Here is a 57097-nt window from a genome sequence, read left to right as displayed (position 1 = left end):
GGAGCAACGGGGTGCCGTCTATCCGCCCGCTGTGCGCGCCCGCGGCGATCACGACCTGCGCGGCCGCGAGGTGACGCCTGTCGCTCAACACCACTCCGGTCACCGAGTCGTCCTCGATGTCGACGCGCGCCACCTTCGCTACCTCGAACGTCACGCCTCTCGCGGCGCACGCGCGCAGCAGCGCCTCGACGAGCGATCGGTTGTCTACCTGGTGGTCCCCCTCGACCATTATCCCGCCCCGCACGGACGGCACCAGTGAGGGCTCCAGGTCGCGCACCTCGCGGCTTCGCAACCGCGTGACCTCCAACCCGAGACGTTGCTGGAACATGAACACCTCCGCGAGCGCGGCGTTGTCGTCTTGATCGCGCGCCACCAAGAGGGTGCCGCAGCGCCGGTGGCCGACCGCTACACCGGCATCGCGTTGGAGCTCGGCCACGAAGCGCGGGTAGCGAGCATGCGATTCCAGGTTCAACGCCAACAACGGCACCTCGCCGTAATGGACCTCGGTTACGGGCGCGAGCATCCCGGCGGCTGCCCACGACGCGCCTCGGCCGGGTCTCGCGTCCGCCACCACGACCTCCAGGCCTGCGGATGCAGCGCGCCACGCGATCCCGAGGCCGATGACGCCGCCGCCCGCGATCACCACCCGGTCCTTCGAAGCGGATGAGCTGGAGATGACGGCCTCCCCACGCGGGCATTACCCCGATCGGGTCCCAGGGTCGCGAGCTCCGCTCGCCTCTCAGCCCGGGTTCGGGCTCCCCTGCTGTCTCCGCGAGTCTAGAGCGCGCTAGACCTCTTTCGGCTCCAGCGGCTTCGTCGCGGGCCCCTGGATGACGCTCCCGTCCAGGTCGAAACGCGACCCGTGACAGGGGCAGTCCCAGCTCTTCTCGGCGGTGTTCCAGTGAACGATGCAGGCCAGGTGCGTGCACACCGCCGAGAGACCGCGGCAGGTACCGTCTTCGTTCTTGTAGACCGCCACCGGCTGGGGCCCCCGCCGTATCACCGTGCCCTCACCCGCGGGGAGGTCGTCGAGCGACCCTCCCGGTGGCTGGAGCCGGTCGACGACCCAGCGCATGCCGACCTGGACGTTCTCCTTGACGAACTCCTTGGCGGCCGCGGGCGCGTTGATCCGCTTGGAGTCGTAGAGGTCCGCCCACGGATTGTCTCTGCCCATGATCCGGTCGGTGAGCAACATCGCCGCGAGCGTCCCGTTGGTCATCCCCCACTTGCGGAAACCGGTGCCCGTGAAGAGGTGCTCGGAGCTCCTCGTGTAACGCCCGATGTAGGGGACCTGGTCGACGGGGACGGTGTCTTGCGTCGACCAGCGGTAGTCGATGCTCGTCAGACCGAAACGTTCGCGCGCGTAGGCCTCGAGCCGCTCGTAGCAGCGCTCCGTGTCCGGCTCCTCCCCCGTCTTGTGACCCTCCCCGCCGACCATCACCAAGGTCCGCTCGCCGTCGCGGATGAGACGGATCGATCTGGTGGGGCTCTCGGCCGAGATGTGCATCCCAGGCGGGGCCGACGACGCAGCCTCTGCGTAGCCGGCGACCACGTACGAGCGATGCGGATGGACCTTCGCGAAGAACAGGCCTCGGTCCAGGAACGGCATGTTCGTGGCCACGATCACGTCCGTCGCCGAGATCGTCCCGCGTTCGGTTACGACGCGGCAGGGCTCGCCCTCGTCCACGTCCAGCGCTTTGGTGCGTTCGAAGATGTGGCTGCCGCCGCCCTCGACGAGTCGCGCCAGAGCCAGCAGGTACTTCCGTGGATGGAACTGGGCTTGGTTGGTGAACCGGACCGCGCCCTTGATCGGGAACGGAAGCGGCCCCTCGCTCACGAACGATGAAGGCAGCCCCAGCGATGCCGCGATCTCGGCCTCTTCCTGCACCGACGACAGCTCTGAGTCGGTCTCGGTGTAGACGTAGTTGTCCTGGCGCTCGAAGTCGCAGTCGATGTCGAGGCTGGTGACGAGGTCGGCGATCTTGGCCAGGGCCGCCTCGTTCGACTCGCCGTAGGTGCGCGCGCCGTCTTCGCCCACCTTCTTGACGAGCTGCGAGTAGATCAGGCTCTGGCTAGAGGTGATCTTCGCGGTCGTGTAACCCGTCACGCCGCGCACGATGCGATCGCCCTCGATGACGGCGACCGACCGCCCCTCCTGCTTCAGAAGGTAGGCGGCCGTGATCCCGAAGATGCCGCCTCCCACGATCGCCACGTCTACGGTGTGATCGCCCACGACCGGCCGGTAGCTGGTTTCGGGAGTGGACGCGATCCAGAAGGATTCGTTGCCGCCGGAAAGGTGCTTCACCTAAGAAGCAGCGCCCGCTACGAGCTTCGCCAGCACAGAATCAGGTTCGAGGTCCAGTTTCTTCGTCAGCCGCACGACCGTCCCGGTCTCGGGGGCCGAGGTGAACTCGATCTTGTCGACCATGGCGCGCATCAAGAAGATGCCTCGCCCGCCCTCGGCAGACGGCTCCGCGTGCGTGTGCCCCTCTAGTTCGTGCTCGAAGCCCCCGCCCGTGTCGATCACGCGGATCTCGCAGAGCTTCTCGTTTACCTCCACCTTCACCTCGTAGGCCTCCTCGGTCCCGTCGACGTGCTTCAGGACGTTGGTGCAGGCCTCGGACAGCGCAACCTCGATCTGGTCGACGCAGGGGATGCCGACGCCGAGGGTGTGGAGCGCTTCACGAGAGATACGCCTGACCACGGGCACGCTGGTCTCGTCGCGCGGCAGGTTGAGAGAGAACACGATGTTCACGTAGAAGAGTTTCCCCTCCTGCCGCTGCGCGAAACCAACCCAAGCAAACTAGGACGCGCCGGCGGTGTCGGAGGCCAGGACGGAGCGGAAGGCCGCGAGCGCGGCGTCGATGTCACCCGAGTTCACGTCACGGTGGGCCACCAACCGCATGCGGTAACCCGGCATGCCCAGTGTGAGAACGCCCTCGCGCTTGAGCGCTGAGCTCACCTCGGGCGCCTGGACCGAGAATGGCTCCAGGTTCAGATAGATCATGTTGGTCTCCACCGTCCGGACGTCGATCGCATCTTCGTGCAGGTCTTTCAGACCCTGTGCTAGGCGCAGGGCGTTGTCATGGTCCTCGTGCAGCCGCGCGGGTCCGGTTTCGAGAGCCACCCGAGCCGCGGCCGCAATCACGCCTACCTGCCGCATCCCGCCCCCCAGCCGCTTGCGCAGGACCCGCGCCTCGTCGATGACGGCCTGGGTGGAGCAGACCATCGAACCGATCGGACCGCCGAGGCCCTTCGAGAAGCAGAAGGTGATCGTGTCGGCGCAGGCTGCCCATTCAGCGGCAGCGACGCCGGTAGCCGCCTGCGCGTTGAAGATCCGCGCGCCGTCCAGGTGCACCGCAGCGCCGGCATCGTGAGCCACCTTCGATACCGCCCGAGCTTCCTCGATGGGAAAGATGCGCCCGCCGGCCGCGTTATGCGTGTTCTCGATCGCGACAACGGAGCTCCGCGGGTTGTGCATGTTGCCGGCTCGGACAACGTGGCCCACCTGCTCGGCCGAGATGATGCCGTGGTCACCCGACAGGGTCCGCATCATGAGCCCTAGGTGCGCCGCAACGGAGCCGCCCTCGTAGTGGAGGAAGTGGGCCCCTGCGTCGCAGACGACCTCGTCGCCCGGACGCGCCAGGGCGCCGAGGCAGACCTGGTTGCCCATGGACCCCGTCGGGACGAAGAGACCGGCCTCTTTCCCCAAGAGGTCGGCCGCGTACTCCTGCAGCGAGTTCACGGTCGGGTCGTCGCCGAAGACGTCGTCTCCGACCTCGGCCTCGGCCATCGCCTTTCGCATCTCAGGTGTGGGACGCGTGACGGTGTCGGAACGAAGATCGATATGTCGTTCAGGCATGCGACGAGGATAAGGCCGCGGTTCGTTCGAAGCCGACGCCGTTCAGCCGAAGAAGACCGCTGCCGCCGCGTAGACCTCCGGGTCAAGCGTCTTCAGCTCGCTGACGCCGTGGCCGATCGGAACTCGCACGATGTCGGTCCCCTGGAGAGCCACCATCTTTCCGTAATCGCGCTCCTCGACGGCATCGATCGCGGCGATGCCGAAGCGGGTGGCGAGTACCCGGTCGAACGCGGTCGGGGTGCCGCCGCGCTGGATGTGACCCAGGATCGTTACGCGGGTCTCGAACCCGGTGCGAGCTTCGATCTCTTGCTCCAACATCACACCGATGCCCCCGAGCCGAACGTGCCCGAAAGCGTCGGTCGTCTCCTCTTGCAAGGTGGCGGTCCCTTCGACAGGTGTGGCGCCTTCGGCTACCACCACGATCGAGAAGAACCGTCCTTTCTGATGGCGATGACGGATGTGCTCGCAGACCTGCTCGATGTCGAAAGGCCGCTCGGGCACGAGGATGACGTCGGCTCCGCCCGCTATCCCCGCGTAGGTGGCGATCCAACCCGCGTGGCGGCCCATCACCTCCAGCACGATGACGCGGTTGTGCGACTCCGCGGTGGTGTGCAAACGATCGAGCGCGTCCGTGCAGATCTGGACCGCGGTGTTGAAGCCGAAGGTGAAGTCGGTGGCATTCAGGTCGTTGTCGATGGTCTTCGGGACGCCCACCATGTTCACCCCTTCAGCGGCAAGCTTGTCGGCGACCCCCAGGGTGTCCTCGCCACCGACCGCGATCAGCGCCTCGATCTTCTCGGCGGCTAGGTTCTCGCGCACCCGGTCTACCCCTCGCTCCTCTTTGAACGGGTTCGTCCGTGACGAGCCGAGGATCGTCCCGCCGCGATGCAAGATGCCCGAGGTGTTGTCCGGCGTCAGATGCACAACGTTGTTGGTTAGGGGGCCGCGCCAGCCGTCGCGAAACCCCACGATCGCGTGGCCATACTCGTTCACCCCCTTGCGCACCACCGCCCGGATGACCGCGTTCAGCCCGGGACAGTCACCACCTCCCGTCAGGATGCCGATCCTGGCCACTCGCTCCCCTTCCACGAAAGAGCCGTCGGAAAAGAGATTCTCACGCCATGGGGCGAACGGCTCAATCCGGCCACGACGGGAGCCGACGACATGGACATGAGAACCCGGCTCGATCGGACATCAGCGGCCGCGCTCGTGGTGGTGGCATGCGTGGGCGTCGCGGCGCTGGCGACGCCCGGTGCGTCCGCAGGCGACCTCGAGTCGCTTCGCGCCCGGGCGCAGCTCGTCGCGGACCAAGTGAGCGCGCGGGAGCACGACCTCGAGCGGCTGGAGTCGCGACAGGTGTCGCTCACCGCCGAGATCGCCGAGGTCAGCAGCGACATCGGGCTATTGGAGCTGGAGCTGCACCGCGCCGAGGCCGCGCATCAGCGAGCTCTGCAGAGATACGTCGACCGCGCCGTCGAGGCGTACATGGACGGCTCCACGACCCACCTCGCCCTGTTGCTGTCGGCCACAGACATGAACCAACTGTTCGCGCTTGCGGAGGCAACCGTCGCTTCGGCCGCAGAAGATGTAGACGCGGTCCAGGCGGCGGTCGATCTGCAAGCGGCGGCCGAACAGAGACAGCTGGAGGTCGACGAGCGGAAGCAGAAGCTGCTGGCGGCGCAGGCGCGCGTTGACTCCGTCGAGGCGTCGATCACAAACGCCCTCTCGGCCCGCAGGCAGCTGCTCGCCCGGCTAACAGCCGACATCGCGGAGCTGGAGCGCCAGGCGCGGGAGGCCGCGGCACTCGCTCCCGACCCCGACGAAGAATTCCTGCGGCTGCTAGGAGGCAGCGGGCCGTCGCTCGGGATCCCCGCGGGCTACGTCGGCACGGGCGTCACCTTCGAGGGCCTCGCGTCCTGGTACGGCCCCGGCTTCGAGGGCAACTACACCGCAAGCGGCGACATCTTCGACTCGAGCCTCTACACCGCCGCGAGCAAGGAGCTTCCACTCGGCACCTGGCTCTTCGTCCAGCACAACGGCCGCGGCGTGGTGGTCCTCGTCAACGACAGGGGCCCCTACGTGGGCGAGCGCATCTTGGACCTCAGCCGCGCCTCCGCCGACGCGATCGGTCTCACCGGCGCCGGAGTCGGCTGGGTGGAGGCGGAGATCCTCGTCAAGAAGTAGGCCCTACGAGCCCACCGCTATCGCTTGGGTTCGGACTCCTGCTCGCGACCGAACGGGAGCTTCTTCTTCAGGCGCCCGAGCCACTCCTCGTCGTCGGCCCCCGAGTCCAGGAAGTCATCTCCGGCGTGCTCGGGGACGAAGGACCAGAAGTCGCCGTCTTCCGGCTGGTTCTCGCTCGGCGCGCCCTCGCCGTCGAGCGAGATCAACGCGGCGTTCTCCTCCAGGTCGTCGGCAACCTCGGCGTACTCGTCGTTGGTGCGGACCAACCTCATCGAGTACTTCGCCGCCCGGGCTGCGTCCTTCTGTGCGGCCCACGACGACGCTTGCGCGGCCTTCGCCGCGCCCTGAGCCGTCTTGGCGGCCTCGGTCGCGGACGTCATGGACTCCTCCCAGCTGCGCCGGGCCTCGTTCTGCTCCTGCTCGAAGGTCCTCCACATCTGGTTGATCCGCGCCAGGGTGTCGTCCGAACCGGTCGCCGCGGCTTGGGCCGCAGCCGTCGCCTCTGCCATAGCGCCCCGCACCTGCTCCTGCTCGGCGAAATGCGCGTTCGCGTCCTCGATGGCGCGCATCAGCGCCTGTTGAGCCGTGTCTGCAGCCCGCTGGCTCGCCTCGGCGGCGTCCTGCGCAGCCCGCGCCGCGGCCTCCTGGGTCGCTCGTGCCGCAGCCTCCTGCGTCGCCTGGTCGGCGGCCTCGCGCGCGGCCTGAGCGGCTTGTTCGGCTGCGGAGATGGCAGCGGCTTGCGCCTCGTGCGCGGCCTGAGCTTGCTGGGCATGCGACTCCGCTCGCTGCGCCGCCTCGGCGGCCTGGGCGCTGGTCGCCTGGAACTCGGCTCGAGCCGCGGCGAGCACCTGCTCGAGCGCCTGGACGGCCGCTTCCTGCAGGCGGCGCGATTCCTCCCGCACGAGTGCGGTCTCTCGCTCGAGCGTGGCCCGCGCCTCGTTGGCGGCGGCGGCCACTGCGGCTGCCCGGGCGTCGTCGACGACGGATCCGGCAGACGCCAGCGCGCTCTCTGCCGTCTGCGCGATCTGTTCGATACGCGCGGTCCTCTCCTCCGTCGATTGCGCCGCGTCCTTCGCCTCTTGAACGGCGGAGGTCACACCTGCGAGTGCCCCGGCTGCGGCCTCTTCGAGTTGGACGCGGCGGCGATCCGCGGCGTCGGCGATCTGAGCCGCTACACCCGCCGCGGCGCGCTCTGCCTCTTCGCGAGCGGCTTCCTTGGCTGCATTGATGGCTTCCTCGACCGCGCCGTTCGCCACTTCGCGGCGCGCGCTCCGAGCCGCCTCGTGGAACGAGCTCTGGGCGCCCTCGGCCGCCGCCTCGGCGGCGGCTTGGGCCAGCCGCATCTGCTGGATCGCTTCGTTCGTCGCCGCGAGCGTGGTCTTACTCGCCTCTTGCACCGCGCGGGCCGCCTCTTCCTTAGCCGCGCGGGCCGCGGATTCGCGCGCGCTCTGCACCGCCTCGCGGGCCGCCGTGATCACCTCTGCAACCGCTTGCTCGATCGCGCCGCGGTTGTTCTGCGACGACGCCGCCACCTCGCGCGACACCCCGCCGGCCGTCTCCCGTAACTGTTGGAGAGCCTGTGAGCTCTCCTGCCGCGCGGACGCCGCGGCGTCGGTGACGGCTTGCACCGCACTGCGCATCGCCATCTCTGCGGCAGCGCGGTTCTCCGAGATGGACCGGTTGGATTCCTGAACCATGTGGTCCGCGGCCTCGCGCGCCTGGTGCGCCAAGCGAGACGCCTCGACCTGTGCCGCCGACGCGGCGGCTGCGCGAGCGCGCTCGATGCCCTCCTCCGAGGCGCGGATCGCGTCCTGTGCCGAGCGAGCCGCGGCCGCGCGGGTCTGGTCGAGCGCATCGACCGCCTGCTGGAGTGCCAGCTGCGTAGCGTCCTTGACCTCCCGACCGGCGCGCTCTGCTTCCTCACGTGCCGCTACTCCAGCCTCCTCGCGAGCTCGCGTGACCGCCTGTTGGAGCGAGCCGATAGCCGCGCGAACAACGTCTCCCACAGCGGTTTCGACCTCGCGAGTGATCCCCAGCGCCATCTGCTTGGCCTCTTGCGCCTCCGCTGCCGCCATACGAGCCGCCTGAAGAGCGGTCTCCCGGGCGATGCGCGCGCTCTGTTCTTCGCTCCGTTGGAGGTTGAGCTGCTCGGTCGACCGAGCGGCCGCCTGCTGGGCGAGCTCCACGGCCTCCCGGGTCGTGCGGACCGCTTGCTGCTCTGCAACCAGGGCCGCGGCTTGCCTCTCGACCTGGCTCGCCGCTCGCTCCGCGGCCTGGGCAGCGCGCTCTGCTTGCGCCGTCGCCTCTCGCGCCTGCTTCAGCGCCGCGTGCTGAGCGGCACGAGCGGCGGCCTCCTGCGCCTGGAGGTCGGATGCGATCTCGACGAGATCCTCTTTGAAGTTGGCGATCTCCACCTCGGCCTTGGCCGCCCGGTTCCAGGCCCCGGCCAGCTCTCCCACCCACTGCGGCATGTCGTCGGGGTGCGCCAGGGTGCCCGAGGGCGCGGGCGGTGGGGGCGTGTGGCCGTCCGCCGGGTCGTGGACCTTGCGGATCAGGTGAGGCGAGTGGTTCGGGTCAGACATGACTGTTCCTCCCGCAGGGTGTGCGTGAACGGTTCCAGCATTTTCCTTTTTGTCTCCCGCACCGGGGAGAGTAGCGCTATCGGATGAGCTTGGTAAGGGAGATGGTGCGCCCGCGTGGCCCATCCAGAACCCTCACATCATCCATCAGGCTCTTCATCACCGCCAGGGGTAGGTTCTCCCCCACCGCGTCGGTACCTGCCACCGTCGCAGAGCGCCCGGACGGATGGGACGCCTTCGAGGCGGCCCGCGAGCACGTTTCGCGCACCTCGAAGCAGACGTGGCTTCGGTCGATCTGCCAGGTCACGGCTGGCTCATCTCCATCTTGGCGACCCTTCAGCAGGACCTGTGTGCACGCCTCCGTTATGGCGACCAGACAGTCGAAGGTGAGCGAGGGGTCGACGCCCGCTCGACACAGGTCGGCGCGGATCGATCTCCTGAGGCCGGACAAGCTAGCTTTGTCCGCCACCGGTCTGGTTTGCACCCGACCATTCTGAACCCTTCCGAGGAGGCGCGATGCCCGAGCTGGTGGTCTCGATCGATGCCGGCACCACCGGGATCACTGCCCTCGTGCTCGATCCGGGGGCCGAGGTCCGTGGACGCGGCTATTCAGAGTTCTCTCAGAGCTATCCGCACCCGGGGTGGGTGGAGCACGACCCGAACGAGATCTGGGACGTCGCCGTGCGCATCTTTGCCGCGGCGATCGCGGATGCCGGTGTAACCGCGGCCGATGTCGCCGCGGTCGGGATCACCAACCAGCGCGAGACCGCCGTGATGTGGGACCGTCGCACGGGGGAGCCGATCGCTCCCGCGATCGTGTGGCAGTGCCGGCGGTCGGCCGCGATCTGCGACCGGCTGCGCGCCGACGGGCTCGAGGAGGAGATCAGCGCGCGAACGGGGCTAGTGATCGACCCTTACTTCTCGTCAACGAAGATCATCTGGTACTTCGAGAACATCGACGGACTGCGCAAGAGGGCGGAGGCAGGAGAGGTGCTGTTCGGCACCGTCGACACCTGGCTCATCTGGAAGATGACGCACGGAGAGGCGCACGTGACGGAGCCCTCGAACGCGTCGCGCACGATGCTCTACTCGCTGGAACAGCAGGCGTGGGACGACTGGATCCTCGAACGGCTGGACATCCCGCGCGCGATCCTGCCCGAGGTCCTCCCCACCAGCGGCCGGTTCGGCGTCTCCGCGCCGGGGGTGTTCGATGCCGAGCTCCCGATCTCGGGTGTCGCGGGCGATCAGCAGGCTGCGCTGTTCGGCCAGGCTTGCTTCTCGGAGGGGATGGCGAAGAACACCTACGGAACGGGTTCCTTCCTCCTGATGAACACGGGCAAGCGGGTGCCGCACTCGCAACACGGTCTGCTCGCGACGACGGCGTGGGACCTCGACGGCACCACGAGCTTCGCTTCCGAGGGCGCGATCTTCGTGACAGGTGCAGCTATCCAGTGGATGCGCGACGGCCTCGGCATCATCGGATCGGCCGCGGAGACAGGTCCGCTCGCGGCCAGCGTGCCCGACGCCGGCGACACGTATCTCGTCCCGGCCTTCACGGGCCTGGGTGCACCGCACTGGGATCCCTACGCGCGCGGCGCTTACCTCGGGATCACGCGAGGAACGACGAAAGCCCATCTGGCGCGGGCCGCGGTGGAGGCGATGGCGTATCAGACGCGCGACGTTGTGGACGCGATGGCGGCGGATTCGGGAGTCGGTCTCGCCGAGCTTCGGGTGGACGGCGGCGCCAGCGTGATGGACGTGCTCTGTCAGTTCCAAGCCGACCAGCTCGGGGTGCCGGTGAGGCGTCCGGCGAACCTCGAAACGACGGCGCTCGGCTCGGCCTACCTCGCGGGGCTAGCGGAGGGTGTGTGGTCGTCGCCAGAAGAGATCGGGCGCGGCTGGCGCGCCGCGGCGGAGTTCGAACCGGACGCGTCGCGCGATGAAGCCGACTCCCTGTACGAAGGCTGGCGCAAGGCGGTGGAGCGATCGAAGAACTGGGCGGGCTGAGCCCGGTTACCCGGCGAGCGGCTCTTCCGACAGGACGATGTCGTCGAGCGACCTGGTCGATTCCGGCAACACTTCCGTAGCGGTACGGGATGCGTACTCGTCGACGTACTCCTGACCCGACAGTTGCATGATCTCGTACATCAACTCGTCTGTGATCGAGCGCAGCACGAAGCGATCCCGTTCCTGGCCCGCGAAACGACCCAGGTCCAACGGCCTGCCGAAACGCACCAACACCTTCGGGCGCCCCAGCAGACGCGGGAACTTCGCCTCCTTCGGCATGACCTCCTCGGTCCCGATGAGGCCACACGGGATGATCGGAACCTTGGCCGCGAGCGCGAGGCGCGCGACGCCCGTTCGACCCCTGTAGAGCTTGCCGGTGGGCGAGCGGGTCCCCTCGGGATAGATCCCGAGGAGCTTTCCCTCCTTGAGAACGCGCAGCGCGGTATTGAGCGCCTGCTCAGATTTCTGGCCACCCTCGCGCTCGGTTGGGATCTGGCCCGCCATGTTGAAGAACCACGCGGTCTTCCAACTCTTGAAGTAGTCGGCCTTCGCGAGGTACGTGACCTTGCGGCGCCTCACGACGAGAGGGATGAAGAAGGAGTCGAGGAAGGAGACGTGGTTGGCGGCGATGATCGCCGGTCCCTTCCTGGGGACATTCTCTAGCCCCTCCACCTTGATCCCGTAAAGCAGTCGCAGGATCGGTTTCAAGATGGCCTTGAAGACCCAGTAACCCAACTGAAACGACCTCTCTCCGCGCTCTGGCGCGCCTTACCCCCGACTCAGTAGGTCACCATGATGTTGGAGAATCGTCAAGCCGGCGACTCGAGCAAGCGGATGTGACTGCGAGCAAGCGTTACAAGGGGGTGCGATGCAACAGGAGCTAGAGATCCGCGAGGGGGCCGAGGAGTTCACGCTCGGTAGTGGCCCCGTGGGCGCGTTGTTGATCCACGGCTTCACCGGCAGCCCGAAGTCGATGCGGGGTCTGGGCGAGCATCTCGCCGAGAAGGGCCTGTCGGTTCGCGGCATCCGGCTGCCGGGGCACGGGACCTCGTGGGAGGAGCTCAACCTCAAGAACGCCGACGACTGGGTGCAGGCGCTGGACACGGAGTTCCTCGATTTCTCGGCGGAGCACGAAGAGGTGTTCCTCGTCGGTCTCTCCTTCGGAGCCGCCCTCGCGATCGATTGCGCGGTGCGTCGCCCGGACCAGGTCGCCGGCGTCGTCGCCATCGCCCCGTTCCTCTTCACCAAAGACCCGCTGCGGTTCGCGGCTCCGGTCGTCGGAAAGGTGCTGAAGTCATTCCCGGGCGTCGGCAACGACATCTGCGAGCCGGGTCAAGACGAGCTCTGTTACGACCGGCTGCCGGTCCGGGCCGTCCCACACATGTTGAGGTTCGCCGCGCGCGCCAAACGCCTGCTCCCGAGCCTCCGCGTGCCGATCCTCACGATGCACAGCCGTAACGACCACACCGCTCCACCGGAGGCCTCGCAGGTGATCGTGGACCAAGCTGGCTCCACGGATAAGGAAGTCGTGTGGTTCGAGCGCTCGTATCACGTGATCACGATGGACCACGACCGTCACGAGGTGTTCGAGCGGACCTACGACTTCATCACGAAGAGGGTCAAGCATGGCGACTGAGATCATCACGCTCGAGGGCCACATCATGGATACGGGCACGCTGCCGAAGGCTCTCGACGAGATCAACGCCAGCAACGCGAGTTTCGAGATGCTGGACCTTCAGATCGGCACGCGGCACGAACACACGTCGGCCGCACGGATCAAAGTAATCGCGGAGTCGGAAGAGGAGCTCACGGCACTCATCGAGCGGCTGAGCCAGCACGGAGCGAACACGGAGAGCATCGTCGACGCCTTGCTGGCGACCGCCGACGTCGCGGGCGCGTTCCCTCCCGGCTTCTACTCCACCACCAACCTGAGAACAGAGGTGCGGATAGAGGGCCGCTGGGTCGAGGTCTCGCGACCAGAGATGGACTGCGGCATCGTCGTCCGCGAAGGGCGCGCCCGCACGATCCCGATGGCGGACGTCGAGACCGGTATGCAGATCGTGATGGGAGGACTCGGGGTCAGGGTCACGCCTCCCGAACGACCCGAGGGCGCGGGAGAAGCCTTCTCGTTCATGTCGTCGGACGTCTCGAGCGAGAAGCCGAAGGCCCTCCTGGTCGAGCAAGTCGCGAGCCAGATGCGTTCGGTGAAGGCGTCTGGACGCCGGATCCTGTGGGTGGCGGGTCCCGCCGTCGTCCACACCGGATCGGCTCCGGACCTATGCGCTTTGATCCGCGCCGGGTACGTGGACGCCCTCTTCGCCGGGAACGGGGTGGCCGCGCACGACATCGAATCCAACATGTTCGGGACGTCGTTGGGCGTCAACCTGGCGCAGGGAATCGCGGCCGAGCACGGGCACGAGCACCACATCCGCGCCATCAACGAGATCAGAAGACACGGCTCCTTCAGAGCGGCGATCGACGCGGGAGTGTTCGCCGGCGGCATCGTGTACGAGCTGGTGAAGCACGGGTGCGACTACATCTTCGGGGGAAGCGTGCGTGACGACGGCCCCCTACCGGAGGTCGTGACGGATATGCGCGAGGTGCAACATCTGCTGCGCCACGTCATCTGGGGCGACGGCGACGAGAACCCGATCGGCTTCTGCATCGTCGTCGGGACGATGTTGCACGGGATCGCGACCGGTAACTGCCTACCTGCGCACGTCCCTCTCGTCTGCGTCGACATCAATCAAGCAACGGTCACGAAGCTCATGGATCGCGGCTCGTTCCAATCGATCGGCATCATCACCGACGTCGGGTTGTTCATCCGCGAGCTGGCGGAGAAGCTCGCGCGGGAGGAGCTCCGTCCCGCGGGGGCAGACGCCGAGGTAAGAACCGCAGGATCCCGTACCACGCTGTGAGCGCCGGTCGGCTAGAGGCTCAGGCGCTTCGTGAGGATGTCCTTGAGCGTCGGCGTCGAGATCTCCTCTAGCTCGTAGGTCGCGCGCACCGCGGGTTTGCGGATGTCGCACACCTTGCGTAGGTCTATCGGCGTTGCCACAACGACCACGTCTGCGTCAGACGCATTGATCGTGTCCGACAGGTCCTTGCGCTGCCGGTCGGAGTACCCCATGGCGGGCAGCAAGGTCCCGATGTGCGGGTACTTCGCGTAAACGTCTTTGATCGTCCCGCTGGCCCACGGCTTCGCGTCGACCAACGATGCGGCCCCCGCGCGCTTGGCCGCGACCACTCCGGCTCCGTAGGTCATCTCACCGTGCGTGAGTGTGGGGCCGTCCTCGACGACGAGAACCTTCTTCCCCTTGAGGCTCGTGTCCTCGTCCAGCGTGATCGGCGACTGCGCCTCGACGACGTGAGCGCCCGGGTTCACCGCTTCGATCGTGGCGCGTAGACGCTCGAGGTCCTCCAGCTTCGCCGAGTCCACCTTGTTGATGACCACCACATCCGCCATCCGGAGGTTCGTCTCGCCCGGGTGGTAGGTGGTCTCGTGACCGACGCGCAGCGGGTCTGCAACAGTGATGTGAACGTCCGGGGCGAAGAACGGGAGGTCGTTGTTGCCGCCGTCCCAGACCACGATGTCGACCTCTTGCTGCGCGCGTCTCAAGATCTCCGCGTAGTCGATCCCCGCGTAGACGATCGAGCCCTGCGCGAGATGGGGCTCATACTCCTCACGCTCCTCGATGGTGCAGTCCGCCGCGAGCAGGTCCTCGTAGCTCTCGAACCGCTGCGCGACCTGCTCCTCGAGCCGGCCGTAGGGCATGGGATGCCGAACCACCGCCACCCTCTTGCCCGCCCCTTTCAAGATGCGCGAGACCGCGCGGGTCGTCTGCGACTTCCCAGACCCCGTGCGGACGGCCGCGATGGCAACGACGGGAACGGTCGCGCCCACCATCGTGGAGCGGGGCCCCAGTAGCGTGAAGTCTGCCCCCGCAGCGAGAGCGCGCGATGCAAGGTGCATGACCGTCTCGTGCGACACATCTGAGTAGGAGAAGACGACCTCGTCCACGTGTTGCCCGTGCACGATCTGCTCGAGGTCGTCCTCGGGACGGATCGGGATCCCCTGCGGGTACAGCGGCCCAGCGATCGCGGCCGGATACGTACGGTTCTCGATCCCGGGGATCTGGGTGGCGGTGAACGCCACGACGTCGACCAACGGGTCCTCGCGATAGCGAACGTTGAAGTTGTGGAAGTCGCGACCTGCGGCTCCCACGATCACGACGCGTCGCCTGCTCGACACTTCCACCATCGCCGGGCGGCAGCGTACAACCGACGCCGTCGTCGTCCGAGGGAGCGGCTAATCTTTCCGCCGATGACGCAGCGGAGGCTCACGAAACGGGGTTCCCAGAGGCGCGAGCAGGTCCTCGAGGCCGCCGCCCGTCTCTTCGCAGAGCAGGGCTACCACGGTGCGGCGGTGGGCGACATCTGCGACGAGGTCGGCGTCGGCAAGGGCGTCTTTTACTGGTACTTCCCGTCCAAAGAGGCCTTGTTCTCGGAGCTCCTGCAGAGCTCGTTGCTGCAGCTACGACGCGCGCAGCAATCGGTGATCGAGGGAATCGACGATCCCGTTCAACGGCTCGAGGCCGGCATCAAAGCCTCCATCGAGTTCTTCCGCAGCAAGCCCGGATTCTTGAGCCTCATCCGCACGGCCGCCCGCTACGACGAGTTCGCCGGCTTCGTCGAAAAGGGTCAGCAGATCATCGCCGCCGACACCGCCGTCCACATCAAAGAGGGCATGGCAACGGGCTCGATCAGGCAGGGAGACCCGGAGCTGATGGCGCACGGGATCCTCGGCGCGATCTTCCACTTCGTCGAGGTCTACTTCGGCACCTACCCCGAGACGTCGGGAGACCGTCCCGAGCTCGCCGCGGAGGCCGCCGACTTCTGCCTGGCGGGTCTGCGCGAGCGCTAGCTCGCGGAGTCCAGGAGCGCTAGCTGGGGGGCCCTTGCTCTAGGGCTCTGCGGATCCCTCGGACGGCTTGGCGGATGCGCTGCTCGTTCTCGACCAGGGCGAAGCGGACGTAGTTGTCACCCAACTGCCCGAACCCGACGCCGGGCGACACGGCCACCCTCGCCTCGCGCACGAGGTACTTCGAGAACTCGAGGGAGCCCATCGCGCGGAACGGCTCCGGGATCTCCGCCCACGCGAACATCGTCGCGGGGGGCCTCATCATCGACCAGCCGATGCGGTCCAACCCGTCACACAGGGCGTCGCGTCGGCTGAGGTAGATCTCGCGGATCTGCTTCGGCACCTCGGTGCACTCGTTCAAGGCGATGATCCCGGCGATCTGGATCGGCTGGAACACCCCGTAGTCAAGATAGGACTTCAACTTCGTGAGCGCGCCGACAAGCTCGGCGTTGCCCACCGCGAAAGCGAGGCGCCATCCCGCCATCGAATACGACTTGGACATCGAGAAGAACTCGATCCCGACGTCCTTCGCCCCCGGGACCTGGAGCAGCGACGGCGCGCGCTCTTCCCCGAACACGAGATCGGCGTACGCGAGGTCGTGAACGATCACCATCTGCCGCTGTTTCGCAAACTCCACGAGCTGCGCGAAGAAATCGAGATCTACGACCGCAGTGGTCGGGTTGTGCGGGAACGAACAAAGCAGCACCCTGGGCTTCGGCTGCGACCGCTCATACGCCGCAACCATGTCCGAGAAGAAGTCGGAGCCGAACGAAAGCGGGACGCTCATCACGTTCGCGCCGGAGAGGATCATCGAGTAGGTGTGGATCGGATACGTCGGCTCCGGAACCATCACCGAGTCCCCCGGCTCCAGCAGGACCCAGGCCAGGTGGGAGAGCCCTTCCTTGGCACCGATCGTGGCGACCGCCTCCGTCTCAGGATCCAGGTCGACCCCCCAGGACCGTTCGTAGTGGTCGCAGATGGCCCGCCGAAGCTTCGGGATCCCCTTAGACGCGGAGTAGCGATGGTTGCGCGGGTTCTCCGACGCCTCCTTCAGCTTGTCGACGACCGCGTCCGGTGTGGGGATGTCGGGGTTGCCCATGCCGAGGTCGATCACGTCCTCGCCGTTGCGCCGGGCGCGCATCTTCAGGTCGTTCACGATCGAGAAGACGTACGGCGGGAATCGGTCGATGCGCCTGAAGTCCATCCCGAGAACCTACAAGGGGCACCGAGGTGGATCGGTCAGCGCGGCCCTTGCGCCCGGACCTTCTCGACCTCCGTCAAGGCTCCACGAAGTCGCTCGATCCACTCGGCCTGGTTGTCGCCCACCAGCCGGACGCACCAGGCGAGGGCATGACTACGACTGCGCGCCACGCCGGCCTCGACGAGCGTGTCGAGTACCGCGCGCTCGCGCTTCCTCAGACGCGTCATCACTGGGAGCGCCAACGCGGTGAAGTGCCGCTCCACGTCGCCGCAACGCGCTCCCCAAGACACCTTCCGGCGGTACCGCGCTTGCGCCTCGTCCGCAATGGCCATGCGATCGGCTCTCGTTTCCTCGCGGAAGCGCTTGATCCGCGCGGCGCGGGCGGCGCGAGCCGCGTCCGCCGAAGCATCCGGGCCCAGATCCACGTCCGCTAGCGCCCCCACCACCAGGATCTCCTCGCGATCGACCTCGACTGTGGGCGCGCCCTCGAACCAGTCCTCCGGCAGGCGGCCCGCGAACCACCCCGCTATCTCCTCCATCAGGGCCCCCCTTGTCCTGTAAGTTTGCTTACACTATTACAAGCAGCGGGAGGAGGCGCGGTGGAGGCTCTGGACGCGTACTCGCAAACGGTGGTTGCCGTCGCCCGGCGTCTGGGGCCGGCGGTCGCAAGCCTGGCCGTTTTTCACCACACCCGGCGCGGCCCCGCATCCGGTAGCGGGTCCGCGGTCGCCGTCGCTTCCGACGGCTTCCTCCTCACTTCCGCCCACGTGGTCGCCGGGACCGAGCATGGGTCCGCCACGTTCTGGGACGGGATGGAGACGCCTTTCGACGTGGTCGGGGTCGATCCACTGTCCGACCTGGCCGTGATCCGCACCGTGGCCCGCGACCTCGAGTCCGCGCCTCTCGGCGATGCGAGCGACCTGGTGGTCGGTCAGCTCGTCGTTGCGCTCGGGAACCCGATGGGCCTGTCGGGCTCGGTGACCGCGGGCGTCGTCAGCGCGCTTGGCCGCTCCTTCCCCACCCGCGCGAGCAGCGCCAGCCGGGTCGTGGAGAACGTCATCCAGACCGATGCGGCGTTGAATCCCGGGAACTCGGGAGGAGCACTGGCCGACGGAGCCGCGCGGGTGGTCGGTATCAACACGGCGGTGGCAGGAAACGGCCTGGGCCTTGCGGTGCCCATCAACGAAGTGACCCGCAGGATCGTCGGAGCGCTCATGCAGGAGGGCCGCTTCCGCCGCGCCTACCTCGGGATCGCCGGAGGGCATCGACCGTTGCCGCCGCGCGTCGCGACCGCGACAGGGAGGAGCCACGGCATCGAGCTGGTCGAGATCGTTCCGGACAGTCCGGCAGAACGAGCCGGGCTACGCCCGGGCGACCTCATCCTCGACCTCGACGGGTCTGCGGTCGAGGATGCCGCGGACCTGCAACGCCGGATGATCGACACCGCGATCGGGCGCCCCGTGGAGCTGCGCATCTTCAGGGATGGACGCGTTCTCTCGGTAGGGGCAACCCCGGAGGAGCTGAAGGTTTAGCGAGGCTCAGTCGTTCGGGTCGTCTAGGTCGGGCGTCGCGCCGTCCAGGCGCTCCAGTCCCCACACGGCCAGCTTCCCATCTCGCATCTCGGCGTTCATCGATACGATGCCGCCGTTGCCGACGCCGCGCAGCCGAGCGGAGCTCCGGTCGTCGTAGCCCAGGGCTTCCGCGCACATCCACCTGATCGTCCCTCCGTGGCTCACGACGACGATGGGGCCGTCCGGGTTCGCGCGGACCGCCTTCTCCAGTCCACCCATAGCCCGCGATCGCACCTGATCCGGCGACTCGCCGCCCGGGCGCGCGCTGTAGTGGCGGGCGGTCCCCCACAACCGCGGCCACCTTCGCGCGATCTCATCGACGGACAACCCTGTCCAGTCGCCTTGATCGATCTCGCGGAAGGCGGGGTCGGTCACCACGGCCAACCCGATGACGTCGGCGATCGGCTTGGCGGTGTCCACTGCGCGCTGCAGATCGCTCGTGTACACAGCCCGGACGCCGAAGCCGCTCAGTTGCTTCGCCGCATCCAGCGCCTGCAGCCGTCCCTTGTCGTTCAGCGGGACGTCGGCTTGTCCCTGGGCACGCTTTTCGGCGTTCCACTCGGTCGCGCCATGACGGACCAGGAACACGCGCGTCATGAAACGCTCCGCTGGTCGCGGTGTATCCGCGGCCGGATCTCTTCCGCCAGCGTCTCGTAGACCCCGGACCGCCACGCCCGAGCGTAGGTACAGACGAGATGCCTGGCGCCGGCCCGGACGAAACCCGACAGCTCCTCGGCGGCGGCTTCGGGGGTCTGCTCCTTCATAACCCCGCCCCAGGTGAGCTCCACCGGCCGCTCGCCCGCGTACGACACCACCGTGGTCGCATCGCGAGCGAACGAGTCGGGATTGCCTCCCCACCCATTCCAGGCGTCGCCGTAGCGCGCCGCGAGGTCTAAAGCGTCATCGGAACGCCCCGCAACCCAGAGCTGGACGCCGGATGCCGCTAGCTCGGTTCGCAGGAGAGCCAGGACCTCTTCGAACTGAGCCAGGCGATCCGCCCCGGCCCAGTACGGGATGCCGAACGCCTCGTTCTCGGCGCGGCTCATGTGGTCGCCGCTGCCGATCCCGATGATCAGTCGGCGCGGCGCTATGGCAGCCACGGTCTTTGCCATGTGGACCAGAAGGGCGGGGTTCCTGAGAGACGAGCGCGTCACGAGCGTTCCGATGGCCACGCGCTCCGTCGCCTCGGCTATCCACGCGAGCGACGTCCACGCTTCCAGGATCGGACGGTCCTTGTTGCCCGACAGCGGCCAGAGGTGATCGAACAGCCAGATCGAATCGAACCCGAGTGCCTCCGCACGCTGCGCACCGTCCGCGAAGCGGGCGCGATCGTCGGTGAACTGCGGCAGCGTGACGCCCACCAGCACGTCGGTCACGCCGCGTTCACCATCAGGTAACGGAGCAAGAACTCCGAAACCCCCGCCGTGAGGATGGCGACGTAGAAAAGTCCGGTCGCGGACTGGATCGAGCGGATGGTGACGCACCGCCGTGCTCCCCACGCGACCGCCCCCGTCAGGGCGAGCATCGACAGCCATACAGCGAAGAAGACGATCGAGAAGGACTCGCCGAACCCGGGTATCCCCAATACCGCGCCCTCGGTGGACGCCCCGGCAAGCTCGCGGTAGGCGGCGACTCCCGACAGCGCAGACAGCACGACCGCGGCGATGCAGAGATTGGTCAACCGGCCGAGCGCCCAGGTCTTCAGGCCGGGCTGGTTCAGGTACCAGTGACCCAGCATCATCCCGTTCGTCACGGCGCCCAGCAACAGCGCGCCCGAGATCAGCCCGGTTGCCGCCAGCGCATCCGACCAACCGCGTATGTATCCCGCCGAGACGATGAGGGCCGCCGCCCCCAACACCCCAGCGACCGCGCCCGCGGCGACGCCCGCGGCATCGTGGCGCAGGTATTGAGCGACCGCGAACCCACCCGCTACCGCTGCCATGCCGGCGACGAGGGCCGGCTGTGACCCGGCATCCGCTAGCTGAGCCACGGCGTCACGGTTCGCCACCAACGCCATCCCGCCGAGGATGGCGACGATCCACCCCGTGATGCGGAAGTGGCCGCGCCTGACGACGTGCCAGGACTGGCTCCACGCCGCGATCGCGGCCCAGCCCGCGGCCCACTCGATCAGAACCAGGGCCAGCACGGCCCCCGCACCCGTCATCCGGCTGGGCGTCTAGCTGCCGAAACGGTTCCTCAACCACCCCGGGACGAACGCGGTGGCGATGTCGAGGATCTCCTTGACCACCTGAAGGATGTCCTCGTCGCCGTCCCAGTGCTCGCGCACTATCTCCTCCGGGAGACGGTTGAGCATCTGATCGAGGACGAACGCGAGGACCGCGATGTCGTCGAGCTGCCCGATCCCGGGGATGAAGTCCGGGATCATCTCGATCGGAGACCACAGATAACCGCCTAGCAGGAACAGCGTGGCCTTCGTACGCGCGGGAACGCGGGGATCGCGCGCCAGGCGCCACACGAGCTTCAGCAACCGCGGAAGCAGAAGCAGGTACTCCTTCAGGTCGGTTGGAGCCGCCGGACTCGCTGCCGACGCGGGAGTCGTGGTCGCCAGGTCGGTTCCGCTGGTGTCATCGGTCATCAGGTCTCCTCCTCTGTCAGCCCCGCCAAAGCGAGAGCAGCCGCACCGACGATGCCGGCGTCGTTGCCCAGCCCCGCCACGTCCAGCCGTACCGGGCGGCGGCGCTGCGCGCTCATCATCTCTGCCAAGCCGTCGCGCGCCGCACCAAGGTAAGGCTCGCCCGCGGAGACGGCGCTCCCGCCGAGGACGATGATCTGTGGGTCGAAGATGTTCACGATGTTCGAAAGACCCACCGCGAGGGCGCGACCAGCGCGACGCAGCACGCGCACGGCGGCCTCGTCATGAACCGAAGCGGCGGCGGCAACGTGCTCGCCCTCGATCTCTTCGGCAGAGCCGGCGAGGTCGATCATCTTCGTATCGGGATCTTGCAACGCAGCCTCCCGCCCCATACGACCGATGGCGCCGCCAGAAGCCAGTTGCTCGAGACACCCCCGGAGCCCGCATGGACACCGCGGGCCCGACGGGTCGACGACGGTGTGGCCGAATTCGGCTCCCGCACCGGTCGAACCCCGGATCAGACGCCCGTCGACGATGAATCCGCTGCCGATGCCCGTGCCCAGCGTCAACAGTGCGACGTGGTCCAGCCCGTGCGCAGCTCCGAAGGCGCGCTCGCCCCACGCAGCCGCGTTCGCATCGTTGTCTACGAAGACAGGAACCTCCACCCTCGTCTGCACCGCGCTCCGGATGTGCGGATCGTCATAGACGAGGTTCGGCGAGAACGTCACGCACCCTGCGGCGTGGTCGATGAAACCCGCGGCTCCCACCCCTAGGCCGGCTACGCCTTCCCCGAGCTCGAGTGCGCGCGACGAGAGTGACTCGGCAACCCGGATGATGCTCTTGGTCGCAGCGCGATCTTCCGTCGGCCACTCGACCCGCTCGGACACGCGGCCGCTTCCGTCGACCAGGGCGCCTTTCGTCGTGGTGCCGCCGACGTCGATCCCGATGACGATGCTCATGCGGCTCAGGATAAGGGCGTTAGGAGATGTCTATGCGGCGAACGTTCGCATCCGCGCCACGGGGCGAACGGGCCTTGGCCGCCTCCTCCGCGGCGGCGACCACCTCACTCGCCTCGTCAAGCAGTATCGACGCGGCGGCGATGAACTCTCGCGCGGCGGCGGCGAGATGCTCCAGGACCTCGGGTTTGGTGTTGCGAAGAAGTCCGACGGTTGCGCAGATCGGGCAGTAGGCACAGTTGTTTTCGCCGGGGTCGTGATTCGGCCCGAACAGGTCACTGTAGCGCGCGGCGCGTGCTTCATCGGTCATCTCTCTGGACCTCTCGTGAAGGGAATCCACAACCGATCGGTCAAGCTGCGCGGCGTCCATGTTCCTGCTCGCGAGCGACTTCGCAGCATGATAGCCATCTTGCCGACGCCGCCTTTCCCGGTGAAGAGAACGATGCGCACGAGCTAGCGGGACTCGACGCGCTTCTTGAGGTCGTGCAGCGCGGCCCTCACCAGCTGCCTCTCTCCCTGACGCTTCAACATGCTCGGGATCTTGAAGCCCGGGTCGATCGACGTCTCGTAGCTCACGTCGGTCACGTCTTCGAACTCGTCGAACTCATACGACCCGCTCAGCTCTTTCACGTCGCCATCCATGAGCTTCCACGAGAACTTCTTCGGGGCTCCTGTGTAGCTGTACTTCAGCGTGTATTGCACCTTCTTGACCTTCGCGTCGACCTCGAACCACACCTCCGTCGCGCGACCCTTCGAGTCCGTTTTCCTTATCTCCACTTTCTTGATGTTCGGGTTCCAGTCCGGATACGCTTCGAAGTCGGTCGCGACCTCGAAGATCTCTTCGGCCGTCGCGTCGATGTCGATCGAGTCCTTCACGGTCTCTGCCACGGTTCCTCCTCCTCTCTGTAGCTCAGTCGCAGGCGTGGCGCCAGGCGCGCTGTGTCGAGCGGAAGTAGCCGACGTTGATACACAGCGTGCGCCCGACATGCAACGCGGACACCAGAGGCTGATGAACGTGCCCGAAGTACGCGCGCCGTGGCTGCACGTCTTCGATATAGCGCAGCAGTCCCTCGCTCCCCCGCTCGTGCTTGCCGGCGACCGTGTCGTAGCAGAGCTCCGGGATAGACGGAGGTATGTGCGAGCACAGGACATCCACGTCACCGAGACGCTCTATCGCGGCCGCCATATCTTCCTCCGACACCTCCCCTGCAACGTGCAGAGGCGTCGGAAGCGCTCCTCCGACGAACCCGAACCGCTCTCCCTCGAGCGCGACCACCTCGCCGTCGACCAGGTGGACGCCGGGTGACACCGCCGCCAGGGAGCCCGCGAGCGCGGGATTGTCGACGTTGCCGAGGATCAGGTACGTGGGATCCACCAGCGCCTCGAAGACCGCCCGGTACTGCGCTTCGACGCGTCGGCCGATCTCCGCACGCACCTCGTCCTCGCGCCCGGCGGAGCGCTCCCTCATGACGCGGCGGGCCTCCTCGACCTCGCCTGCCGTGCGCAGATCGACGACCCGCTGCACGGCCTCGATCGGAAACACCTCCGTCAGGATGCCGGTCATCGAGATGTAGTCGAGGAAGTTCACCAGGTCGCCGAGCAGCAGCAAGGTCGACCCCTCCGGCACGGCCTTGCGGAGCGCATCGACGGCGCCGTGGAGGTCGGACACCACATAGATCGACATTGCCGCATCGTAAGTTGTCGCCCGTGACGATCGTCTATGTGCACGGCGGCGTGTCCGGCATCGCGAAACCCGAGACGATCTGTCTCGACGCTTTCGTAGCCGCGGGCGCGGGCGCAACCGACCGCCTCGACGCGGTCGAGCTGGCGGTCCGAGCACTCGAGGACGATCCGCGCTTCAACGCCGGGTACGGCTCGGTGCTGAACAGTGAAGGGATCCTCGAGATGGACGCGGGGCTGGCCTGTGGGGCGACCGGTCGCGTCGGCGGTGTGGCGAACGTCCGGGTGCGCCATCCCATCTCGCTCGCTCGCCGGGTGATGGAAAGAACGCCGCACGTGCTGGTGACGGGTAACGGCGCCGTGACGCTCGGGCGGGACATGGAGCAGCTGCCGGACACCTCACCCGAGGAGAGGCAGCGGTGGGAGGAGGCGCGACGCGCAGGCTCGCTGACGCCCGAGGCTTACGGATCACCCGAGCACGTCGACACCGTCGGCGCAGTGGCGCTGGACGACGAGGGACGGCTGGCCGCGGGTTCGTCCACCGGCGGCGTGTTCGCGAAGCTTCCCGGACGGGTCGGCGATGCTCCGATCTTCGGCGCGGGGCTGTACGCATCGCCCGAGGCGGCGGTTCTCGGAACCGGTGTGGGTGAGACCTTCCTAGAGGAGCTGGCCGTCGTCCGCGTCGCCGTCTTGATCGAGCGCGGCGCCGCGCCTCAAGAAGCCTGCGAAGAGATCATCACACTTGTCGGCCGCAGGTCGACGGCGACCGCCGGATTGCTGGCGCTCGACCGCGAGGGGCGCGCCGGCGCCGCATACCGCGGAGGATCGTGGGCGGTGGGAGGTCCGGCGGGCGCGCTAGCCGCCACCCGCCTCCCCTAGCCGCGGGCTCGCAACCCAGACGACAGCAGGAGCACGAGCAGCAGGACCAACAGGCCCAGCACGAGATACAGGAACACCTTGCCCTTCAAGAGGACCTGGCTTGCTTCGTCCCGCGCTTCGCGATAAGCGTCGTGCGCGGCCGCGGCCCACAAGCCCGTCGCGGCGATCCCGAAGACGACCGAGATGAGAGCCGAACCCGCCTGACCCCGCTGCAGCAGTGAGATGAGCACGACGAAGAGGACCCACAGGCTGAGCACCGCTCGGGCCACCGCCTGGCCCCACAGCCCCAGGTACCCGTGGCCGGCTCCGGGCAGGAACAACGACACCATGGCGGCCATCCCCGGGTCGCGCTGAGGCCGCTCCGGCTTCGGACGCACGACCTCCGCGAACGTGGTCCCGCACACCGAACAGGCCGGGGAGTCGAGCGGGTTCTCGGTCTCGCAGCGGGAACAGGTCCACACCACGCCGTGCTCGCGCACGGTGAAGGCCCCGTGCGACACGCCCACGGCGGGCGGACGAGGCACGGCCTGAACGGGACCTGGTGGCGGAGGAGGAGCGATCGCAGGCTCGGTCACAGGCGGCGGAACCATGCTGAGTGGGCCGCGCCTGGGCGTGAAACGGTCCAAGCACTGGCCACACCACTCCGCGGTCACCGGATTCAGCCCGCCGCACTTCGGGCACCGCTTCGTCTCCGCCATCGGTTGTGATGCTACCGACACAACCGCGGCGGGCCGGTCCTCTTACTGGTAGCTGTGCTCGGGCCCCGGATAGGTTCCCGCCGCGACCTCTTCAGCGAACCTCGCGGCCGCGCCCTTGATCTCGTCGGCCAGGGACGCGTACCGCTTCACGAACTTGGGCGCCTTCCCGGTAGTGATCCCGAGGAAGTCGTGCCACACGAGGACCTGGCCGTCGCATTCTGGTCCGGCGCCGATGCCGATGGTCGGGATCGTCAACGTCCGCGTCACCTCGGCCGCCAGGTCAGCGGGCACTGCCTCGAGCACGAGGGCGAACGCCCCGGCGGACTCCAGCGCCTTCGCGTCCTGCACGATCCGCAGGGCGTCCGCGGCGTCTCGGCCCTGGACCCGGTGGCCGCCCAGCTGGTTTACCGATTGAGGCGTGAGACCGAGATGACCCATCACCGGGATCCCCGACTCGGTGAGCCGCGCCACGAGATCGACCATCCGGCCTCCGCCCTCCAGCTTCACGGAATTCGCACCGGCCTCTTTCAGGAACCGGCCGGCGTTGCGGATGCCCTCCTCCATCGACGCCTGATAGCTCATGAAGGGCATGTCGCCGACGACGAAGCAGTTCGAGGACCCGCGGCGGACGGCCGCCGTGTGGTGAAGCATGTCCTCCATCGTCACGGGAACGGTCGAGGTGTGACCCAGCACGACCTCGCCCAGGGTGTCTCCGACGAGGAGAACAGGGATGCCCGCTTCTTCGAGAAGCCGGGCCGAGGGAGCGTCGTACGCGGTGAGCATCGCGAAGCGCTCGCCGCGCTCTTTGTACGCGCGGATGTCGCGAACGGTTACTGGCACTGTCGCCTCCTTCGTAGGTAGCCGCAGCGCCCGCGATGATACGCCCGAAAAGAAAGAGCCCCCGTTCCCGGGGGCTCTTTGTTGGAGGAGTCCTGTCGCTGTTGTTCTAGAGGAGGGTCATGATCGAGTTGTAGGCGCGACCCACAGCGCCCTCCTCGGCGTCGCTAGCGGGGTCGTACTTGACCTCACCCAGCCACAGCTTCAGGTCGAGCTCGCCGCCCTCACCCAGGTAGGTGTAACCGGTCACGGTGTAGCCCCCGCAGTCTGGGGTCAGGATGCCCACCAGGTTTTCTGAGCTTGCCGTGGTTTCGCCACCCCGGTTGCTGGCGGTGTTCGACTGGTCGGCCGGGCCAGGCAGGCCCTTCGTGTCGATAAGCGGGTTGAACCCGTGGGAGGAAGCAGCTTCCTTGTTGTCGGAGCCGGGGAAGTAAGCCCACAGGTCATAGTCCCGACGGGCGGGGAACTCGAGGGTCGCGTACAGCCCGACCTCTTTCAGGTTGGTGTCGACCTGGACGTTCACGCTGGTCGGCTTCGCGTCCCCAGCGAGACCTTCGTCGAACTTCCGCTCCATCGTGACCTTCTGAACCAGCGGCTTGTCTGCGGTGTTCTCGTCGGTGAGGGTCACAGCCGGAGCGTCGGCGCCGGCGGTCGCTGGCGCCAGAGGTGCACACGCCTTCGTCTTCGGGGTCTTGGCACAGCCCTTCTTCTTGCCCTTGCCCTTGTCGCAGCCCTTCTTCTTGCCGGGGGTCGGGTTCTTCCCGGGAGGGGGCGTACTCGCGTCGCTCTCCTGGAGCGCGTAGTCGGTGCCGATCTTGGTGTTGTCCGCCGTGGCAGAGGAGAGGTAGGTCTGTCCTTCGGCTCCCGCGACGAGCTTGCTCACGGCATAAGGCTGGGTGAGCGAAAGGCCATCCTTCAACAGGGGGCTCGCCGAGCGAGGTCCAGTGATCGTGATGATCCCGTTGTCGCCGCTGGCCTCCAGCGTCAACTTGCCGACGACCTCGTCTGTTCCGTTGCAGATGTCGTCAAGGGCGCCGTAGTCCGCGCCGCGGTAGGTCGAGGTGTCCTGGCCCTGGGTCTTGCCGCCGATGATCGCGAGGAAGCGCAGGCATCCTTTCGAGTTCTTACCCTCGGGCCCCTCGCCGGGAGACGTGTAGATCCGGTAGAGCAGCGTTGTGGATGCAGGAGGAACTCTCTCGACCAGGATGTGTGCGGAAACCTCCTCAGCGGTGTTCGTGAACCACACCTTCAGAAGGTCGCTCACACTGCCCGCATCGGCCGGGGTGACTATGTCCCCTTGACCGTTGGGTGCCTGGTCCTGGTCGTTCAAGAAGTTCGCGTCGTTGAGAGGGTCCTCGATCTGGACCACGTCCGGAACGACCGTTGGGTCTCCCTCAGCAGCCGCCGCTGCCGGAACCACATGGAGCCCTCCCGCGACCAGCGCCAACAAGGCACCAAGGATGACGATCCGCTTCATATATCTCCGCTCCCAGATCGAGCGAGGCATGGCATCGCCTCGCAGCCGTCTTCGTCCTGGGTCAGGATTCGGCGGGCCTGCGCGGATTCCTCCACGCGCAGAAGAGCCCACCCCGGTCGGAGTGGGCTCTTCGACTGAGCTCGCGTTGCTGTGACTACTTGCGGAGCGGCGCTTTCGCTCCCGCGCCCGAGGGCGACTCCTTCGAGTACATGTCCTCGATCACCTCGCCGTAGATCTCGTTGATCTTCTTGCGCTTCACCTTCATCGTCGGGGTGATCTCTTCTTCCTCCTGCAAGAAGTCCCGTTCGAGTACGCGGAACTTCTTGATCCCCTCGACCTTCGCGAGGCCCTGGTTCAGCTGGTTGATCGCGCCCTCGATCTCCTTCACGGTGCGGTCGTGGTGCGCGATCTCGGCGATCCCGCCCTCGATGCCGTGCTCCTGCCCCCAGCTCGGCGCCTTCTCTTCGTCCAGCGTCACCAGCGCGGTGAGGAACGGGCGCTTGTCGCCGATGACGACGACCTGCGAGATGAGAGCGTGGCTCGTCTTGAGCCTGTTCTCCAACTCCTGCGGCGCGATGTTCTTGCCGCCGGCGGTGATGATGAGGTCCTTCTTGCGATCGGTGATCTTCAGGAAGTTGTGCTCGTCGAGCTCGCCGACGTCACCCGAGTGCAGCCACCCGTCTTCATCGATCGTCTCGCGCGTCGCCTTCTCGTCCTTGTAATAGCCCTTCATGACGTTGCCACCGCGGACCAGGATCTCGCCGTCTTCCGCGATCTTCACCTCGAGACCGGGGAAGGGGGTTCCCACGGTCCCGATCTTGATCGCGTCGGGCGGGTTCCACGTCGTCGGGCCGTTGTCTTCGCTCTGGCCGTAACCCTCGGTGATCTTGATCCCGATCGCGTGGAAGAACCAGATCAGCTCGGGGCTGAGCGGAGCAGCCGCGGAGAGTGGCAGCTGACACTCGTCCAGCCCGAACTTCGCGCGGATCTTGTGGAGAACGAGCTTGTCGAGGGCCGCGTGCTTCACCTTCAGGCCCAGCGGGATCTTCGCGTCGGCCATCTTGCCGCCGCGGGCGACCGCCTCTTGCTCGGCTTTCGTAACCGCCATGCCCGCGTCGACGGCCGACTTCACGAGCTTGGCCTCGCGCTCGAGCTTCGCCTTCTCCTTGCCCTCGGCCTTGGCGATCTTCTGATCCCGCTCCGCGCGAGCGGCCATGACACCGGCGTAGAACTTCTCCCACACCCGCGGGACGCCGAAGAAGTACGTGGGCTTGCACGCCTGCAGGTCCGCGACCAGCGTGTCGATCGACTCCGCGAACCAGGTCGTGCCGCCGTAATAGATCTGGTAGATGTGCGAGATCATCCGCTCCGCGATGTGAGACAGCGGCAGGTACGACAGCGCACGGGCCTCTTCGCCATCTTGGATCGGGATGTGGGCGTTCGACATGTTGCAGGTGAACCAGATGTTGGAGTGCGTGAGCATGACGCCCTTCGGAGGCCCGGTGGTCCCCGATGTGTAGACGAACGTCGCCAGGTCCTCCGGCTTCACGTTCGCGGTCGCCTCTTCGAACCTCGCGGTCTCGATCCCGCTGCCGGAACGGAGGAAGTCGTCCCATGCCGTGACGAACTCGGGGTCGGCATCACCTTGATAGCCCTCGAACACCACGACCTTCTGAAGGTTCGGCAGCTCGGACCGCATCTTCAAGACCTTCTCGAGCTGATCGGGTCCGTCCACGAACGCGACCTTCGACTCGGAGTGCGACACGATGTATGCGACCTGCTCCGGCGAGTTCGTAGCGTAGATCGCCGCGGTTGCCCCACCCAGGCACATCGCCGCCACGTCCGTGATGTGCCACTCGGGCCGGTTGTTCGAAAGCAGGCTGATCTTGTCGCCGTGGCCGAAGCCCAGCGCCATCAGGCCTTTGGACACCTGCTGGACCGTGTTGCCGTAGTCGCGCCACGTGACGTCTTTCCACTGGCCTCCGGACTTGTAGCGGAACGCGACCTTCTCGGGATGCGTCCGAACGCGCTCGTGGAACTTCTCGATGATCGTCTGGGCCATAGAAGGTCCCCCTTGTCCAGATCGATATCCGCCGACGGTTTCGACGTGTTGGAGCCAGAAGTTTATTGCGCCGGGGCCCTTTCGGCCACGGCGGCTTCGATCCGGTCCGCGACGGGCGGGTGCGAGTACAGGAGCCAGACCGCCGCCGCGGGCGGCCGCAGGTCCGCGATGTTCGAGAAGGCGAGCCGGCGGTGAACGCGGATAGCGGTGTCGGGGTCTCCCGTCAGGTCCAACGCGATCTGGTCCGCCCGCGCCTCGAAGGCGCGGGACACGACGTTCTGCAGGGGCAGGACGAGAAGGCCCGCGAGCGTCGCGAACACCAGCAGCAGCGGCAGCACCGCCGGATCGGCGATGCCGTCGGCTCCCGCCCACCGCCATAACCCGGAACGTCGAGCCAGCAGCCCCAGCGCGCCGAACCCGACGGCCAGCCCGACCGACGACAGGACCAGGTTCTTCAAGATGTGGTTCTCCACCTGATGACCCAGCTCGTGGGCTACGACGTAACGCGTCTCCGCGGGACTGCCCGCCGTCAGCAGGGTGTCGTAGAGCACCACCTGCTTCGTTGCTCCCAGCCCGGCCACGTACGCGTTCTCCACCGTCGAGCGCCGGCTCGCGTCGGCCACCAGCACATCGTCGACCTCGACGCCTGCCTCGGCCGCGAGCGACCTGATGTCGCGCTCGAGCGCGGCGTCGTCCAGAGCAGTGAACCTGTTGAACAACGGCGCTATCACGACCGGATACAGGAAGAACAACAGAGCGGTCAGAAGCGTGAAGCCGGCCCAACCCCACACCCACCAGGTGCGCGGCTGCCACCTGACCAGCGCGAAGAACGCGGTCGCGCCGACGAGAGCGACGACGACGCCGACCAGCAGCGATCGCAGGCGGTCGACGAACCACGGTCCCACCGTCTGGGTAGAGAGATCCCACGCGTGTTGGACCACGTAGCCGTGCACGTACGCGAGAGGCATCTGCGCGACCCACGTCATCAGCGCGAGGAACGCGGCGGCTAGCAGCGTCCGGGTGAACCATCCCCCGGGCAGACGTTGCCCGGCCTCGAGCACAGAGCGCAGCGGCCCCCGAGCCAGCAGCAACAGCGTCGCTACCTCTACGACGAGCGAGGCCCCGAACGCCGCGTACGAGGCCTCTCGGTAGGCACCGTGGCGGCGGACCTGAGATTCCGTGAAGGTCGCGCCGTGGCTGGGATCGGTGGCGTCGGCGGGAGCCCTGTCCAGGCGGACGTCCGCGGGAGTACGAGATACGAGCGCCACCACCGCGGCGGCAAGCAGCGACAGCACCGAGATCGCGAGAAGAGCGCGCGTGGTGGTCATGCGCGCAGGATAAGCAGGTGTGAGGCTTACCCGGCGCCCGCGACCTGGTCGTCCTCCTCCGGAGACGGCGCCGCGGCGCGGGGCCTGAACCTGAGGATGGGGATCAATCCAGCCCCCGACAGCGCCCGCAACCCGGGGTCGAGATCCTCGTCGATGTCGACCACGCCATCGGGCGGATGGAGCAACGCCGTGACCAGACACTCGTCGCAGTGCTGCGACCGGTACATCTCGCAGTCAGAACACTCGATCCGCATGGGGGGACCCCTCTCTCTCGCCGACGTACAACCGAAGTTAGCGAGGGGGTACGACAGGTTTTCGCGACCCGCTAGCGGAGCTGGGCCAGGAGTTGCGCGGAGGTGGCGATCGTCGCCCGCTCCCGGCGGGCTTCGTCCTGCAGTCCCCGATCGTTCGTCACCAGCACGACCGGACGGGGCGGCATGGTCTTCAGCCGACCGACGATGTGCCTGTCGGCGCGATCCCGGTCGGCGCCGGTCCCGCTCCGGTCGGCCTCCGAGTACTCCTCCGTCAGGTAGCCGGCGCCCGGGCGTCTGGTGCCGGGTTCGACCTCGCCGCCGTCCCACACCAGAACGGTCTCCACCTTGAGGCGATTCGCCAGGTTCTTCAACGAGTCCCGCAGTCGCTCCCGCTGCTGCTCGAGGGCCAGATGGCCGTAGCCGGTCGCGCTCCGGGTCACGTTGTAGCCGTCGACCAGCAGGGTGACGTCGTCGCGGCGTAGCCACTCCGCCAGCGTCTCGGGAGCGTCTGCCAAGCGACCCTTGGGGACCGGCAGGACGACGCGGGGACCCCGCGGCCGCTCCTCCGTGGCGGGGCTCTTCGCGGCCGCGGCCCGCTTCGAGCTCCGCGACGCGGCCGCGGTCTCCCGCTCGAGCGCGGTCAGCTTCTTCTTGAGCTCCCGCGCCTCGTCACGAGACTGCTGTAAGCGCTCCCGTAGATCGTCCACGTCAGAGCGCGCCTTGCGCTTCGTGCGCTCGAGCTCTTTAGTCGCGCGCTCCGCTACCGCGCGAGCATCTCGTACGTCCGCCTCGCGCTCCCGCATCAACGCCCTCAGATCCGAAAGCTCCTCGTCGAGGCGCAGCGACCGCGCCCGCTCGACCTTGATCGCCGCGAGCTCCGCGCCCTTCGCCCGCTTCGCCTCCTCCTTGGCCTTTCGGTGCGCCTCCTTCTCCCGTTCGAGCTTGCGCTCCAACTCGACCACGTTCGAGCTCGACGACGGAGCAGGGCCGCGAGCCGCTTTCGTCCGCTCCGCCAACCGGTCTGCCCACCCCTCCGGCCTCTCCGTCGCCAGCTTCAGAGCTTCGACCTCACCCTGCGAGAGCGCCGGCTTGCCGTCTTCGAGCCACTCCAGGATCAGAGCGCGCTGCGCCTCGTCCTCCAGCACCGCGAGCAGCCGGTCCCGCTGGCGCGCCAGCGCCTTCGGCGCCTGAACCGTCTTCTTCAACGTCGCCAGCGCGGGGGGAAGCTCCGGCGTCGCCGCCGCCCTCAGGTACGCGGCGACGCCCTTGGCCACCGTTCGAGCGACGTCCTCCGGAAGCGCCGACATCAGATCGCTCCCTCGCCGCGCAGCGCCTCGATCGCGGCCACGTCTCGCCCAAGTTCCCGCAGCACCTCGTCGGTGTGCTCGCCCATCCGCGGCGGCGGCAGACGCAGTGACGTCTTCCGGGCGGAACCGGAGAACTTCAGAGGGTCTCCCACGTGGGTCCACCCCGGCGCTCCCGGTACGTCGGCCTCGAACGCCATCGCGCGAGCTCGCGCCTGTGGGTCCGCCAACGCCTCCCCGAAGCCGTTCACCGGCGCGACGCACACGTCGCGCCCGCCGAAGTGCTCCACCCACTGCGCCCGCGTCTTGGTCGAGAACAGCCCTTCGAGCTCCGCTATCACCACGTTCCGCCGGTCGCCCGCCGCAAAGGCATCGTCCCGCAGATCCGGCCGCTCGATCGCATCGCACAATGCGGCCCAGAACTGGGGCTCCAAGGCACCGACGGTGAGATAGCCGTCGCGCGCGGGATACACGCGATAGCAGGGGTAGGCGCCCGATAGGTGCATCTGCTCGCGCTCCGGCTCGGCGCCCGTCGCAACGAAGGAGGCCGCGTGGATCGTCAGCCACGACATCGCGCCGTCCATCATGGAGATGTCACAGAACTCCCCGCGCCCGGTGCGCTCCCGTTGGTTCAAGGCCGCGAGGATCGCTACCACCGCGCCCATGCCCCCGCCCGCAAGGTCGCCGATCTGCACGCCCGGGAGCACCGGTCGCCGTCCTTCTTCACCGGTGATCGCGGCAAGTCCTGCGTAGCCGATGTAGTTGGCGTCGTGTCCGGCCTCCTGCGCCCGCGGCCCATCTTGGCCGTACCCGCTGATCGCGCAGTAGACGACGCGAGGGTTACGTGCCGCCAGCGTGCTCCATCCGACGCCGAGCCGTTCGAGCACGCCGGGGCGGAAGGACTCGACGACGACGTCGTGCGCGTCCGCAAGCTCCAGGAACAGTTCCCGTCCGGCTTCTGACTTCAGGTTGAGGGTCATCGATCGCTTGTTGCGGTTGAGAGCGATGTGCGCGGCGGAGAATTCGCCGACGAGCGGGGGGGTCCACCGGATGTAGTCGCCCTTGCCGGGCTCTTCCACCTTGAGAACGTCGGCGCCCATGTCGGCCAGGAGCAACGTCGCGTAGCCGCCGGGCAGCAGCCGGGTCAGGTCGAGGACGCGCAGGCCGGACAGTGGCCCCGCGCTCAACCCTTGTCCTCGAGCACACGATCCGACTCCGGAGCAGAGACGTCTGCGGAGCCGCACCACCTACAGACCACGCGCTCCACCTCTCGCTCGAGTATCTCTTCCTCCTCGACGGTCATCTCGCCGCCGAGACTGAAGTGCTGGAACGTGCGGACACGCTTTTTCTCGAACACGTCGAAGCGCGTCTTGTTGCCGCACGCGTTGCAGAGGTAGGCCATCAGGCGCGGTGCTGGTCGAGGAACTTCAAGGCGAACACGACGGTGTCGTCGCTGATCGACCCGAACTCCTTCGCATCCTCCAGCAAACGCTGCGTGAGCTCGGCTGCGCTTGCGCCGGGGGCGCGCTTCAACAGCTGCTGCTCGATCCGGCGACGCCCATAGAACTCCTTTCCCGAACGCGCCTCGAGCAGCCCGTCGGTGAAAGCCATCATCACGTCGTCCTCGTCGAAGGTGAACGTCTCCTGCTGGTACTGCTCGTCCTCGAACACGCCGAGGATGCTCCCCTGCAACTCGATCGTCTCGACCGTCTCCGTCGCGCTGCGATAGATCAGCGGAGGCGGATGCCCGGCGAGGCCGAAGCTGCAGCGCTGCTGCGTGGGGTCTAGGAGGCCGTACATCAGCGTGACGAACTTCTCGGCTTCGAAGTCGTGCACCAACGCGTTGTTGAGATGGAACAGCACCGACGGCGGCGCCGGGTTGCGGATGGCGAAAGCCCGCAACATGTACTTCGCCATCGCGGTGAGAGCTGCGGACTCGGCCCCCTTGCCCGAAACGTCTCCCACGACGATGGCGTACCTGCCGCCGGGAAGATCGAACACGTCGTAGAAGTCACCCCCGATGTCGGCCTGGCCGCTCGCGGGGTCGTACACGGCCGCTAGATCGCACCCCTCGAGCGTGGGGAGGTCGGTCAGCAAGAGACCCTCCTGCAGGCTGCGCGCGACGCGCCGCTGACGCTCGTAGCGCTTGGCGTTCTCCACCGACATCGCGGCCTGTCCGGCGAGAACACTCAGTGCCTCGGCCTCGTCGGGCGCGAGCGTGACGGCTCTCCTGAAGAAGACCAGCACCGCTCCCACCACCCCCTCGCCCTCGCCCGGCACGGGGGCGGCGACGATCGTCCAGGGGTCCGAATCCTCACCTCCCAGGCGCAGGTCCGGCACGACGATCGCCCGCTCCTGACCGAGGCCGCTCCACGGCGCCTCGTTGAGGTCGACGCGCAACAGCTCGCCGTTCGCGGCGCCTGCGACTCCCGGGGGCGCCACCAGAGTGCGGCGGTCCGAGTCGAAGAAGTAGATCGAGGCGGCGTCGCCCGCCAACAGCTCGGCGGCTCCGTGGGAGATCTCTTCGATGACTTCGCTCAGGCGGAGCTTCGATGCCACCCGGAGCCCGAACGCCCTCAGTCCGGCCAGCAGGTTGAAGCGGCGTGCGTTGACCAACGCCACCCCGACCTGGCGAGCGATCCCTCTGGCCAGCGCGAGGTCCTTGGGCTTGAACTCCCTCGGCTCGGAGTATTCGAGCCCCAGCCCACCGAACTCCTCGCCCCAGCGCACGAGCGGGATCCCGACATAAGCGCCCAATCCGGGCTGCTCCCTCTGCTCGGCGCTCACACGCTCGTCCACGGAGGCGTCGGGGATCATCAGGGGCGTGCGTTCGACCAGTGCCGCCGACAGCAACGGCAGGCTCTCGGGGCCCGCGGTCGCCTCGCGCAGCCTCTCGACCTCTTCGGGCTCGAACCCCGCGTGGGCCATGATCGAGAACTGACGCCCCATCCCGAGCCGGGTGGCGGCGAAGCAACGATCCGCACCCAGGAGCTCTGGGACCACGCGCACCGCCGTCTCCAGCGTCTCCTCCACCGACCGCACCTCTGCCAAGAGGCCGGCGAGACCCAAGAGGACGTGGGCGATCTCGGAGTCCTCGCGCAGCGACTCCAGCGTCTGCTCGAGGTCGAGGACCCGGCGTTCTTGCTCCGCGGAGGAGCTGCCGGTGATCTCTTGCACCATAGGAGGACCAACCTTACGGGTTCTTGCGGTATCGAACATATGTTCGATAAACTGCCCGCTCATGCGGCTGCAGCGCTCGTTCGACGACCTCGGCACGCCCTTGGCGGGCGTCACCTTCTGCGTGTTGGATCTGGAGACGACCGGCGGCTCCCCCGCCGCGTCCGAGATCACCGAGATCGGCGCCTGCAAGGTGGTGATGGGCGAGGCCGTCGGGACCTTCCACACCCTCGTCAACCCGCGCCAGCCGGTGCCTGCATTCGTGCGCCTGCTGACCGGGATCTCCGACGACCTTCTGATCGAGGCGCCTCCGATCGAGGCGGTGCTCCCGTCGCTGCTCGAGTTCCTCCGCGGCACGGTCCTGGTCGCTCACAACGCCCGCTTCGACGTGGGGTTCGTCAACGCGGCCCTCGCCAGAGCCGGGTACCCAGAGCTCGAGAACCGGGTTGTGGACACGGCGCTCCTGGCGCGCAAGATCCTGGCCGACGAGGTCCCGAACCACAAGCTGGAGACGCTGGCCCGGCACCTTCGCTGCGCGCATCAGCCGACGCACCGCGCCTACGCCGACGTCCTCGCCACGATCGACGTCTTGCACCACCTGATCGAGCGGGTGGCGGGGTTCGGCGTGACTACGCTCGAAGACCTGGTGGCGATGTCCAGCAGCCGGCTCGACGGGACCTTCTCCAAGATCAGGCTCACCGACGGCCTGCCGCGGCGTTCCGGCATCTACAGGTTCGTCGCCGCGGGAGGAGAGACGCTCTACGTCGGCAAGGCCTCCGACCTGCGAGCGCGGGCGCGCTCCTATTTCTACGGAGACCCGCGCCGCAAGATCCGCGACCTTCTCCGCCAGGTCGACCGGATCGAGGTCGAGGAGTTCCAGACGATGCTCGAGGCCGAGGTGGCCGAGGCTCGGGCGATCAGCGCGGAGCAGCCGCCGCACAACCGCGCCGGCAAGCGGACCGCCGCCTGGTATCTGAAGTTGAACGCCTCCGTCAAGGTGCCGAAACTGTCGACCGCGAGGGTGCCGCGCGAGGACGGCCACCTCTATGTCGGGCCGTTCACCAGCGTCCGCGTAGTGAAGACGCTGATGGGCGCCCTCCAGGACGCGTACGCGATCCATCGCTGCAGCGACCCGGTTCGCTGCGGCGGCTGCGCGTTCTCGGAGATGCGACGGTGTACGGGCACGCACCGGGACGAGCACGCGGCCGAGATGCGACGGCTCGCGGAGGCGCTGCGGGGAGACCCGGAGCCGATCTTCACCGCGCTCGAGGACAAGATGCGGCGGCTGGCCCGAGCGGAACGGTTCGAAGAGGCCACCGAGGTCCGCGAGCGAGCGGCGGCCGTGGAGCGCGCGTTGGCGAACGCGTTTCAGCTGCGATCGTTGCTCGACGCGGGCGACATCGTGCTGCGCATAGGCGGTCGCGGCGTGTTGATCCGGGACGCACAGCTCGCGGCCGCCGCTCCCGACGGGCCGGAGCTCGTCGCGCGACTCAGGCTCGCCGCGCGGAGCGAGAAGGTCGGCTGCTTCGCGTCCTCACAGCTCCAGCGAGAGGCGCGTGTCATCTGGGGGTGGGTGCAGCGCAACGCGCCGTCGTGCGAGATCGTCAGTGTCAGCGGTACCTGGGCGATGCAGGTCGGCGCAGCAACCGGCGGCCGCCGATTCGCACAGACCGACGCCCGCGGCCGCGCTCGCTCAGGCGTTAGACGCGGCGACCAAAAGCTCCAGCGCGCGGGCGGCGGCCCCGTCGTCGACCGCCTGCGCCGCGAGCTCGAGCCCGTGCGCGATGTCTCGGGCGCGGCCCGCCGCCAGGAGACCGGCGGCGGCGTTCAGGAGCACGATGTCTCTGCGGGGTCCGCCCTCGCCTTCGAGCACGCGCCTGACCAACGCCGCGTTCTCGTCACGGGAGCCTCCGGCGACGTCTTCGAGGCGTGAGGGCGGAAGCCCGAGCTCGGACGGGTCCAGCGTCCACTCCTTGGTCTCGCCGCCGACGAGCTCGATGACGCGCGACGGGCCGGCGGTCGACAGCTCGTCAAGCCCGTCGTGGCCGCGGAACGCGACGACGTGCTCGCTTCCCAGCCGCTTCAGCGCCCGCGCCATCTTGTCGAGCATCGCCGCGTCCGACACGCCCAGCGCTTGCCGGCGCGCCCCCGCGGGGTTCGTGAGGGGGCCGAGGAAGTTGAACACCGTTGCGACGCCCAACTCGCGGCGCGGAGACGCCGCATGACGCATCGCGGGATGGAACATCGGCGCGAAGCAGAAGCCGATCCCGGCCTCCGCGATGCAGTAGGCGACACCCTCGGGCCGCAGGTCGATCTTGACGCCGAGAGCTTCGAGGACGTCCGCCGACCCACAACGCGACGACGCGGCTCGGTTCCCGTGCTTCGCTACCTTCGCGCCCGCCCCCGCGCACACGAGCGCGGCCGCGGTCGAGACGTTGAAGGTCCCGCTGCGGTCGCCGCCGGTCCCGCAGGTGTCGAGCAGATCCCCCTCTACCTCCACACGCTCCGAGTAGGACCGCATCGTTCGCACGAGCCCCGCGATCTCGTCGGTCGTCTCACCCTTGGCGCGCAAGGCAACGACGAACCCGGCTATCTGCGCGGGCGACGCCGCGCCCTCCATGATCTCGGTCATCGCGGCCGACGCCTCGTCTTCGGACAGGTCTCGCCTCTCGAGGAGTGAGCTGATCGTCTGACCCCACGAGAACGCTGAGCTCACGTCACTTCCCGTTCGACAACAGACGCGCGAACGCGAGCGCGTACGCGACGGCTCCTCGCTCTAGCTCGTCTAGATCGATCGACTCGTGAGCGGTGTGGGCGAGCGTTATGTCACCGGGTCCGCACACGACGACGTCCGCGCCCTGCGCCGCCAGGAAGCGTGCGTCGGAGGCGCCGCGGAAGCCCATGATCTCGCCGGGGCTTCCCAGCGCGTCCTCGACCGACCCCAGAACCTCCGTCACGACCTCCGACGACGGCTCTACCTCGAAAGGGTCGCCGTAGAAGGGAAGCTCGACGGTCGCATCGAGCTCGGGGAACCTCTCGCGCGCCAGCTCCACCGCCTTCTCGACCGACGCGATCACGTCCTCTTTCGTCTCCGGGGGGACGCTGCGCCGGTCGATCTCGGCGATGCACGAAGCGGGAACGATGTTGACCTTCTCGCCCCCGCGGATGGTGCCCACGCCGATGCTGGGGCCGCCCACGACCGGGTGCACGATGTCGGGCAGCGTCTCTTCCAGGTGGAGAACTATCTCGGCCATGTGCTTGATCGCGTTGACGCCCCGCTCTGGCGCGGAGCCGTGGCCGGCGCGCCCCCGCGTCGTGATGCGGAACCAGCACACCCCGCGCTGAGCGCGCACGACCCGGAGCGAGGTCGGCTCGCCCACGATGGCGACGTCGGGCTTGATCAGACCTTTTTCTGCAAGGTACCCCGCACCCTTGAAACCGGCGGCCTCTTCGTCGGCGACGAAGGAGAGCTCCAACATGCCTGGGAAGTCGAACCCGGCGGACCGAAGAGCGGCCACGGCCTCGAGCGCGGCCGCACAGGGCCCTTTCGCATCGCCCGAGCCACGGCCGTGGAGACGTCCGTCGACGACCTCGCCCGAGTATGGGTCGCGCGCCCACAGCGTCGGGTCGCCCGCCGGAACGACATCGATGTGGGAGCAGAAACCCACCACTCGTCCGCCGCCACCGCCCCAGCGCGCGACCACGCTCGGGCGATCCGGCTCCGCCTCGTGGGTCGACACGTCCAGCCCGAGATCGCGGCATTGCGCCTCCGCCACCCGTGCCGCCTCGAGCTCCCGTCCGGGCGGGTTCTCGGATTCGGCGCGCACCAGCGCGCGGAGACGCTCCACCAGCCGCTCGGGGTCGACGAATCCCTCGATATCCCGCCTCTCGAGGGTCATGCTCTGCGACACTGTCCCTCGTGACCCGCTACCAGATCGTCCTGCTCTTCGTGCTGGCGGCGTGGCCGTTCGCGATCCTTGGGCTGCTGTTTCTGATGAGCCGGCTCGAGACGTACGTGAAGCGGATCGACGCGCAGACGCCGGAGGAGGCGGGGCTGGAACCGGTCTCCGGGACCTCCAACGAACGAGAGGTCCAGATCTTCGTCGGCGATCGGATCGTCGGGGAGCCGAAGTAGCCGCACCCCGGGGCGGGTGCTGAGCCTCATCGGAGCGCCACGCACTCGATCTCGACCCGCGCCCCTTTCGGCAGCGCCGCCACGCCGACGGTCGCTCGCGCCGGTGGCTCCGCCGGGAAGAAGGCGCCGTACGCCTCGTTCACCTGGGCGAAGTCATCCATGTTGGTGACGTAGATCGTCGTCTTCAGGATGCGCTCGAGGCCCGACCCGGCCTCCGCCAGAACCGCCTCGAGGTTCCGCATGCAGCGTTCCGTCTCCTCTCCCACAGACGCCGACACCAACTCCATCGTCGCCGGGTCCAGCGGGATCTGTCCCGAGCAGAACACGAGGTCCGCGGCCGCTACCGCCTGCGAGTAGGGGCCGATCGCTTCGGGGGCCGAGGTGGTGCTGACGACCTTCTTCGACATGGGCGCTCCTTCGTGGCGGGATGGGCCTCCCAGGGTGCCAGACGCCGCGGTCTCCTCAGGGAGAAGAGTCCGAGGCGCCTCGCCAGCTCGTGGCGAGGCCGGTAGGTGGAGTCGCGCTCCAGTCCACGGAGCCCGCGCCGCGATAGACGAGGCCGGTGTTGCGGGCGGTCCCGCCCTCGGCGATGTGCCAGACCTCGGTGCTCTTGGCGCCGGAGCGCTTCCGCCCGAAGATCAACCCGGCGCCGCGCGGCCCCCAGTCCACGAACACGTCGCGGTACCCCGTGTCCGTTACCAGCTCCCGCACAAGGGTTCCGTTCCCGTTCAACAGAACCAGCCGTCCTGCCCGCACGGCGGCTATGAACCCGCCGTCGGGTGAGCAAGATGCGGCCGAATAACCGGCGTCGGTCTCCGTCAGGTAGTCCCGGCCGCGCAACCCGATCGCCGCGACGCTGCCGTTGACGATCCCGAGCAGCCGCTTCCCGCACAGCTCCAGGTTCGTCACGGGCGCCGCCACGATGCCTCCCTCTTGAGGAGGTTCAGCGGTGCTGACGAAGCTGAGTCCGCTCCCGCGCGCGAGGGACAGGTACAAGATCCGCCCGTTGGGGCTCCAGGCGCGCAAGCTGAGCCCTCGATGCCCCACGGTTCGTTGGATCTCGCGCATGAACAGGGCGCGCAGATCGGCCACCCACACCGAGGTCGTCCGTCCCTCCTCCACCACGATCCCCAGGCGAGCGCCGTCGGGGGACACGAGGACGTCCCTCACGCCCTCGTCGACCAGCGTCGCCGTCTCTCCTCTGGACGTCTCGACGACGAGGCTGCCGTCGGACCCGAGGGCGAACCCGCAACCACCTACCGGAGACCACGCCCACGCCCGCACCTGGTTCCGAGGGCGTAGCTGCGTGAGGTCCGCGGGCCCCACGACCAGGGTCTTCAACCGAGCGAGAGCGGCAACGTTGCGCCCCCTCGCGTCGAACCCGATCGCAGTGCCGGCGCGGCCGGTCGTGACCGCCCGACCCGCCACCGAGCCCACCGTCAGACGAGGGCCGGTCCCGACGACGATCCTCGCGCCCGCTGCCCGCGACGCGGATCGGGCGAGGCAGCTCTTCGGGTACGGCGCCACCAGGTCTTGGCGCCGGAAGGGGCCCGATACGGCGGCCGCGGCGTCGTCCGGCTCCTCGGTCGGAAGCGGGGTCGGCACCGGCTCCGGTTCGGGCTCCTCGGCGGGCTCGGGAGGCGACGCGTCCTTGTCACCAGCATCGGCCTCTTGACGCTCGCGCACGGCTCCCACCGGAGCGGTCTCGACCGCCTGCAGGATGGGCTGGATCAAGACCGTTCCGATCACGACGACGAACGCAAGCGCGAGGAAGGCCTTGAGGGTGGTGTGCATACGAGAATCCTAGGCGCCAACCCGCTTTAGGACACCGGACGTGTGCGGCGGCGGTAGCCGGACGCGAATGGGCCCCCGCAGTGGGGGCCCATTGATCGTCTAGCCGACGGCGTCTAGAAGTTCTTTACGTTCAGGAGCGACTCCTTGATCGGGTCGGCGTCGTCGAGGTTGCTCCAGTCGGTTCCACCGTTCGCGATCAGAGCATCGCGGACCTGGGCAGGGCTGGCGCTGGGGTTGTTGACCTTGTAGAGCGCGGCCGCGCCGGCTACGTGCGGCGACGCCATCGACGTACCGGAGATGGTGGCGTACCCGCCGTCCTTGTAGGTCGAGTAGATGCAGACGCCCGGAGCGATGATGTCGACATCGGAGCCCCAGTTAGAGAAATCCGCGAAGGTGTCGTCGACGTCGGGGCGGCAGGTCGCCGCTCCGAGTCCGCCCGTGAGGCCGTCGAAGTCCGCCAGCGCGGACACCGTGATGACCTCGTCGTAGGCCGCCGGAACGGACTTCGCAGAGTCCTCGTCAGAGTTCCCTGCGGCGACTGCGAAGGTCACGCCTTTGGCGACCGCGTTGCAGATGGCCTTGTGCTCGGCGTCGTTGTTGCTGTTGCCGCAGTTGCCGTCGTCGGAGCCGCCACCGCCGAGGCTCATGTTCGCGACCTCGATCTCGGCCGCGTTGGCAGCCACGTAGTCGATCCCGGCGACGATCCAGGACTGGTAGCCGCTGCCCTGGGAGTTGAGAACCTTGACCGCCCACAGCCGCGCACCCGGAGCGACGCCGACGGGACCGGTCGAGTTGTCGAGTGCACCGATGGTTCCCGCGACGTGCGAGCCGTGGCCGTTGTCATCATCCCCGCCGGTGCCGCACTTCTTCTTGAAAGGAGAGCCGCCGGAGCAGTTGGTGGAACGGTAGACGTTCAGGTCCGGATGCGTGAGGTCGATCCCGGTGTCGAGCACGGCAACGTCGACGTTCACACGATCGTCGGCACCGTCGATCTTCGCGGTGGTGCTCAGCTCCGCGTCGGCCCGGTCGATCCCGGTCGGCAGCGTCTGCGCGAACGCATGCACCTCTGCGTCCGGCTGGACCCAGTCCACCCGTGGGTCGTTAGAGATGTTCGCGGCGGCCTGGGAGCTCAACGTCGCCGCGTATCCCTTCAGCGCGTGCTCGTACACATGAGTGACCCTGGCCCCGAACGAGGCCGCGTGATCGTCCGCGGCCGAAGATGCGTTCGTCCCGTCCTTCAGTACGACGATGTAGCGACCCGGCTCTGCAGCCGATCCCGAGGTGGCCATCGCTCCCGCGACGAGCCCTCCGAGCGCAATGACCGCGACCCTCCGCAACCAACCACCGTCCACGGGACCCCCTCTGTCGTAGACCTATTACTGGCCGAGAGGTTTTCGGGATTCGTCCGTTTTGCACCTTTCAGAGCAAGCAAACATAGTCCCCCAGGGACAAAACGAAAGCGGGCCCCCTCGCCTCTCGGCGAGAGGGCCCAAGCCTGGGTAACCTCAGGGGAATACCCCACCTGCGGTGGGGCCCCAGGCCGGCTCGGCTTTCTAGCGAAAGCGGGCCCCCTCGCCTCTCGGCGAGAGGGCCCAGGTCGTGGAGCCGGCCTATAAGCCGGATTCTGTCCCGGGCACAAAAGCCCGGGGGCGACCATCCATCTGGGACGGACGTTGCCGCCCGCCTCATGCGACCTACCCGGAGGCTGCCGGCTCGACGCCGGCGGGCGGGCCACCCATGCCTCCTGCTCGGTCTTGCTCCGGACGGGGTTTGCCTAGCCGCACCGGTCACCCGGTGCGCTGGTGAGCTCTTACCTCACCCTTTCACCATCACCCCGGCGGACCGGGGCTGTCTGCTCTCTGTTGCACTTTCCGCGGGTCACCCCGCCTGGCACTTTCACCAGCGTCCTGCCCTGTGGAGTCCGGACTTTCCTCGACCCGAAGGCCGCGGCCGCCCGGCCGGCTCCACCACTGATTATGCCCCTCTGACCTCGAGGTGCATCCGGCGGGCCGATCTATCGAGCGAGCCGAGCAAGGGCCGCGCCAACACGACCACCATCACCGCGTTCCCGACCGCCCTGAACATGTCCCACCCCAGCGAGGTCGCCAGGTAGAACGCGGCGTACCGGCGCAGGTTCTCCCCCGCCCCCGCCGCAGGCGCCCACCCGAGGCTGGACGAACCGGTCGCGAACGGCCAGAACCACAGGTTCATGACGGCTCCGAACAAGAAGCCGGCCGCGAAGCCGTACGCGGCGAGCGCCGCGATCCGAAGCGGCCACCGGCCCGAGCGAGGCATGACCCCCGCGCCCATCCCGACCCACCCGACCGCCACCATCTGGAACGGCAGCCACGGGCCTAGGCCGCCGACGAAGAGCCCGGAAGCGAACGTCCCGACCGCCCCCAGCACGAAACCGAACCCGGGGCCGAACGCGTTGCCGGCAACGAGCACGACGATGAACATCGCAGAGAACCCTGCGATGAAGCCAGGCAGGCGGAGCGCCACCATCGCGGCCCCCAGCACACCTACCAGCGCGACCGCTTTCGGCCCGAGCCCACCGCGTCCGAGCTCCGCGAACAACAGTGCGCCGAGGCACACCATGAGAACGACGAAGATGATCGGCGCATCCAGCTCGTGAGCGGCCGCGCCACCTACGGCCCCCGGCAGCGCGAACGGCCACAGGAACGCAGCGAGACCTACCAGGTTCGCCCCGATCAACAAGATGCGCCGGAGCGGCGAATCCGTCACGACTCCACCGCGTCCCTCACCTCTTCGGGCGTCAGCCACTGCGGCCCGAAGACGCGCGCTGTTTGGGGGGCGAATACCGGCGAATCCGAAAGCACCTCGCGCGGCGTTCCGTTCGCGATGACCTCTCCGCCCGCCAGCATGACCACCCGCTCCGCCAGCTCCGCGACCAGCTCGACATCGTGTGTGGCGAAAAAGACCGCTCGGCCCTCGGCCGCATAGCCACGGAGGAAGTTGCTGAGTCGCTCCTTCGTGCGAGCGTCGAGCCCACGCGTCGGCTCGTCCAGGAGAAGCACCTTGGCACCGGCCGCGACCACGGCCGCGACCGCCGTCAGGACTCGCTCGCCCGAGGAAAGGTCTCGCGGGTGCCTAGATGCCAGATCACCGATCCCAAGCCTCCCCAGGATCGCCTGGGGGGTGTCATCGCGAGCGTGTGCTTCGAGCGTGGCCCGCACCTCATCTGCGACGCTGTCTTTGAACAAGATGTCCTCCGGTGTCTGCGGCAACAAAGCGACGTCGCGCCCGGGTCGCGGAGCCGCGCCGGCGATAGAGACGGTGCCGTGCAGGGGGGCATGAAGACCGGCGAGACATCGCAGCAACGTCGTCTTCCCCGAGCCGTTGCGGCCCATCAACGCAACCACCTCGCCGGCCGCCAGTGACACCGAAACGTCGCGGAGCACGCGCTGTTGCTCGTAGTCGACAGAGAGGCGCTCGGCGCGGAGCAGGGTTGGGGCACCGGCGGGAACCTCCGCCTTGGCGGGCGCGCGCCGCGGCGCGAGCCCGCGCTCCGCAGCCATCCGTCGGGCTTGCCGCACCGTGAGAGGCAGGGGCGTCCAGCCGAACAGCCGGCCCAGCCGGGAAACGGTGGGACCCGCTTGCATCCGCTCGAGCATCGTCGCCGGATCGCCCATCTCCACCCGGCCCCCGCCGAAGCACCCGATCGCGAGGTCGACGAACCCGGCCACGCGCTCCACCCGATGCTCCGCCAGCACCACCGTTACCGCGTGATCGTGGACGAGGCGGTGCAGGGCGGCCAGAACGTCCTCGGCCGCCTGCGGATCCAGTTGGCTCGTCGGCTCGTCCAGCAACAGGATCTTGGCCCCCGGCGTGAGAGCGGCGGCTATCGCAACGCGTTGGCGTTCACCCCCCGAGAGGGTTCTCACGCTTCGCTCGCGCAGCCTCTCGATGTCGAGCAGGTCCAGCGTCTCTTCCACCCGGCGGCGCATCCGCGATTGCTCGACGGCCAGGTTCTCCATCGCGTATGCAAGCTCGTCCTCCACCCGGTCGAGCACGAACGAGGCGCCGGGATCTTGAGGAACGAACGCCACCACGTCCGCTAGATCGCGCGGCGCATGATCGAGCGTGTCGCGGCCGCCGACGGCGACGTGACCCGAGAAGATCCCGCCCGTGAAGTGTGGGACGAGCCCGTTCACCGCGCGCAGAAGCGTCGACTTCCCCGCCCCCGTCGCACCACAGACAAGAGCGAAGGAACCTTCCGCAACGCTCAGCGTCACGTCCTTCAACGCCCACTCCGGCCGGTCCAGGTACTGGAACGACACATCGTCGAATGCGATCGCGTGCGTCACGGCTGCCCGACCGGGATGAACGCCGGAGTCGCCAACGCGAGCGCGGCGACAACCAGGTGAGGAGCGACGTCCGGCCACGTCAGTGGGAACGTGGAGATCGACAGGTCGGCTCCTCCGACCAATGCCGCGACGGTGAAAGCCCCCGCCGAGACCACGGCGGTTACCGCCGTGGTGATCGCGCCACGCCCCAACGTCTGCGGCCTATAGCGAGTCCGACGTCCCCTGCCGTGACCGCGCGCGTCCATGCTCTCGGCCAGCGTCACCGCCTCTTCCATCCCGGTCTCCAGCACCGGCACCGCCAGCGCAGGAAGCGCGCGCAGACGTCCGACCGACAAGCCCCGCATCCGCTGAGCCTCCCTCACGCGCATGACCGACGCCATCGTTCGAGGAGCGATCGAAAGCGCAAGCGCCGCCGCCAGCGCCGGCTCGTGGAAACGCCGCGGCGCCAACCTCAACACGGCGAAGGGATCGGCAACAGAGTTAAAGGCGCCGAAGACGGCGAGCAGAACCGCGAGCCGGAAACCCTCGACGAGCGCCAACACCAGCGACGAGCTCGAGAGGTCGCCCGGGACGAGGAGGACCAACAGCGTACGCGTCGTCATCGCAACCCCTCCGAACGCGACGAAGACCCTGAAGGAGCGCGCGTGCGGGCCAACGCTCCGGTGCGCTGCGTGCACGGCCCACGCAGAGGTCAGGACGCACACGAGATAGAAGGGATTGATAGTCGACATCGTCACGAGGGCGGCGCTCGCAGCCCACGCGATCCACGCGAGCGGGTGCATCAAGAGCGAGAGGAGCGCCGGCGCCGCGCCAACAAGAGCCCGGCGCCGGCAACGGCGGCCGCGGCACCCAGGGCCGCCACACCTGCAGCGGGTGGTCCCGAACCCTCAGAAGACGTGTCCACCGCTGCCTGCACTTCATCGGGCGGGCCCTCTACGGAGGCATCCGCCGGGGTCCGTCCTCGCGAAGCAACGCGCTCCCGTTCATCCCCCTTCGCCGACGATGGTCGCCTGGCGCGGCGCGGCCGGCCGCTGCGCGGTTGCCGCGGCCGCGCTCGCACGTCCTCGTCCGCCGAAGCCACCTCCGCCGCGTCCTGTGGCTCATTCGGCGCGCGCGCCTGCGAGCGTGGCCCTGTCCTCGTCTCGTCCGGCTCCCGCGGCGCTTGCGAGTCCGGCTCCTGTTCAGAGACCTCATCGCACACCGACGCGAAGCTGGTGATCGGCGGCGGGGGATGAGTGCTCCCGTCGTTGCCGCTGCCCCACGACCACCCCTCGACGTCGCCGCTGGTGACCGTCGTCGAGCCCGCTCCGCTTCCCGACCAGGTCCAACCGCCGGATCCGTCACCGCGCCAGTAGCCCCAGAAGTCCGGATAGTCCTCGAAGCAGTCGTCTCCGGTCGGGCCAACCCCCGCGAGCATGCACACGGCCTCGCCGCCGAACCCGAACTTGTACGAGAGTCCGTGTTGCTCGCTCGCAAGGACGATCAACTCGAGCCCTGACACCTCGTCTTCAGGCAGCGCAACGCAAAGCCGCTGGTCGCTCTCTCCGGTATCGACGACCAACGCAGCGCTGCCGCCTTCGCCGGCACAAGCTGGAGGAGCGAAGACGGCGAGCGGGAACAAGGTGGCGAGCAGGAAGGCCCCGCTCGCCACCCAACTCCCGAAGCTAGTCACATCCCTAGCAGGCGGTCGCGCGCGGAACCGGTCGGGTCACCGTCGCCGGCTCCACGGGGAGCGGCTCCTTCAGCAATCCGAGGATCGCGCCGATGGTGGCGCCGGGGTCAGGCGGCGTCTTCTTGTAGGTGCCGTCCTCTCGCTGCTCATAGCTGCGCGCGAACGCTCCGCGCTTCTGCCCGCACAGCCGGTACTGCAGCCTCGTCAGCGCCTTCATCGCGCCTGCCGGAAGTCGCTTGCCGAAGGCGGCGAAGGCCTGGATGACGAGGGCGGTGGAGTTCGCATCGGTGAGGTTGAAGGCGCGGTCGAATCCCCAACCGTTCTTCTCCGGGTCGCGGATCTGCCGGAAGAACCGGAAGGGGCTCTTCTCCAGCGGAGCGGTTGCCTGCGGATGCGCGGCGATCGCCTGGACCGCATAGCTCGTGGTGTTCGTGTCCGACTGGAAGAAGTCGTTGGGATCCTGCGGGTTCTGGCAGTGCTCGTTTTCGTTCTGGCGCTGCGGCTCGTCGAACTGCCACCCGCCGTCTCCGCACTGCGCCTCGATCAACCACGTCAACGCGTTGCTGGAGGGATCGGCACCGGGAGCCGCGACCAACGCGAGGATCGCAAGAGCGTGGTTGAAGACCTCTGTCGTCGCGCCGTAGCGGCCGTTCTGCTGCTCGGAGTCCAAGATCTGCTGCACGAGGTTCTCGCCGCCGAAGTTGCGCGGGTCGCGACCTCCGGCCACGGCCGCCATCACCAGCTTCGCCTTCTCACCGATCGTGTCCGCCTCGGCGACGTTAGCTTCCAGGAAGTCGAGGCCCTCCTCTATCGCGCGCGGCCCGCGCCGGACGGCCACCAGAGAAAGGATCGCGTCGGAGGTGGAGCCCAACGGGGAGAAGCCGGGGAACGAGCCATCCTCGTTCTGCTGCGACGCGACGTATCCCGCCGCGACACGAGCGCGTTTGCCGAGCGTTGGTCCCGCCGTGGCCGGGCCGAACAGGCCCAACACCATGACGGTTGCGGTGATGAATCCCACAGAACGGCGCATCACGCCGCGATGCGTGGGGTGCCTCATGTGCTGCCCCTCTCTCCCGGTCCGCGCCGGGCGGTTTGTGCCCTTCGCGGGTACGAGAAGAGTCGGGAGAGTCACATCCCGGCTCGTCCTTTGCCTCGAAGGACCGTGAGCCTGTGCGTTCCGCCGGGTTCCTGGCTCGTCCGCCTCTAGCGGACCTACAGTTGCGGGACAGCGCCGGCTTGGACCGGACTTCCCCGACACGGGACGCCTTTACGGGCCGAGTCTACCTGCGGCTGGTCAGGGGCGGAGGTAGCCGTCTCTGAGGAAGAGGCGCGCGCGGTCGTCGCGGCCGAGTTCGAAGGCGACCCAGAACCAGGCGAGGATCGCGATCCCGACCAGCTCGCCGCCCCAGGTCGCGAGATGGTCGAGCGGGTGCACGAACAGGTCCCAGGTGTAGGGCTCCGCGGGCGCGGCCGAGAATGTGTTGCCGAAGGCCGGCCACAGGAAGGTCTCGGGAGACGACCACATGCCGTCTCCTACTAGATGCAGCAACCACCCAACCCCCAGGCCGAACCAGGCGAGGCGCGCGTCCCCCCGCAGGCCAAGGATGGTCACCACCGAGACCACGACGACCGCCAAGATCGAATGTGCGGGGCCGCGTCCCGAGGGTCCAAGAGGCCAGAACAGCCCCACCAGGGGGTCGACGAGATCCGGAAGCACCGCGCCCAGCAGGATGAAGCGGTAGTCGATGCGCCTCCTGCCCAGAGTCACGTAGACGATGACGGTCGCGAGGCCCAGGTGCCAGAAGATCACTCGAACAAGGGACGCTGCTCTGCGCTCTCGCGATCGAGCGCCTCGTCGAGGGCCGCGGCATCCATCCCCTGGTTCGCCAACCGGTCTGCATCGGCGTTCAACTCGCGGGCTACGTGCGACAGAGAGAACGAGTCGAAGCGTCCCATGAGAGCCCGCGCCTTGACCGCCAGCGGGCGAAGCGTGTCCTTCTTGATCTTCCACCGCCCCAGGAGCTGAGACACGACCAGCTCGGAATCCATGTAGATCTCGATATCGCGAACGCCGCTCTCGAGGGCGAGCTCGAGCCCCGCGATCAGGGCCTCGTACTCGGCGACGTTGTTCGTCGCGTCACCTATCCCGCGTGCGATCTCGCCGACGACGTCACCGTTCTCGTCTCGCAGCACCACGCCGATCCCCGCAGGGCCCGGATTGCCGCGCGCGCCGCCGTCGGTGTACAGGGTGGCTCTATTCATCGGGGCGCTCAGGTGACGACGAGGATGCGCCGGCAATTGTCGCAACGTTGGAGGCCCTTCTCCTTGCGGATCCTCTCGGCCTCCACCGCCGGCAGCTTCGTGTGACAGCCCTCGCAGGTGCCGCCGCGCAACGCGGCCGCTCCCACTCCGTGTTTCGAGGCGCGGATCTTCTCGTAGAGGGCGAGCAGGTCGGGTGGGAGCGGCGTCGCTGCCTCGTCACGTTTGGCCGCGTGCTCCTTCAGCTCGACATCGATGTCACCGCTGAGACGAGCCACTTCCGCCGACAGCTCGTCGGCTTCCGACTGCGCCTGAGACCGCTCTCCGTCCAGCTTCTCGACCAAGGCGGTGGCGGCGTCCGCCTGGACCATCACCTCTAGCAGTTGGTCCTCCACGGTCCCGCGTTTGCGTTGGAGGCCGGCGATCTCGGCTTGAAGCGCCGACAGCTCCTTCGGGTTGGCGACCTTCCCCGACATCATGCGCTGGTCTTCGCGCGCGGCCTTCTGATCGATCAGCTCGATCTCACCCTCGAGCCGGCTCTGCTCGCGCGCGATCTCCCCTTGCTGCTTACGTGCGATCGCGAGGTCCGCCTCGAGCTCTGCGAGTTGCTCTCGCACCTCGGCCAACCGAGCCGCCTCCGGCAGCGACGAGCGCCGTTCCTGGAGGCGAACGATCGCGCTGTCTTCGCCCTGCAGATCGAGGAGCTGACGAAGTGTCTGATCGTCGTAACTCGCCATCGCTGCGGAGGGTAACGCAGCCACCGGGAGGGGCGCCCCGGGCAGCGAATAGGGTGCTGCATCATGGATGTATGGCCCGGGCGGGCCTACCCCCTGGGAGCCACCTGGGAAGGCGAGGGAACGAACTTCGCCGTCTTCTCCGAGAATGCCGAGCGGGTAGAGCTGTGCCTCTTCGACGATTCAGGCAGCGAAACGCGGATCCCGCTGCCCGAGATCACTGCCTTCGTGTGGCACGGCTACATCGCCGGGGTCTCGCCCGGCCAGCGCTACGGGTACCGCGTGCACGGTCCGTTCGACCCCGCGTCGGGCAAGAGATTCAACCCGTCGAAGCTCTTGATCGACCCCTACGCGCGAGCGATCGAAGGCGACGTCGACTGGGGGCCTGAGGTCTTCTCTTATCCGTTCCTGGACAAGAAGGAGGACCTAGCGTTCTCGGGCGCCGATGACGCCGCGCGGGTCCCCAAGTCGATCGTCGTCGATGGCTCCTTCTACTGGGGCGACGACCACGCCCCCGGAACACCGTGGCACGACACCGTCATCTACGAGACCCACGTACGTGGGTTCTCGATCACGAATCCCGGCATCCCGGAAGACCTGCGCGGGACCTATGCCGGTCTCGCGCATCCCTCGTCGATCGAGCACCTACAGCTCCTCGGGATCACCGCGGTGGAGCTGCTTCCCGTCCACCACTTCATCCATCCACAGCACCTGCTCGAGAAGGGGCTCCGCAACTACTGGGGCTACGACTCGATCGGTTACTTCGCGCCGTACTCCGGCTACAGCTCCGCGGGTGCAAGGGGTCAGCAGGTGAACGAATTCAAGGAGATGGTCAAGGCGATGCATGCCGTAGGCATCGAGGTGATCATCGACGTCGTCTACAACCACACCGGCGAGGGCAACCACATGGGGCCGACGCTGTCGCTACGCGGGATCGACAACGAGACGTACTACCGGCTGGTGCCGGCCGCCGAGCGCTACTACATGGACTTCACGGGGACCGGCAACACGTTGAACGTCCGACACCCGCAGGCGCTGAAGCTCATCATGGACAGCCTCAGGTACTGGGCGATCGAGATGCACGTCGACGGTTTCCGCTTCGATCTCGCCTCCGCGCTGGCGCGCGGGCTGTTCGAGGTCGATCGACTGTCCGCTTTCTTCGACATCATCCATCAGGACCCGGTGCTATCGGAGATGAAGCTGATCGCCGAGCCGTGGGACGTAGGAGACGGCGGCTACCAGGTGGGGAACTTCCCCTGGCTCTGGACCGAGTGGAACGGCAAGTACCGCGACACGATCCGTGACTACTGGCGGGGTGAGGACGAGACGCTGACCGAGTTCGCTTTCCGCTTCACGGGAAGCTCGGACCTGTATCAGTGGGATGGACGGCGTCCGCTCGCGAGCATCAACTTCATCACCGCGCACGACGGCTTCACGCTGCACGACCTCGTGTCGTACAACGAGAAGCACAACGAGGCGAACCTCGAGGGGAACGCGGACGGGGAGAGTCACAACCGTTCCTGGAACTGTGGGGTGGAGGGCGAGACCGACGATCCAGAGATCCACGCGCTGCGCGAACGTCAGAAGCGGAACTTCCTGACCACGCTCGCGCTGTCCCAGGGAGTGCCGATGTTCCTCGGCGGCGACGAGATGGGCCGCGCCCAGCACGGCAACAACAACGCCTACTGCCAAGACAACGAGATCTCCTGGTTCGACTGGTCGCTGCGCGACGAGAACCTCGCCCTCCTGGGATTCACCCGCCGCCTCATGGACTTCCGCCGGCGCCACCCGGTCTTCCGACGCAGGAACTGGTTCCAGGGCCGCGCTCTCTATGGCTCGGGTGTCACCGATATCGGTTGGTTCAACCCGGACGGAGCGGAGATGACCGAGGAGCAGTGGAACGCCGGTTTCGCCAAGTCCATCGGGATCTTTCTGAACGGCGAGGAGATCCCGAGTCCCGATCCGAAGGGCCGGCGGGTCGTCGACGACAGCTTCTTCCTGCTGTTCAACGCGCACCACGACATGATGCCGTTCACCCTTCCGCAGGGGTGGGGCGAGGAGTGGTCGGTCGAGATCGACACGAACGTGCCCTTGCTGGACGGCACCCGTTCCTACAAGGCCGGGCAAGACGTTGCGGTGGAAGGCCGCTCGATCATGGTGCTCCGGCGTGAGTCCTGAGGTCCGCGCCACCTATCGCGTTCAGCTACACAAAGGCTTCGGCTTCCGCCACGCCGCGGACATAGTTCCGTACCTCGCGCAGCTCGGCATCAGTCACCTCTACTGCTCGCCTTACCTGCAGGCCCGGCCCGGCAGCACCCACGGCTACGACGTCGTGGACCAGCGCAAGATCAACGAGGAGCTCGGCGGCGCCGAGGGACATCGCCATCTCTGCGAGACGCTGGCGGCGCACGGGATGGGGCACGTCCTCGACGTCGTTCCGAACCACATGACGGTGACGGACCGCGCCAACGAGTGGTGGTGGGACGTCTTGAAGTTCGGGCGACAGAGCCACTACGCGACCTACTTCGATATCGACTGGGACCCGCCCGAGAGCAAGCTCCTGCGCGTGATCCTGATCCCGATCCTGGGCGATCACTACGGCCGCGTGCTGCAGGCGGGCGATCTGAAGCTGGAGCGCGAGGGCGACGACCTCGTCGTGCGGTACTACGAGCACGTGCTGCCGGTCGCGCCGGGGTCGGTGGAGAGCGATGACCTCGGGCAGCTGAACTCGCGGCCCGAGCTGTTGCATGAGGTCCTAGAGCGGCAGCACTATCGGCTCGCGTTCTGGCGCGCTGCGGGTCAGGAGCTGAACTACAGGCGGTTCTTCTCGATCAACGACCTCGCGGCGCTGCGCATGGACAACCCTGATGTCTTCGACCGCGTTCACGAGCTGGTCCTGGAGATGGTGCGCGACGGGCGGCTCGACGGCCTGCGTATCGACCACATCGACGGGCTGCGGGACCCGGAAGGTCACCTGACGCAGCTGCGCTCATGGGCGCCCGACGCGTACATCATCGTCGAGAAGATCCTGGAGCCCGAGGAAGAGCTGCGGACGACGTGGCCGGTGCAGGGGACGACCGGGTACGACTTCCTCAACCGGGTCGGCGGGCTATTTGTGGATCCGCGCGGCGAGGCTCCGTTGACCCGGATCTACGAGGAGTTCGTGGGTGAGTCGTACGACCCACATCAACTGAGACACGACAAGAAGTTGATGCTGATGGAGACGGAGCTCGCCGCGGACGTGGAACGGCTGACGGAGCTGTTCGCCACGCTCTGCGAAAGCAGCCGCGACTTCCGGGACTTCACCCGTTTGGAGTTGCGCGACGCGCTGAAGGAGACGATCGCGTGCTTCCCGGTCTACCGGACCTACGTCAGTCCTGTCGGCGACCGGCGGACCGATCAAGACACGTCCTACGTGATGACGGCGATCAAGCTCGCGGGAGAGCAGCGGCCCGACCTCGACCAACAGCTCCTCGGGTTCCTCTCCGAGATCCTGTTGCTCGAGGTCGACGACGAGATCGCGGTCGAGCTGGCGCTGCGGTTCCAACAGACGACGGGCCCCGTGATGGCCAAGGGCGTGGAAGACACGATGTTCTACGTGTACAACCGCTTCGTCGCGTTGAACGAGGTCGGCGGCGATCCTGGTCGGTTCGGCGTCTCCCTCGACGAGTTCCACCGGGTCACGGCGCAGGCGCAGGAGCGGTGGCCCCTGGGGATGCTCGCGACCTCGACGCACGACACCAAGCGCAGCGAAGACGTACGGGCTCGGCTCGCGCTGTTGTCGGAGATACCCGAACGATGGGGCGAGGCGGTGGCGAGGTGGTCGGAGATGAACGAGCCGCACCGGCGCGAGGGCTGGCCCGACCGCAACGTGGAGTACCTGCTGTACCAGACGCTGGTGGGCGCGTGGCCGCTCGATGCCGGACGGGCCACTGCTTACATGGAGAAGGCGGCCAAGGAGGCGAAGGTCCACACGTCGTGGATCGACCCGGATCCTGCCTACGACGCAGCGCTGCGCGGGTTCGTCGAGGGAGCTCTGGCGGACGAGGCTTTCACGACCGACCTCGCCGCGTTCGCGGAGCCCTTGGTGAAACCCGGCGCGATCAACGCGCTGTCGCAGACGCTCGTGAAGCTCACCGCTCCGGGGGTGCCCGACACTTACCAAGGCACCGAGGTGTGGGACCTGTCGCTGGTCGATCCCGACAACCGCAGGCCGGTGGACCACGCGCAGCTCCGCAGCCTGGTGGCAGAGCTGCGGGAGGCGTCGTCGGAGGACGCTCTGACGCTCGCCGAGACGGGAGCTCCCAAGCTGTTCGTCATGCAGCGTGCTCTGCGTCTCAGGGCGCGTCTGCCTCATGCGTTCGGGGCCGACTCGTCCTACCAAGCGCTGCGAGCGAGGGGGCCGCGGGCGGAGCACGTCATCGCGTTCGCACGCGGCGGTGAGGTGGTGACGGTGGCTCGACGACTGGTGCTCGGGTGTGACACGTGGGAAGGCACCACTCTCGAGCTACCGAACGGGACCTGGCGAGATGAGTTCTCGGGCCGAGCTTTCGAGGGAGTCGTGGCGTTGAGCGACCTGCTCAGCCCGTTGCCGGTCACCCTTTTGGTGCGCGAGACCGCCGAACAGGATTCCCCTGCAGATGTCTGAGCGCTTCGAGGTGTGGGCCCCTTACGCCCAGCGGGTCGAGCTGGTTCTGGACGGCGGACGGATCCCGATGAGCTCCACCGGCGGTGGCTGGTTCGAAGCCGACGCCGACGCGGCCCCCGGTGCCCACTACGGCTTCTCGCTCGACGGCGGTGATCCGCTACCGGACCCGCGTTCTGCCTGGCAGCCGAACGGCCCCCACGCTCTGTCCCGGGTCGTGGATCACTCTGCCTTCGAGTGGAGCGATGGCGGATGGAGGGGGTCTCCGCTCGCTGCCGGGGTTATCTACGAGCTCCATATCGGAACGTTCACCGACGAAGGAACCTTCGAGGCCGCCATCGGGCGGCTCCCCCACCTCGTGGATTTAGGTGTGACCGCCGTCGAGCTGCTTCCGGTGGCGGAGTTCTCGGGCGATCACGGGTGGGGCTACGACGGCGTCGACCTGTTCGCGCCTCACCACGCCTACGGCGAGCCCGACGACCTAAAGCGTCTGGTGGACGCCTGTCACGCGCACGGCCTCGCGGTCATCATGGACGTCGTCTACAACCACCTGGGTCCCTCGGGCAACTACCTCGGGCAGTACGGGCCGTACTTCACCGAGAGGTACGCGACACCCTGGGGCCAGGCGGTGAACTTCGACGGCGCCGGCAGCGCCGCGGTGCGGGCCTTCTTCATCGAGAACGCCCTGATGTGGCTCGACGACTACCACTGCGACGGGCTGCGCCTCGACGCGGTGCACGCGATCCTCGACAGCTCCGCGTTGCACATCCTCGAGGAGATCGCGATCAACGTGGAGAGACTCGCGAACCACCTCGGCCGGGATCTATTCACGATCGCGGAGAGCGACCTGAACGACCCTCGGGTGATCCAGCGCCGCGAGGCCGGCGGCTACGGGATGGACGCGCAGTGGAGCGACGACTTCCATCACGCCCTCCACTCCGTCATCACCGGAGAGACCAACGGCTACTACTCCGACTTCGGCAACGTCGAGCACCTGGCGATCGCATTGGAGGAGGCGTTCGTCTACGGCGGCCGTTACTCCGCGTACCGGGACAGGGTGCACGGGCGGAAACCTGTCGGGATCCCAGGCAAGCGCTTCCTTGCCTACATCCAGAACCACGACCAGATCGGGAACCGCGCCACCGGGAATCGCCTCTCCGCGATCGTGCCGCCGGACCTGTTGAAGGTCGCCGCCGCGCTGGTGCTCACGTCTCCGTTCGTGCCGATGCTCTTCCAGGGAGAGGAGTGGGGCGCGACGACCCCGTTCCTCTACTTCACGAACCATCCCGACGAGGAGTTGGGCCGGGCGGTCAGCGAGGGCCGCAAGCGCGAGTTCGAGGCCTTCGGCTGGGATCCCGCTTCGATCCCCGACCCGCAGGACCCAGGCTCCTTCCGGAGATCGAAGCTGAACTGGGACGAGATGAACGAGTGGCCCCACGAAGAGGTACTCGAGTGGCATCGCGCGTTGATAGGTCTGCGGCGGGAGGTTCCCGCGCTGGGCGATGGCGACCTGGAAGCTGTGGTGACCGCCTTCGACGAAGACCAGCGCGCGCTCGTGGTGCAGCGGGGGCCCGTGGTCATCGCCGCGAACTTCTCCGACTCGGATATCGAGGTGCCCGTGGAGAACGGCGACGCCCTGGAGCTCCTGCTGTCGTCGAGCGAAGAGACCGAGTGGCGAGACGACGCCCTGCTCCTACCCCCCACGAGCGTCGCCATCTGGTCCGCCTAACCCGCCGCGCAGAACCCTCTGCGTTAGAGCTGGGTGGAGGAGCGGGCCGGGACACTCCGGGCGCAAAACCGAGGCGCCCTCCGGAACCCGACCCGGCCCTCTTACCCATAGAGATCACCCCGCCCGGGCGCAGAGCTGTGCAACGAGCGGAGGGGCTGCCGGCGGCGCAACCGTGCAACAACGGAGGCGGTGGCGTGTACGGGTTTGAGCGGACCGTTCGGAGGGCGACGT

53 protein-coding genes, 1 other RNA gene, 1 pseudogene and 2 riboswitches (1 of these 57 cut by a window edge) are annotated in these 57097 nt (G+C 67.7%); of the genes and pseudogenes, 12 read left to right on the top strand and 43 right to left on the bottom strand.

Annotation, left to right across the window (positions count from 1 at the left end; translation table 11 throughout):
* The 5 genes from thiO to M3N53_11600 all read right to left on the bottom strand — a co-directional run.
* On the bottom strand, nt 1–643 hold the 5' portion of the coding sequence (gene thiO / locus M3N53_11620) for a glycine oxidase ThiO (protein MDP9068974.1). Its footprint begins 464 nt before the window's first position; the window shows 643 of its 1107 coding nt (coding positions 1–643); the start codon lies at nt 641–643; its stop codon lies off the left edge, out of view.
* 22 nt (nt 644–665) lie between these two features.
* A riboswitch (TPP riboswitch) is annotated at nt 666–772 on the bottom strand.
* A gap of 15 nt (nt 773–787) precedes the next feature.
* Nucleotides 788–2305: an FAD-dependent oxidoreductase gene (locus M3N53_11615; GenBank protein ID MDP9068973.1), complete on the bottom strand. Its 1518-nt coding sequence runs from the start codon at nt 2303–2305 to the stop codon at nt 788–790.
* Nucleotides 2306–2755, bottom strand: coding sequence for an ATP-binding protein (locus tag M3N53_11610; protein ID MDP9068972.1), 450 nt, complete (start codon nt 2753–2755; stop codon nt 2306–2308).
* 48 nt (nt 2756–2803) lie between these two features.
* A complete protein-coding gene (locus tag M3N53_11605) occupies nt 2804–3862 on the bottom strand; it encodes a beta-eliminating lyase-related protein (protein MDP9068971.1) in 1059 nt (352 codons plus the stop codon).
* A gap of 42 nt (nt 3863–3904) precedes the next feature.
* Nucleotides 3905–4936: a 6-phosphofructokinase gene (locus M3N53_11600; GenBank protein MDP9068970.1), complete on the bottom strand. Its 1032-nt coding sequence runs from the start codon at nt 4934–4936 to the stop codon at nt 3905–3907.
* Between the two features lie 90 nt (nt 4937–5026).
* On the opposite strand from M3N53_11600, the gene M3N53_11595 reads away from it, so the two are divergent.
* Nucleotides 5027–6046 (top strand): septal ring lytic transglycosylase RlpA family protein, encoded by a 1020-nt coding sequence (locus M3N53_11595; GenBank protein ID MDP9068969.1) that lies wholly within the window; start codon nt 5027–5029, stop codon nt 6044–6046.
* Nucleotides 6047–6063: 17 nt separating this feature from the next.
* Here M3N53_11595 and M3N53_11590 read toward each other — a convergent pair whose 3' ends face one another.
* Together M3N53_11590 and M3N53_11585 are read right to left on the bottom strand one after the other, a co-directional pair.
* Nucleotides 6064–8628, bottom strand: coding sequence for a hypothetical protein (locus M3N53_11590; protein ID MDP9068968.1), 2565 nt, complete (start codon nt 8626–8628; stop codon nt 6064–6066).
* Between the two features lie 76 nt (nt 8629–8704).
* Nucleotides 8705–9109, bottom strand: coding sequence for an ATP-binding protein (locus tag M3N53_11585; protein MDP9068967.1), 405 nt, complete (start codon nt 9107–9109; stop codon nt 8705–8707).
* A 32-nt stretch (nt 9110–9141) separates the two neighbouring features.
* On the opposite strand from M3N53_11585, the gene glpK reads away from it, so the two are divergent.
* Nucleotides 9142–10632, top strand: coding sequence for a glycerol kinase GlpK (gene glpK, locus M3N53_11580; GenBank protein MDP9068966.1), 1491 nt, complete (start codon nt 9142–9144; stop codon nt 10630–10632).
* Nucleotides 10633–10638: 6 nt separating this feature from the next.
* Here glpK and M3N53_11575 read toward each other — a convergent pair whose 3' ends face one another.
* Nucleotides 10639–11367 (bottom strand): 1-acyl-sn-glycerol-3-phosphate acyltransferase, encoded by a 729-nt coding sequence (locus M3N53_11575; protein MDP9068965.1) that lies wholly within the window; start codon nt 11365–11367, stop codon nt 10639–10641.
* Between the two features lie 133 nt (nt 11368–11500).
* Here M3N53_11575 and M3N53_11570 point away from each other — a divergent pair, with 133 nt between their 5' ends.
* Together M3N53_11570 and M3N53_11565 are read left to right on the top strand one after the other, a co-directional pair.
* On the top strand, nt 11501–12268 hold the full coding sequence (locus tag M3N53_11570; GenBank protein ID MDP9068964.1) for an alpha/beta fold hydrolase: 768 nt from the start codon (nt 11501–11503) through the stop codon (nt 12266–12268).
* Nucleotides 12258–13550 (top strand): TIGR00300 family protein, encoded by a 1293-nt coding sequence (locus M3N53_11565; GenBank protein ID MDP9068963.1) that lies wholly within the window; start codon nt 12258–12260, stop codon nt 13548–13550. The genes M3N53_11570 and M3N53_11565 overlap by 11 nt, the downstream gene beginning before the upstream one ends.
* Before the next feature lie 11 nt (nt 13551–13561).
* Here M3N53_11565 and M3N53_11560 read toward each other — a convergent pair whose 3' ends face one another.
* Complete coding sequence (locus M3N53_11560; GenBank protein MDP9068962.1) at nt 13562–14893, bottom strand: cyclic 2,3-diphosphoglycerate synthase; 1332 nt, start codon at nt 14891–14893, stop codon at nt 13562–13564.
* 63 nt (nt 14894–14956) lie between these two features.
* Here M3N53_11560 and M3N53_11555 point away from each other — a divergent pair, with 63 nt between their 5' ends.
* On the top strand, nt 14957–15556 hold the full coding sequence (locus tag M3N53_11555; GenBank protein ID MDP9068961.1) for a TetR/AcrR family transcriptional regulator: 600 nt from the start codon (nt 14957–14959) through the stop codon (nt 15554–15556).
* Between the two features lie 19 nt (nt 15557–15575).
* On the opposite strand, the gene M3N53_11550 is transcribed toward M3N53_11555, so the two are convergent.
* Together M3N53_11550 and M3N53_11545 are read right to left on the bottom strand one after the other, a co-directional pair.
* A complete protein-coding gene (locus M3N53_11550; GenBank protein MDP9068960.1) occupies nt 15576–16757 on the bottom strand; it encodes an aminotransferase class I/II-fold pyridoxal phosphate-dependent enzyme in 1182 nt (393 codons plus the stop codon).
* A gap of 35 nt (nt 16758–16792) precedes the next feature.
* Nucleotides 16793–17293: a hypothetical protein gene (locus M3N53_11545; GenBank protein ID MDP9068959.1), complete on the bottom strand. Its 501-nt coding sequence runs from the start codon at nt 17291–17293 to the stop codon at nt 16793–16795.
* A 60-nt stretch (nt 17294–17353) separates the two neighbouring features.
* Here M3N53_11545 and M3N53_11540 point away from each other — a divergent pair, with 60 nt between their 5' ends.
* Nucleotides 17354–18286 carry a trypsin-like peptidase domain-containing protein gene (locus M3N53_11540; protein ID MDP9068958.1) on the top strand — a complete coding sequence of 311 codons (933 nt, stop codon included), beginning with the start codon at nt 17354–17356 and terminating at the stop codon, nt 18284–18286.
* Nucleotides 18287–18292: 6 nt separating this feature from the next.
* Here M3N53_11540 and M3N53_11535 read toward each other — a convergent pair whose 3' ends face one another.
* The 8 genes from M3N53_11535 to M3N53_11500 all read right to left on the bottom strand — a co-directional run bounded on the left by M3N53_11535 (nt 18293) and on the right by M3N53_11500 (nt 23558).
* Entirely contained in the window at nt 18293–18922 is a 630-nt protein-coding gene (locus M3N53_11535) for a histidine phosphatase family protein (protein ID MDP9068957.1), read from the bottom strand.
* Nucleotides 18919–19701 carry an LLM class flavin-dependent oxidoreductase gene (locus M3N53_11530; protein ID MDP9068956.1) on the bottom strand — a complete coding sequence of 261 codons (783 nt, stop codon included), beginning with the start codon at nt 19699–19701 and terminating at the stop codon, nt 18919–18921. The genes M3N53_11535 and M3N53_11530 overlap by 4 nt, the downstream gene beginning before the upstream one ends.
* A complete protein-coding gene (locus M3N53_11525) occupies nt 19698–20489 on the bottom strand; it encodes a hypothetical protein (protein ID MDP9068955.1) in 792 nt (263 codons plus the stop codon). The genes M3N53_11530 and M3N53_11525 overlap by 4 nt, the downstream gene beginning before the upstream one ends.
* 12 nt (nt 20490–20501) lie before the next feature.
* Entirely contained in the window at nt 20502–20921 is a 420-nt protein-coding gene (locus M3N53_11520; protein MDP9068954.1) for a YkvA family protein, read from the bottom strand.
* On the bottom strand, nt 20921–21877 hold the full coding sequence (locus tag M3N53_11515; GenBank protein ID MDP9068953.1) for an ROK family protein: 957 nt from the start codon (nt 21875–21877) through the stop codon (nt 20921–20923). The genes M3N53_11520 and M3N53_11515 overlap by 1 nt, the downstream gene beginning before the upstream one ends.
* A 19-nt stretch (nt 21878–21896) precedes the next feature.
* Entirely contained in the window at nt 21897–22184 is a 288-nt protein-coding gene (locus M3N53_11510; protein MDP9068952.1) for a hypothetical protein, read from the bottom strand.
* A gap of 143 nt (nt 22185–22327) precedes the next feature.
* Nucleotides 22328–22762 carry an SRPBCC family protein gene (locus M3N53_11505; GenBank protein ID MDP9068951.1) on the bottom strand — a complete coding sequence of 145 codons (435 nt, stop codon included), beginning with the start codon at nt 22760–22762 and terminating at the stop codon, nt 22328–22330.
* A gap of 22 nt (nt 22763–22784) precedes the next feature.
* Nucleotides 22785–23558: a metallophosphoesterase gene (locus M3N53_11500; protein ID MDP9068950.1), complete on the bottom strand. Its 774-nt coding sequence runs from the start codon at nt 23556–23558 to the stop codon at nt 22785–22787.
* A 23-nt stretch (nt 23559–23581) separates the two neighbouring features.
* On the opposite strand from M3N53_11500, the gene M3N53_11495 reads away from it, so the two are divergent.
* The gene (locus M3N53_11495) at nt 23582–24433 is read left to right on the top strand and encodes an isoaspartyl peptidase/L-asparaginase (GenBank protein ID MDP9068949.1); all 852 of its coding nucleotides are present in this window, start codon (nt 23582–23584) and stop codon (nt 24431–24433) included.
* Here the strand turns inward: M3N53_11495 and M3N53_11490 are convergent.
* The 10 genes from M3N53_11490 to M3N53_11445 form a co-directional block, all read right to left on the bottom strand.
* The gene (locus tag M3N53_11490; protein MDP9068948.1) at nt 24430–25131 is read right to left on the bottom strand and encodes a hypothetical protein; all 702 of its coding nucleotides are present in this window, start codon (nt 25129–25131) and stop codon (nt 24430–24432) included. The genes M3N53_11495 and M3N53_11490 overlap by 4 nt on opposite strands.
* A gap of 42 nt (nt 25132–25173) precedes the next feature.
* Nucleotides 25174–25914 (bottom strand): 3-methyl-2-oxobutanoate hydroxymethyltransferase, encoded by a 741-nt coding sequence (gene panB, locus M3N53_11485; protein MDP9068947.1) that lies wholly within the window; start codon nt 25912–25914, stop codon nt 25174–25176.
* A gap of 163 nt (nt 25915–26077) precedes the next feature.
* Nucleotides 26078–27475, bottom strand: a complete 1398-nt coding sequence (locus M3N53_11480; protein ID MDP9068946.1) for a hypothetical protein — start codon at nt 27473–27475, stop codon at nt 26078–26080.
* Between the two features lie 124 nt (nt 27476–27599).
* Nucleotides 27600–29507, bottom strand: a complete 1908-nt coding sequence (locus M3N53_11475) for a long-chain fatty acid--CoA ligase (protein MDP9068945.1) — start codon at nt 29505–29507, stop codon at nt 27600–27602.
* A 62-nt stretch (nt 29508–29569) separates the two neighbouring features.
* On the bottom strand, nt 29570–30835 hold the full coding sequence (locus tag M3N53_11470; GenBank protein MDP9068944.1) for a M48 family metallopeptidase: 1266 nt from the start codon (nt 30833–30835) through the stop codon (nt 29570–29572).
* A gap of 26 nt (nt 30836–30861) precedes the next feature.
* Nucleotides 30862–31089, bottom strand: coding sequence for a hypothetical protein (locus tag M3N53_11465; GenBank protein MDP9068943.1), 228 nt, complete (start codon nt 31087–31089; stop codon nt 30862–30864).
* Nucleotides 31090–31160: 71 nt separating this feature from the next.
* Nucleotides 31161–32396, bottom strand: a complete 1236-nt coding sequence (locus M3N53_11460) for an NYN domain-containing protein (protein MDP9068942.1) — start codon at nt 32394–32396, stop codon at nt 31161–31163.
* Nucleotides 32396–33580, bottom strand: a complete 1185-nt coding sequence (locus M3N53_11455; protein ID MDP9068941.1) for a CoA transferase — start codon at nt 33578–33580, stop codon at nt 32396–32398. Before M3N53_11455 ends, M3N53_11460 begins: the two co-directional genes overlap by 1 nt.
* Entirely contained in the window at nt 33577–33795 is a 219-nt protein-coding gene (locus M3N53_11450; protein ID MDP9068940.1) for a hypothetical protein, read from the bottom strand. Before M3N53_11450 ends, M3N53_11455 begins: the two co-directional genes overlap by 4 nt.
* On the bottom strand, nt 33795–35573 hold the full coding sequence (locus tag M3N53_11445; protein MDP9068939.1) for a SpoIIE family protein phosphatase: 1779 nt from the start codon (nt 35571–35573) through the stop codon (nt 33795–33797). The genes M3N53_11450 and M3N53_11445 overlap by 1 nt, the downstream gene beginning before the upstream one ends.
* Before the next feature lie 61 nt (nt 35574–35634).
* Between M3N53_11445 and M3N53_11440 the strand changes: the two are divergent.
* Nucleotides 35635–37191, top strand: a pseudogene (locus M3N53_11440) (DEDD exonuclease domain-containing protein).
* A gap of 72 nt (nt 37192–37263) precedes the next feature.
* Here the strand turns inward: M3N53_11440 and trpD are convergent.
* Together trpD and M3N53_11430 are read right to left on the bottom strand one after the other, a co-directional pair.
* The gene (trpD, locus tag M3N53_11435) at nt 37264–38286 is read right to left on the bottom strand and encodes an anthranilate phosphoribosyltransferase (GenBank protein MDP9068938.1); all 1023 of its coding nucleotides are present in this window, start codon (nt 38284–38286) and stop codon (nt 37264–37266) included.
* Nucleotide 38287: 1 nt separating this feature from the next.
* Complete coding sequence (locus tag M3N53_11430) at nt 38288–39469, bottom strand: M20 family metallopeptidase (GenBank protein MDP9068937.1); 1182 nt, start codon at nt 39467–39469, stop codon at nt 38288–38290.
* Nucleotides 39470–39489: 20 nt separating this feature from the next.
* Here M3N53_11430 and M3N53_11425 point away from each other — a divergent pair, with 20 nt between their 5' ends.
* Entirely contained in the window at nt 39490–39705 is a 216-nt protein-coding gene (locus M3N53_11425; GenBank protein ID MDP9068936.1) for a hypothetical protein, read from the top strand.
* Nucleotides 39706–39731: 26 nt separating this feature from the next.
* Here M3N53_11425 and M3N53_11420 read toward each other — a convergent pair whose 3' ends face one another.
* The 12 genes from M3N53_11420 to M3N53_11365 all read right to left on the bottom strand — a co-directional run bounded on the left by M3N53_11420 (nt 39732) and on the right by M3N53_11365 (nt 50495).
* A complete protein-coding gene (locus tag M3N53_11420) occupies nt 39732–40112 on the bottom strand; it encodes a RidA family protein (protein MDP9068935.1) in 381 nt (126 codons plus the stop codon).
* A gap of 55 nt (nt 40113–40167) precedes the next feature.
* Nucleotides 40168–41499 carry a hypothetical protein gene (locus M3N53_11415; GenBank protein MDP9068934.1) on the bottom strand — a complete coding sequence of 444 codons (1332 nt, stop codon included), beginning with the start codon at nt 41497–41499 and terminating at the stop codon, nt 40168–40170.
* 113 nt (nt 41500–41612) lie between these two features.
* Entirely contained in the window at nt 41613–42788 is a 1176-nt protein-coding gene (locus tag M3N53_11410) for a S8 family peptidase (protein MDP9068933.1), read from the bottom strand.
* Nucleotides 42789–43096: 308 nt separating this feature from the next.
* An RNA gene (gene rnpB / locus M3N53_11405) (RNase P RNA component class A) lies at nt 43097–43465 on the bottom strand.
* 8 nt (nt 43466–43473) lie between these two features.
* On the bottom strand, nt 43474–44244 hold the full coding sequence (locus M3N53_11400; protein MDP9068932.1) for an ECF transporter S component: 771 nt from the start codon (nt 44242–44244) through the stop codon (nt 43474–43476).
* Nucleotides 44241–45800 carry an ATP-binding cassette domain-containing protein gene (locus tag M3N53_11395; protein ID MDP9068931.1) on the bottom strand — a complete coding sequence of 520 codons (1560 nt, stop codon included), beginning with the start codon at nt 45798–45800 and terminating at the stop codon, nt 44241–44243. The genes M3N53_11400 and M3N53_11395 overlap by 4 nt, the downstream gene beginning before the upstream one ends.
* Nucleotides 45801–45823: 23 nt before the next feature.
* Nucleotides 45824–46609 (bottom strand): hypothetical protein, encoded by a 786-nt coding sequence (locus tag M3N53_11390; protein MDP9068930.1) that lies wholly within the window; start codon nt 46607–46609, stop codon nt 45824–45826.
* Nucleotides 46609–47478, bottom strand: a complete 870-nt coding sequence (locus tag M3N53_11385; GenBank protein MDP9068929.1) for a hypothetical protein — start codon at nt 47476–47478, stop codon at nt 46609–46611. The genes M3N53_11390 and M3N53_11385 overlap by 1 nt, the downstream gene beginning before the upstream one ends.
* Nucleotides 47479–47503: 25 nt before the next feature.
* A complete protein-coding gene (locus M3N53_11380) occupies nt 47504–48556 on the bottom strand; it encodes a hypothetical protein (protein MDP9068928.1) in 1053 nt (350 codons plus the stop codon).
* Nucleotides 48557–48660: 104 nt separating this feature from the next.
* Nucleotides 48661–48792: riboswitch (cobalamin riboswitch) on the bottom strand.
* 1 nt (nt 48793) lies between these two features.
* Nucleotides 48794–49309, bottom strand: a complete 516-nt coding sequence (locus M3N53_11375) for a metal-dependent hydrolase (protein MDP9068927.1) — start codon at nt 49307–49309, stop codon at nt 48794–48796.
* On the bottom strand, nt 49306–49761 hold the full coding sequence (locus M3N53_11370; GenBank protein MDP9068926.1) for a ribonuclease HI family protein: 456 nt from the start codon (nt 49759–49761) through the stop codon (nt 49306–49308). The genes M3N53_11375 and M3N53_11370 overlap by 4 nt, the downstream gene beginning before the upstream one ends.
* An 8-nt stretch (nt 49762–49769) precedes the next feature.
* Entirely contained in the window at nt 49770–50495 is a 726-nt protein-coding gene (locus M3N53_11365) for a C4-type zinc ribbon domain-containing protein (GenBank protein MDP9068925.1), read from the bottom strand.
* A gap of 63 nt (nt 50496–50558) precedes the next feature.
* On the opposite strand from M3N53_11365, the gene glgX reads away from it, so the two are divergent.
* From glgX to treZ, 3 genes are read left to right on the top strand one after another with little or no spacing between them, the layout of a single operon-like run.
* Complete coding sequence (gene glgX, locus M3N53_11360) at nt 50559–52670, top strand: glycogen debranching protein GlgX (protein MDP9068924.1); 2112 nt, start codon at nt 50559–50561, stop codon at nt 52668–52670.
* Nucleotides 52660–55140, top strand: coding sequence for a malto-oligosyltrehalose synthase (treY, locus tag M3N53_11355; GenBank protein ID MDP9068923.1), 2481 nt, complete (start codon nt 52660–52662; stop codon nt 55138–55140). Before glgX ends, treY begins: the two co-directional genes overlap by 11 nt.
* Nucleotides 55133–56866 carry a malto-oligosyltrehalose trehalohydrolase gene (treZ, locus tag M3N53_11350; GenBank protein MDP9068922.1) on the top strand — a complete coding sequence of 578 codons (1734 nt, stop codon included), beginning with the start codon at nt 55133–55135 and terminating at the stop codon, nt 56864–56866. Before treY ends, treZ begins: the two co-directional genes overlap by 8 nt.
* The last annotated feature ends 231 nt before the right edge of the window (nt 56867–57097 follow it).

It is taken from the genome of Actinomycetota bacterium (assembly GCA_030776625.1).
Taxonomy (GTDB): domain Bacteria; phylum Actinomycetota; class CADDZG01; order CADDZG01; family WHSQ01; genus MB1-2.
This window is presented reverse-complemented; position numbering and strand designations above follow the sequence as displayed.

Excerpts from the sequence above, each read along its gene's own strand:
- M3N53_11605 (MDP9068971.1), bottom strand. The coding sequence starts at position 3,862 with ATGCCTGAACGACATATCGATCTTCGTTCCGACACCGTCACGCGTCCC.
- M3N53_11595 (MDP9068969.1), top strand. The coding sequence starts at position 5,027 with ATGGACATGAGAACCCGGCTCGATCGGACATCAGCGGCCGCGCTCGTG.
- M3N53_11590 (MDP9068968.1), bottom strand. The coding sequence starts at position 8,628 with ATGTCTGACCCGAACCACTCGCCTCACCTGATCCGCAAGGTCCACGAC.
- glpK (MDP9068966.1), top strand. The coding sequence starts at position 9,142 with ATGCCCGAGCTGGTGGTCTCGATCGATGCCGGCACCACCGGGATCACT.
- M3N53_11570 (MDP9068964.1), top strand. The coding sequence starts at position 11,501 with ATGCAACAGGAGCTAGAGATCCGCGAGGGGGCCGAGGAGTTCACGCTC.
- M3N53_11565 (MDP9068963.1), top strand. The coding sequence starts at position 12,258 with ATGGCGACTGAGATCATCACGCTCGAGGGCCACATCATGGATACGGGC.
- M3N53_11560 (MDP9068962.1), bottom strand. The coding sequence starts at position 14,893 with ATGGTGGAAGTGTCGAGCAGGCGACGCGTCGTGATCGTGGGAGCCGCA.
- M3N53_11555 (MDP9068961.1), top strand. The coding sequence starts at position 14,957 with ATGACGCAGCGGAGGCTCACGAAACGGGGTTCCCAGAGGCGCGAGCAG.
- M3N53_11550 (MDP9068960.1), bottom strand. The coding sequence starts at position 16,757 with ATGGACTTCAGGCGCATCGACCGATTCCCGCCGTACGTCTTCTCGATC.
- M3N53_11545 (MDP9068959.1), bottom strand. The coding sequence starts at position 17,293 with ATGGAGGAGATAGCGGGGTGGTTCGCGGGCCGCCTGCCGGAGGACTGG.
- M3N53_11535 (MDP9068957.1), bottom strand. The coding sequence starts at position 18,922 with ATGACGCGCGTGTTCCTGGTCCGTCATGGCGCGACCGAGTGGAACGCC.
- M3N53_11525 (MDP9068955.1), bottom strand. The coding sequence starts at position 20,489 with ATGACGGGTGCGGGGGCCGTGCTGGCCCTGGTTCTGATCGAGTGGGCC.
- M3N53_11520 (MDP9068954.1), bottom strand. The coding sequence starts at position 20,921 with ATGACCGATGACACCAGCGGAACCGACCTGGCGACCACGACTCCCGCG.
- M3N53_11515 (MDP9068953.1), bottom strand. The coding sequence starts at position 21,877 with ATGAGCATCGTCATCGGGATCGACGTCGGCGGCACCACGACGAAAGGC.
- M3N53_11510 (MDP9068952.1), bottom strand. The coding sequence starts at position 22,184 with ATGACCGATGAAGCACGCGCCGCGCGCTACAGTGACCTGTTCGGGCCG.
- M3N53_11500 (MDP9068950.1), bottom strand. The coding sequence starts at position 23,558 with ATGTCGATCTATGTGGTGTCCGACCTCCACGGCGCCGTCGATGCGCTC.
- M3N53_11490 (MDP9068948.1), bottom strand. The coding sequence starts at position 25,131 with ATGGCGGAGACGAAGCGGTGCCCGAAGTGCGGCGGGCTGAATCCGGTG.
- panB (MDP9068947.1), bottom strand. The coding sequence starts at position 25,914 with ATGCTCACCGCGTACGACGCTCCCTCGGCCCGGCTTCTCGAAGAAGCG.
- M3N53_11480 (MDP9068946.1), bottom strand. The coding sequence starts at position 27,475 with ATGCCTCGCTCGATCTGGGAGCGGAGATATATGAAGCGGATCGTCATC.
- M3N53_11475 (MDP9068945.1), bottom strand. The coding sequence starts at position 29,507 with ATGGCCCAGACGATCATCGAGAAGTTCCACGAGCGCGTTCGGACGCAT.
- M3N53_11470 (MDP9068944.1), bottom strand. The coding sequence starts at position 30,835 with ATGACCACCACGCGCGCTCTTCTCGCGATCTCGGTGCTGTCGCTGCTT.
- M3N53_11465 (MDP9068943.1), bottom strand. The coding sequence starts at position 31,089 with ATGCGGATCGAGTGTTCTGACTGCGAGATGTACCGGTCGCAGCACTGC.
- M3N53_11460 (MDP9068942.1), bottom strand. The coding sequence starts at position 32,396 with ATGTCGGCGCTTCCGGAGGACGTCGCTCGAACGGTGGCCAAGGGCGTC.
- M3N53_11450 (MDP9068940.1), bottom strand. The coding sequence starts at position 33,795 with ATGGCCTACCTCTGCAACGCGTGCGGCAACAAGACGCGCTTCGACGTG.
- M3N53_11445 (MDP9068939.1), bottom strand. The coding sequence starts at position 35,573 with ATGGTGCAAGAGATCACCGGCAGCTCCTCCGCGGAGCAAGAACGCCGG.
- M3N53_11430 (MDP9068937.1), bottom strand. The coding sequence starts at position 39,469 with ATGACCCTCGAGAGGCGGGATATCGAGGGATTCGTCGACCCCGAGCGG.
- M3N53_11420 (MDP9068935.1), bottom strand. The coding sequence starts at position 40,112 with ATGTCGAAGAAGGTCGTCAGCACCACCTCGGCCCCCGAAGCGATCGGC.
- M3N53_11415 (MDP9068934.1), bottom strand. The coding sequence starts at position 41,499 with ATGCACACCACCCTCAAGGCCTTCCTCGCGCTTGCGTTCGTCGTCGTG.
- M3N53_11410 (MDP9068933.1), bottom strand. The coding sequence starts at position 42,788 with ATGGCCACCTCGGGATCGGCTGCAGAGCCGGGTCGCTACATCGTCGTA.
- M3N53_11390 (MDP9068930.1), bottom strand. The coding sequence starts at position 46,609 with ATGCACCCGCTCGCGTGGATCGCGTGGGCTGCGAGCGCCGCCCTCGTG.
- M3N53_11380 (MDP9068928.1), bottom strand. The coding sequence starts at position 48,556 with ATGAGGCACCCCACGCATCGCGGCGTGATGCGCCGTTCTGTGGGATTC.
- M3N53_11370 (MDP9068926.1), bottom strand. The coding sequence starts at position 49,761 with ATGAATAGAGCCACCCTGTACACCGACGGCGGCGCGCGCGGCAATCCG.
- M3N53_11365 (MDP9068925.1), bottom strand. The coding sequence starts at position 50,495 with ATGGCGAGTTACGACGATCAGACACTTCGTCAGCTCCTCGATCTGCAG.
- glgX (MDP9068924.1), top strand. The coding sequence starts at position 50,559 with ATGGATGTATGGCCCGGGCGGGCCTACCCCCTGGGAGCCACCTGGGAA.
- treZ (MDP9068922.1), top strand. The coding sequence starts at position 55,133 with ATGTCTGAGCGCTTCGAGGTGTGGGCCCCTTACGCCCAGCGGGTCGAG.